This is a genomic window from Pseudomonas sp. NFPP25 (genome assembly GCF_900116505.1).
Lineage (GTDB): Bacteria > Pseudomonadota > Gammaproteobacteria > Pseudomonadales > Pseudomonadaceae > Aquipseudomonas > Aquipseudomonas protegens.
Genome location: NZ_FPBG01000006.1, coordinates 337071 through 394307 on the forward strand (window position 1 = coordinate 337071; position 57237 = coordinate 394307).

At 62.9% G+C, this 57237-nt stretch carries 49 protein-coding genes and 1 other RNA gene (2 of these 50 running past the window's edge); 21 read left to right on the forward strand and 29 right to left on the reverse strand.

Annotation, left to right across the window (positions count from 1 at the left end):
* Positions 1-137, reverse strand: the beginning of a protein-coding gene (locus BM382_RS24715; RefSeq protein ID WP_015634764.1) for a benzoate/H(+) symporter BenE family transporter. 1054 nt of this gene lie to the left of the window's left edge; only the first 137 of its 1191 coding nucleotides appear in the window; the start codon lies at positions 135-137; the stop codon falls past the left edge of the window.
* 319 nt (positions 138-456) lie between these two features.
* On the opposite strand from BM382_RS24715, the gene BM382_RS24720 reads away from it, so the two are divergent.
* The 3 genes from BM382_RS24720 (at position 457) to BM382_RS24730 (ending at position 3362) form a co-directional block, all read left to right on the forward strand.
* Positions 457-1221: a GntR family transcriptional regulator gene (locus BM382_RS24720; protein WP_011060203.1), complete on the forward strand. Its 765-nt coding sequence runs from the start codon at positions 457-459 to the stop codon at positions 1219-1221.
* A gap of 208 nt (positions 1222-1429) precedes the next feature.
* Positions 1430-2380 (forward strand): LysR family transcriptional regulator, encoded by a 951-nt coding sequence (locus BM382_RS24725; protein ID WP_011060204.1) that lies wholly within the window; start codon positions 1430-1432, stop codon positions 2378-2380.
* 148 nt (positions 2381-2528) lie between these two features.
* Positions 2529-3362, forward strand: coding sequence for a hypothetical protein (locus BM382_RS24730; protein ID WP_015634766.1), 834 nt, complete (start codon positions 2529-2531; stop codon positions 3360-3362).
* A gap of 83 nt (positions 3363-3445) precedes the next feature.
* Here BM382_RS24730 and guaD read toward each other — a convergent pair whose 3' ends face one another.
* The 4 genes from guaD to xdhA form a co-directional block, all read right to left on the reverse strand.
* Positions 3446-4750: a guanine deaminase gene (guaD, locus tag BM382_RS24735; protein ID WP_019093279.1), complete on the reverse strand. Its 1305-nt coding sequence runs from the start codon at positions 4748-4750 to the stop codon at positions 3446-3448.
* 24 nt (positions 4751-4774) lie between these two features.
* Positions 4775-5617 carry a xanthine dehydrogenase accessory protein XdhC gene (gene xdhC, locus BM382_RS24740; RefSeq protein ID WP_011060207.1) on the reverse strand — a complete coding sequence of 281 codons (843 nt, stop codon included), beginning with the start codon at positions 5615-5617 and terminating at the stop codon, positions 4775-4777.
* Positions 5618-5702: 85 nt separating this feature from the next.
* Positions 5703-8102 carry a xanthine dehydrogenase molybdopterin binding subunit gene (xdhB, locus tag BM382_RS24745; protein ID WP_011060208.1) on the reverse strand — a complete coding sequence of 800 codons (2400 nt, stop codon included), beginning with the start codon at positions 8100-8102 and terminating at the stop codon, positions 5703-5705.
* On the reverse strand, positions 8095-9549 hold the full coding sequence (xdhA, locus tag BM382_RS24750) for a xanthine dehydrogenase small subunit (RefSeq protein ID WP_019095887.1): 1455 nt from the start codon (positions 9547-9549) through the stop codon (positions 8095-8097). The genes xdhB and xdhA overlap by 8 nt, the downstream gene beginning before the upstream one ends.
* 266 nt (positions 9550-9815) lie before the next feature.
* On the opposite strand from xdhA, the gene BM382_RS24755 reads away from it, so the two are divergent.
* The 7 genes from BM382_RS24755 to BM382_RS24785 all read left to right on the forward strand — a co-directional run bounded on the left by BM382_RS24755 (position 9816) and on the right by BM382_RS24785 (position 19875).
* A complete protein-coding gene (locus BM382_RS24755; RefSeq protein WP_011060210.1) occupies positions 9816-10475 on the forward strand; it encodes a GntR family transcriptional regulator in 660 nt (219 codons plus the stop codon).
* A gap of 2 nt (positions 10476-10477) precedes the next feature.
* Positions 10478-13966, forward strand: coding sequence for a chromosome segregation protein SMC (smc, locus tag BM382_RS24760; protein WP_072444161.1), 3489 nt, complete (start codon positions 10478-10480; stop codon positions 13964-13966).
* A 257-nt stretch (positions 13967-14223) separates the two neighbouring features.
* Entirely contained in the window at positions 14224-15078 is an 855-nt protein-coding gene (gene zipA / locus BM382_RS24765) for a cell division protein ZipA (RefSeq protein ID WP_047284900.1), read from the forward strand.
* A 125-nt stretch (positions 15079-15203) separates the two neighbouring features.
* Complete coding sequence (gene ligA, locus BM382_RS24770; protein ID WP_072444159.1) at positions 15204-17570, forward strand: NAD-dependent DNA ligase LigA; 2367 nt, start codon at positions 15204-15206, stop codon at positions 17568-17570.
* A 120-nt stretch (positions 17571-17690) separates the two neighbouring features.
* Positions 17691-18857, forward strand: a complete 1167-nt coding sequence (locus BM382_RS24775; RefSeq protein WP_011060214.1) for a zinc-binding metallopeptidase family protein — start codon at positions 17691-17693, stop codon at positions 18855-18857.
* 225 nt (positions 18858-19082) lie between these two features.
* Positions 19083-19179, forward strand: an RNA gene (ffs, locus tag BM382_RS24780) — signal recognition particle sRNA small type.
* A 192-nt stretch (positions 19180-19371) separates the two neighbouring features.
* On the forward strand, positions 19372-19875 hold the full coding sequence (locus BM382_RS24785; RefSeq protein ID WP_015634772.1) for a GrpB family protein: 504 nt from the start codon (positions 19372-19374) through the stop codon (positions 19873-19875).
* Between the two features lie 53 nt (positions 19876-19928).
* On the opposite strand, the gene BM382_RS24790 is transcribed toward BM382_RS24785, so the two are convergent.
* A complete protein-coding gene (locus BM382_RS24790) occupies positions 19929-20795 on the reverse strand; it encodes a LysR family transcriptional regulator (protein ID WP_011060216.1) in 867 nt (288 codons plus the stop codon).
* A gap of 105 nt (positions 20796-20900) precedes the next feature.
* Between BM382_RS24790 and BM382_RS24795 the strand changes: the two genes are divergently transcribed.
* Positions 20901-21824 (forward strand): DMT family transporter, encoded by a 924-nt coding sequence (locus BM382_RS24795; RefSeq protein ID WP_011060217.1) that lies wholly within the window; start codon positions 20901-20903, stop codon positions 21822-21824.
* Between the two features lie 55 nt (positions 21825-21879).
* Here BM382_RS24795 and BM382_RS24800 read toward each other — a convergent pair whose 3' ends face one another.
* The 3 genes from BM382_RS24800 to BM382_RS24810 all read right to left on the reverse strand — a co-directional run bounded on the left by BM382_RS24800 (position 21880) and on the right by BM382_RS24810 (position 23737).
* Positions 21880-22773: a DUF2167 domain-containing protein gene (locus BM382_RS24800; RefSeq protein WP_065363450.1), complete on the reverse strand. Its 894-nt coding sequence runs from the start codon at positions 22771-22773 to the stop codon at positions 21880-21882.
* Between the two features lie 131 nt (positions 22774-22904).
* A complete protein-coding gene (locus BM382_RS24805; protein WP_011060219.1) occupies positions 22905-23276 on the reverse strand; it encodes a VOC family protein in 372 nt (123 codons plus the stop codon).
* Positions 23277-23422: 146 nt separating this feature from the next.
* Positions 23423-23737, reverse strand: a complete 315-nt coding sequence (locus tag BM382_RS24810) for a helix-turn-helix domain-containing protein (protein ID WP_011060220.1) — start codon at positions 23735-23737, stop codon at positions 23423-23425.
* Positions 23738-24181: 444 nt separating this feature from the next.
* Between BM382_RS24810 and BM382_RS24815 the strand changes: the two genes are divergently transcribed.
* Together BM382_RS24815 and BM382_RS24820 are read left to right on the forward strand one after the other, a co-directional pair.
* The gene (locus BM382_RS24815) at positions 24182-25747 is read left to right on the forward strand and encodes a methyl-accepting chemotaxis protein (protein WP_041116893.1); all 1566 of its coding nucleotides are present in this window, start codon (positions 24182-24184) and stop codon (positions 25745-25747) included.
* An 18-nt stretch (positions 25748-25765) separates the two neighbouring features.
* The gene (locus BM382_RS24820) at positions 25766-27484 is read left to right on the forward strand and encodes a putative bifunctional diguanylate cyclase/phosphodiesterase (protein ID WP_011060222.1); all 1719 of its coding nucleotides are present in this window, start codon (positions 25766-25768) and stop codon (positions 27482-27484) included.
* Here BM382_RS24820 and BM382_RS24825 read toward each other — a convergent pair.
* Complete coding sequence (locus BM382_RS24825) at positions 27457-28227, reverse strand: substrate-binding periplasmic protein (protein WP_011060223.1); 771 nt, start codon at positions 28225-28227, stop codon at positions 27457-27459. The genes BM382_RS24820 and BM382_RS24825 overlap by 28 nt on opposite strands.
* A 139-nt stretch (positions 28228-28366) precedes the next feature.
* Here BM382_RS24825 and dnaX point away from each other — a divergent pair, with 139 nt between their 5' ends.
* The 5 genes from dnaX to BM382_RS24850 all read left to right on the forward strand — a co-directional run bounded on the left by dnaX (position 28367) and on the right by BM382_RS24850 (position 34016).
* Positions 28367-30445 (forward strand): DNA polymerase III subunit gamma/tau, encoded by a 2079-nt coding sequence (dnaX, locus tag BM382_RS24830; RefSeq protein WP_011060224.1) that lies wholly within the window; start codon positions 28367-28369, stop codon positions 30443-30445.
* Between the two features lie 66 nt (positions 30446-30511).
* On the forward strand, positions 30512-30850 hold the full coding sequence (locus tag BM382_RS24835) for a YbaB/EbfC family nucleoid-associated protein (protein WP_015634779.1): 339 nt from the start codon (positions 30512-30514) through the stop codon (positions 30848-30850).
* 210 nt (positions 30851-31060) lie between these two features.
* Complete coding sequence (locus BM382_RS24840; protein ID WP_011060226.1) at positions 31061-32104, forward strand: NADP-dependent oxidoreductase; 1044 nt, start codon at positions 31061-31063, stop codon at positions 32102-32104.
* Between the two features lie 58 nt (positions 32105-32162).
* Positions 32163-32765: a recombination mediator RecR gene (gene recR / locus BM382_RS24845; RefSeq protein ID WP_011060227.1), complete on the forward strand. Its 603-nt coding sequence runs from the start codon at positions 32163-32165 to the stop codon at positions 32763-32765.
* A gap of 102 nt (positions 32766-32867) precedes the next feature.
* Positions 32868-34016, forward strand: a complete 1149-nt coding sequence (locus BM382_RS24850; RefSeq protein ID WP_011060228.1) for an acyl-CoA dehydrogenase family protein — start codon at positions 32868-32870, stop codon at positions 34014-34016.
* Between the two features lie 7 nt (positions 34017-34023).
* Here BM382_RS24850 and BM382_RS24855 read toward each other — a convergent pair whose 3' ends face one another.
* Both BM382_RS24855 and fnrA read right to left on the reverse strand, forming a co-directional pair.
* Positions 34024-34572, reverse strand: coding sequence for an adenine phosphoribosyltransferase (locus BM382_RS24855; RefSeq protein ID WP_011060229.1), 549 nt, complete (start codon positions 34570-34572; stop codon positions 34024-34026).
* Between the two features lie 81 nt (positions 34573-34653).
* Complete coding sequence (gene fnrA, locus BM382_RS24860) at positions 34654-35388, reverse strand: Crp/Fnr family transcriptional regulator FnrA (protein ID WP_011060230.1); 735 nt, start codon at positions 35386-35388, stop codon at positions 34654-34656.
* A 153-nt stretch (positions 35389-35541) separates the two neighbouring features.
* Between fnrA and BM382_RS24865 the strand changes: the two genes are divergently transcribed.
* Positions 35542-36021 carry a hypothetical protein gene (locus BM382_RS24865; RefSeq protein ID WP_041774119.1) on the forward strand — a complete coding sequence of 160 codons (480 nt, stop codon included), beginning with the start codon at positions 35542-35544 and terminating at the stop codon, positions 36019-36021.
* On the opposite strand, the gene hemN is transcribed toward BM382_RS24865, so the two are convergent.
* From hemN to ccoN (BM382_RS24935), 14 genes are all read right to left on the reverse strand, one after another.
* A complete protein-coding gene (hemN, locus tag BM382_RS24870) occupies positions 36018-37400 on the reverse strand; it encodes an oxygen-independent coproporphyrinogen III oxidase (RefSeq protein ID WP_011060232.1) in 1383 nt (460 codons plus the stop codon). The two genes, BM382_RS24865 and hemN, sit on opposite strands and share 4 nt — an antisense overlap.
* Positions 37401-37548: 148 nt before the next feature.
* Positions 37549-38232 carry a sulfite exporter TauE/SafE family protein gene (locus BM382_RS24875; protein ID WP_011060233.1) on the reverse strand — a complete coding sequence of 228 codons (684 nt, stop codon included), beginning with the start codon at positions 38230-38232 and terminating at the stop codon, positions 37549-37551.
* Positions 38225-38455, reverse strand: coding sequence for a cbb3-type cytochrome oxidase assembly protein CcoS (gene ccoS, locus BM382_RS24880; protein ID WP_011060234.1), 231 nt, complete (start codon positions 38453-38455; stop codon positions 38225-38227). The genes BM382_RS24875 and ccoS overlap by 8 nt, the downstream gene beginning before the upstream one ends.
* A gap of 21 nt (positions 38456-38476) precedes the next feature.
* Positions 38477-40927: a heavy metal translocating P-type ATPase gene (locus BM382_RS24885; RefSeq protein ID WP_065363453.1), complete on the reverse strand. Its 2451-nt coding sequence runs from the start codon at positions 40925-40927 to the stop codon at positions 38477-38479.
* Between the two features lie 99 nt (positions 40928-41026).
* Positions 41027-41563 carry a FixH family protein gene (locus BM382_RS24890; protein WP_011060236.1) on the reverse strand — a complete coding sequence of 179 codons (537 nt, stop codon included), beginning with the start codon at positions 41561-41563 and terminating at the stop codon, positions 41027-41029.
* A gap of 11 nt (positions 41564-41574) precedes the next feature.
* Entirely contained in the window at positions 41575-42990 is a 1416-nt protein-coding gene (ccoG, locus tag BM382_RS24895; protein ID WP_019093855.1) for a cytochrome c oxidase accessory protein CcoG, read from the reverse strand.
* Between the two features lie 393 nt (positions 42991-43383).
* The gene (ccoP, locus tag BM382_RS24900) at positions 43384-44361 is read right to left on the reverse strand and encodes a cytochrome-c oxidase, cbb3-type subunit III (protein ID WP_011060238.1); all 978 of its coding nucleotides are present in this window, start codon (positions 44359-44361) and stop codon (positions 43384-43386) included.
* Positions 44358-44543, reverse strand: coding sequence for a CcoQ/FixQ family Cbb3-type cytochrome c oxidase assembly chaperone (locus BM382_RS24905; RefSeq protein WP_011060239.1), 186 nt, complete (start codon positions 44541-44543; stop codon positions 44358-44360). Before BM382_RS24905 ends, ccoP (BM382_RS24900) begins: the two co-directional genes overlap by 4 nt.
* Positions 44544-44548: 5 nt before the next feature.
* On the reverse strand, positions 44549-45157 hold the full coding sequence (ccoO, locus tag BM382_RS24910; protein ID WP_011060240.1) for a cytochrome-c oxidase, cbb3-type subunit II: 609 nt from the start codon (positions 45155-45157) through the stop codon (positions 44549-44551).
* Positions 45157-46599 (reverse strand): cytochrome-c oxidase, cbb3-type subunit I, encoded by a 1443-nt coding sequence (ccoN, locus tag BM382_RS24915; protein ID WP_011060241.1) that lies wholly within the window; start codon positions 46597-46599, stop codon positions 45157-45159. The genes ccoO (BM382_RS24910) and ccoN (BM382_RS24915) overlap by 1 nt, the downstream gene beginning before the upstream one ends.
* A 498-nt stretch (positions 46600-47097) precedes the next feature.
* The gene (ccoP, locus tag BM382_RS24920; protein WP_011060242.1) at positions 47098-48039 is read right to left on the reverse strand and encodes a cytochrome-c oxidase, cbb3-type subunit III; all 942 of its coding nucleotides are present in this window, start codon (positions 48037-48039) and stop codon (positions 47098-47100) included.
* On the reverse strand, positions 48036-48266 hold the full coding sequence (locus tag BM382_RS24925) for a cbb3-type cytochrome oxidase subunit 3 (protein WP_011060243.1): 231 nt from the start codon (positions 48264-48266) through the stop codon (positions 48036-48038). Before BM382_RS24925 ends, ccoP (BM382_RS24920) begins: the two co-directional genes overlap by 4 nt.
* A 3-nt stretch (positions 48267-48269) precedes the next feature.
* Positions 48270-48878 (reverse strand): cytochrome-c oxidase, cbb3-type subunit II, encoded by a 609-nt coding sequence (gene ccoO / locus BM382_RS24930; protein WP_011060244.1) that lies wholly within the window; start codon positions 48876-48878, stop codon positions 48270-48272.
* 10 nt (positions 48879-48888) lie between these two features.
* Positions 48889-50313 carry a cytochrome-c oxidase, cbb3-type subunit I gene (gene ccoN, locus BM382_RS24935; RefSeq protein WP_011060245.1) on the reverse strand — a complete coding sequence of 475 codons (1425 nt, stop codon included), beginning with the start codon at positions 50311-50313 and terminating at the stop codon, positions 48889-48891.
* A 99-nt stretch (positions 50314-50412) separates the two neighbouring features.
* Between ccoN (BM382_RS24935) and BM382_RS24940 the strand changes: the two genes are divergently transcribed.
* Positions 50413-51108, forward strand: coding sequence for an alpha/beta family hydrolase (locus tag BM382_RS24940; protein ID WP_072444157.1), 696 nt, complete (start codon positions 50413-50415; stop codon positions 51106-51108).
* A gap of 168 nt (positions 51109-51276) precedes the next feature.
* Here the strand turns inward: BM382_RS24940 and BM382_RS24945 are convergent, their stop codons facing one another.
* The 3 genes from BM382_RS24945 to acnA form a co-directional block, all read right to left on the reverse strand.
* The gene (locus BM382_RS24945) at positions 51277-52842 is read right to left on the reverse strand and encodes a methyl-accepting chemotaxis protein (RefSeq protein WP_011060247.1); all 1566 of its coding nucleotides are present in this window, start codon (positions 52840-52842) and stop codon (positions 51277-51279) included.
* Positions 52843-53059: 217 nt separating this feature from the next.
* The gene (locus BM382_RS24950) at positions 53060-53851 is read right to left on the reverse strand and encodes a CPBP family intramembrane glutamic endopeptidase (RefSeq protein ID WP_019094612.1); all 792 of its coding nucleotides are present in this window, start codon (positions 53849-53851) and stop codon (positions 53060-53062) included.
* A gap of 176 nt (positions 53852-54027) precedes the next feature.
* Positions 54028-56769, reverse strand: a complete 2742-nt coding sequence (acnA, locus tag BM382_RS24955) for an aconitate hydratase AcnA (RefSeq protein WP_047284949.1) — start codon at positions 56767-56769, stop codon at positions 54028-54030.
* A gap of 208 nt (positions 56770-56977) precedes the next feature.
* On the opposite strand from acnA, the gene rlmM reads away from it, so the two are divergent.
* Positions 56978-57237, forward strand: partial view of a 23S rRNA (cytidine(2498)-2'-O)-methyltransferase RlmM gene (rlmM, locus tag BM382_RS24960; RefSeq protein ID WP_015634804.1) — the beginning only. Its footprint extends 814 nt past the window's final position; only the first 260 of its 1074 coding nucleotides appear in the window; it begins with the start codon at positions 56978-56980; its stop codon lies off the right edge, out of view.

Sequence of the window (57237 nt, forward strand, 5' to 3'; positions counted from 1 at the left end):
CCGGCGGCCTGCCCGGCCTGGAACATCAGCACCAGGGAACTGGTGTAGCCGGTCATCATGGCGATGAAGCCGGCCACTATGGCAGACGGCGAAGTGTCGGCCAGAGGGCGTAGCTGCGCGGGAGTGGCATCGGACATTACTGCTGTTCCTTGTTCTTGAAAGACGCAAAAAACCACATCCGGCGCGCATTGATCGAGGCGGGCTCGAGCAATGGGCCAGTAATGGGGTTCCAGGTCCAAGCCTAAACTTAAAAGTAACTTTGCATTGCAATACAGCCGTGACTACAAATAGCCGTACAGTCGTTGAACAAGTCGCGGGCCCGACAACACTTTTTGCTAGTGATGGCCATGGGTTGTGTACAATGTGCCCCTGTTTTAACGCGATACTTGCCAGCGACCCACCGTGGCGTATTAAAGTCACGCTGAAATCGCCGCAGTCCTCCCGACCCGAGTGCCCATGAACGAACAGTTGCAACCTCTCAAGAAACAACCGCGAGCAGGCAAAGCCGGTCGCAGCGGAACCCAGGACGATATTGTCTACGCGCACATCTTTGAGGCCATCCTCGAGCAGCGCCTGGCGCCGGGCACCAAATTGAGCGAAGAGGCGCTGGGGGAGATTTTCGGAGTCAGTCGGACCATCATCCGTCGCGCGCTGTCGCGCCTGGCCCATGAAGGCGTGGTCCTGCTGCGGCCCAACCGTGGCGCGGTCGTCGCCAGCCCGAGCGTCGAGGAAGCCCGCCAGGTATTTCTCGCCCGGCGCCTGGTGGAGCGGGCCATTACCGAACTGGCCGTGCAGCATGCCACTGCCGAGCAGCTGCTGGAGTTGCGGCAGATGGTCAACGAGGAACGCGACAGCTTTTCCCGTGGCGATCGTGGTGCCGGTATCCGCCTTTCCGGGGAGTTTCACCTGAAGCTGGCGGAAGCGGCGAAGAATGCCCCGCTGATCAGCTTCCAGCGCAGCCTGGTGTCCCAGACCTCGCTGATCATTGCCCAGTACGAAAGCGGTAACCGTTCGCACTGCTCCTACGATGAGCACACCCAACTGATCGATGCCATCGAAGCCCGGGACGGCGAGCTGGCGGTGAACCTGATGATGCACCACATGGACCACATCGACAGCAAGCTCAACCTCGACGAGGAAAGTGCCTCGGACGACCTGCATGCGGTGTTCTCGCACTTGCTGCAGACCAAGAAACCGGGGCGGCCAAGCGCCAAGCTCTAAGCTGCAAGCCTTGCGTTTCAAGCAATCCCTCGCTTCGTGTGCTGCACGGAGCGAGGGATTCTTGTTTCTGCGGCCCCTTGCCGGGCCTTGGCTTGGGCATTTTGTTGCGGTTTTTGTTTCAGATTGTATACAGTGCCTGCTTCGAGGCGCATGGCCCGGCAGCAGTCGGCCAAGGCTCGCCTCTCGCCCTGCGAAAGGAGCCCGCGGCATGAGCGGCAGAACGCTACGTATTCATTCCTCCGCGATCCACTATTTCGACATGGTCCGGCGCTGCCGCTCGATCCGCGAGGCTGCCCGGCGCTTGAATGTCGCGTCCTCGGCAGTGAACCGGCAGATTCTCAAGATCGAGGACGAGATCGGCGCGCCGCTGTTCGAGCGCTTGCCCGGCGGCCTGCGCCTGACCATGGCCGGGGAGATTCTCAGCCGTCACGCCAACTTGGTGTTGCAGGACCTGGAGCGGGTGCGCCTGGAGTTCGACGCCTTGCGCGGCCTGAAAAGCGGCCACGTCGAGATCGCCACCGCCGAAGGTGCCACGGTGGATCTGCTGCCCTCGGTGCTCAAGCGCATGCGTGATCACTACCCGCAAGTGACCATCGGTGTGACCGTGCAGGGTTCGCAATCCATTCCCCAGGCCCTGATCAACAGCCGCGCCGACCTGGGCCTGGCCTTTGCTGTGCCACGGGCCGCGGAAATCCGCCAGTTGAGTGTCGGGCATTTCCGCCTCGGGGCGCTGGTCGGCCCGGACCACCCGCTGGCCGAGCGCGGCAGCGTCAATTTCGCCACCTGTGCCGAGCACGGGCTGATCCTGGCCAAGAGCGAGCTGTCGATCCATCACCTGCTGGCGCCGCTGCACAAGCGTCTGGGCCTGCTGGACAAACCGCCGCTGCAGAGCAACTCCATGGAGCTGGCGCGGCAGATGGCCCGGCACAACATGGGGGTGGCGTTCCAGACCCGGGTCGGGGTCGAGGTGGATCTGCAAAAGGGTGAGCTGTTGCATATTCCCCTGAGCGACCAGGGCGGCATCTACAGCGACCTGGGGCTCTACGCCCGCAGCGGGCGCGACCTGCCCAGCGCGGTGGAGGCGCTGGCGCATTTGCTCAGTGAGGAGATCGCTCTTCGCGAACGGGCCGAGCGCGCCTTCGGCCAGCCGGTGCTCTGAGTCCGGCCTCCTGGGCCTGTGTTGCCATTTCGGCAGCGCCCTGGTCGATATTCTGTGCTTTGGGCGCTGTAGCGCTTGTGTCGATACTGCGTGCGGTCGGCAGCCAGCGAAGCTGCCTAAAGCCACACCGCCACAGGACATAATAAAAATGAAAAAGGCACTACAAGGCGCAACCCTGCTGATGAGCATGATCGGAGCAGGGGAAGCGGCCGCCCTCGAGTGGATGAACAACAGCGTCGGCTTTCGATACGGCAAGGAGTTCACCAACCCGAACAACCCGCACTACATCAGCAAGCGCATCTACAGCTTCACCCACGCCAGCGGTTACCAGTACGGCAGCAACTACCTGCACCTGGATGTGCTGCTCTCCGACAACGACGACCCGCGTAAGGGCACCAACAAGGGCAGCAGCGAGGTCTACGGGGTCTATCGCCACCAGCTCTATTCCTCCCGGGTATTGGACACGCCGCTGGGCACCGGCCTGATCAAGGACTACGCTCTGACCATGGGTTTTGACGCCAGCCGCAACAACAACCTGGGGTCGGCGAAAAAGCGTGCCCTGGTCTTCGGCCCGACCCTGAAGTTCAACACCGTCGGGGTGCTGGACCTGAGCCTGCTGTACTACAAGGAAAACAACCATTCCGGGATCCCCGGGGCCAAGGACCCGGATCACACCTTCGACGACACCTACCTGCTCAACCTGGCCTGGATGCGACCTTTCGAAGTCGGCACCCACGCTGCCAAGTTCCAGGGTTTCGTCAACTACACCGGGGAGAAGGGCCACGACTACAACTACCGCGACACTGCCCCCGAAACCCTGATGCGTACCTCGTTGATGGTGGCAGTGCTGCCGGGCAAGAACGTCAAGCCCAACCTGTATCTGGGGGTCGGCTACGAGTACTGGCACAACAAGTTCGGGGTGGACGGCGGCCGTGGCAGCCGCACCTCGACACCGACCCTGAACATGGAAGTGACCTTCTAGGCTCGCCCGCAGTCCGGGCCTGGATGCAGGCAAAAAAATCCCCCGTACGCGTCTGGCGAACGGGGGATTTTCATTTTCCGGGGTTAGCGCTGGTGGACCTGCTGGCCGGCGGCAAAGGTCTGCAGCACGGTGCGATCGTCGCCCAGGGTCATCAGCACGAACAGGGTTTCGGCAATGCTGTTGGCTTGCTTGAGGCGGTAGCTGAGCAGCGGAGTGGCGTGGTAGTCGAGGACCAGGAAGTCGGCGTCGGTGCCCGGATGCAGGGTGCCGATCTTGTGTTCCAGGCGCAGGGCCCGGGCGCCGCCGAGGGTGGCCAGATACAGCGACTTGAACGGGCTCAGGCGCGCGCCTTGCAGTTGCATGACCTTGTAGGCCTCGTTGAGGGTCTGCAGCAGCGAGAAGCTGGTGCCGCCACCGACGTCGGTGCCCAGGCCGACATTGAGCTTGTGCTTTTCCGCCATCGGCAGGTTGAACAGGCCGCTGCCGAGGAAGAAGTTCGAGGTGGGGCAGAAGGCCACGGCCGAACCGGTTTCAGCCAGGCGTGCGCATTCGTCGTCGCACAGGTGCACGCCGTGGGCGAACACCGAACGCTCGCCGAGCAACTGGTAGTGGTCGTACACGTCCAGGTAACCCTTGCGCTCCGGGAACAGCTCCTTGACCCATTGGATTTCCTGCAGGTTCTCACTGATGTGGGTCTGCATGTAGAGGTCGGGGTATTCGGTCAGCAACTGGCCGGCCAGGGTCAGTTGCTCCGGGGTACTGGTGGGGGCGAAGCGCGGGGTGACTGCGTAGTGCAGGCGGCCTTTGCCGTGCCAGCGCTCGATCAGCGCCTTGCTTTCCTGGTAGCCGGATTCGGCGGTGTCGGTCAGGTAGTCCGGGGCGTTGCGGTCCATCATCACCTTGCCGGCGATCATCCGCAGGTCGAGCTTCTCGGCGGCGGCGAAGAAGGCATTGACCGACTGCGGATGCACGCTGCCGAACACTAGGGCGGTGGTGGTGCCGTTGCGCAGCAGTTCTTTGATGAAGATGTCCGCCACTTCATTGGCGTGATTCGGGTCGGCGAACTGGCTTTCGCAGGGGAAGGTGTAGGTGTTGAGCCAGTCCAGCAACTGCTCGCCATAGGCGCCCACCATGCCGGTCTGCGGCAGGTGGATATGGGTGTCGATGAAGCCTGGTGTGATCAGGGCATCGGGATAGTGCTCGACCTGCACCCCGGCGGGCAGCCCGGGCAGCAGCTCGCTGGCGTGGCCGAGGGCACTGATCCGGCCGTTTTCTACTACCAGCAGGCCGTCTTCGAAGTACTCATAGGAGGCTTCGATGCCGACTTCGGCCGGGTCGGCGATGCTGTGCAGGATGGCGGCACGGTAGGCTTTGCGAGTCAAAGGCATGGGGGATTCTCAGTGTGTGGCGTGTCAGTTTGCAGCCTGGCTGCGGCGTGATACCGGCAGCAGTTTGGCAATGGGTTCGGCACTGGCGCTGGGCTGGCCGAAATGGGCGTTATAGGTGGCGATGATCTCGCCGGCAATGGAGATGGCGATTTCCACAGGCAACTTGCCTTTGACTTCGCCGAGCCCCATCGGGCAGCGCATGCGCTGCAAGGTTTCGGCGTCGAAACCGCGGTCACGCAGGCGGTGTTCGAACTTGACCCGTTTGGTCTTCGAGCCGATCAGGCCGAAATAGGTGAAATCGTTGCGCTTGAGTAGGGCCGCGGTCAACTCCAGGTCCAGCTGGTGATTATGGGTCATGACGATGCAATAGCTGCCGGCGGGCAGGTTGTCGATTTCGTCCACCGGTTCTTCGCTGACGATCTTGCGTACTCCAGGGGGGATCTGCTCGGGAAACTCCTGCTCCCGGGAATCGATCCAGCGTACCCGGCAGGGCAGGCTGGCAAGCAGTGGCACCAGCGCGCGGCCGACATGCCCGGCACCGAACACGGCGATCTGCGCCTGCACCTGGCCCATGGGTTCGAACAGCAGCACCGTGGCACCGCCGCAGCACTGACCGAGGCTGGCGCCGAGGCTGAAGCGCTGCAGATGGGTCGCCTGCTTGCCGGCAGCGAGCATGTCCCGGGCGATCTGCATGGCCTTGTATTCCAGGTGCCCGCCGCCAATGGTGTCGAAGGCCTGGGTGGCGCTGACCACCATTTTCGAGCCGGCATTGCGCGGCGTCGAGCCGAGCTCCTCGATGATGGTCACCAGCACGCAGGGTTCACCCTGGGTCTGCAGGTCGGCGAGGGCGCTGATCCAGTTGTACATGTTCACCTCGACATCTTGGTTGTCTGTGTGGGCCTCTTCCTCGGCAAGCCGGCTCCTGCAGGAGCCGGCTTGCCGACGCGGGCCGTTACAGCGGCGCCAGCTCGGCTTGCGGGTCCGCGGCCCTGGTCACCTGCAAGCGACGCATCTGCTCGCAGCCCCACAACACTCGCTCCGGTGTCGCCGGCGCATCGATCTGCGGCTGGTGGCGGTAGTCGCCGAGGCTCGCCACCGCATCCTTGATCGCGCACCAGGCGGCGATACCCAGCATGAACGGCGGTTCGCCCACGGCCTTGGAATGGAACACCGTGTCTTCCGGGTTCTTGCGGTTTTCCACCAGCTTGACTCGCAGGTCCAGGGGCATGTCGGCCACTGCCGGGATCTTGTAGCTGGCCGGGCCGCAGGTCATCAGCTTGCCCTTGGTGTTCCACACCAGTTCCTCGGTGGTCAGCCAGCCCATGCCCTGGATGTAGCCGCCCTCGACCTGGCCGATGTCGATGGCCGGGTTCAGCGAGGCGCCGACGTCATGCAGGATGTCGGTGCGCAGCATCTTGTACTCGCCGGTCAGGGTGTCGACTATCACCTCGGCGCAGGCCGCGCCGAAGGCGAAGTAGTAGAACGGCCGGCCCCGGGCCTGGGCACGGTCGTAGTAGATTTTCGGGGTCTTGTAGAAGCCGGTGCTGGAGAGCGACACCTGGGCAAAATAGGCCTGCTGGATCAGTTCCTCGAAGGTCAGGATATGCTCGCGGACCCGCACGTGGCCGTTGTGGAATTCCACATCTTCTTCGCTGACCTGATACTTGCGCGCGGCAAATTCCACCAGGCGGTTCTTGATGGTCTGCGCCGCGTTCTGCGCGGCCTTGCCGTTCAGGTCGGCACCACTGGAAGCGGCGGTGGGCGAGGTATTGGGCACCTTGTCGGTATTGGTGGCGGTGATCTGCACCCGGTCGATGTTCACCTGGAATACCTCGGCCACCACTTGCGCCACCTTGATGTTCAGGCCCTGGCCCATTTCGGTGCCGCCGTGGTTCAGGTGGATGCTGCCGTCGGTGTAGACATGGATCAGCGCGCCGGCCTGGTTGAGGAAGCTGGCGGTGAAGGAAATACCGAATTTCACCGGGGTCAGTGCCAGGCCCTTTTTCAGGATCGGGCTGTTGGCGTTGTACAGGCGGATGGCTTCGCGGCGCTCGGCGTACTGGCTGCTGGCTTCCAGTTCGGCGGTCATTTCCTCGAGCATGTTGTGCTCGACGGTCTGGTAGTAGTGGGTGACGTTGCGCTCGGTCTTGCCGTAGTAGTTGGCCTTGCGTACCGCCAGAGGGTCCAGGTGCAGATGGCGGGCGATGGCGTCCATCACCTCCTCGATGGCGACCATGCCCTGCGGGCCACCGAAGCCGCGATAGGCAGTGTTCGACGCAGTGTTGGTCTTGCAGCGGTGGCCGTTGATGGTGGCATCGCCCAAGTAGTACGAGTTGTCGGAGTGGAACATGGCACGGTCGACGATGGATGCCGAGAGGTCCGGTGAACAGCCGCAGTTGCCCGCCAGTTCCAGCTGGATGCCGTGCAGGCGCCCGCTGCTGTCGAAGCCCACGTCGTATTCGACGTAGAAAGGGTGGCGCTTGCCGGTCATCAGCATGTCTTCGACCCGTGGCAGGCGCATCTTGGTCGGCTGGCCGGTCAGGCGTGCCACCACCGCGCACAGGCAGGCGGGGCTGGCGGCCTGGGTTTCCTTGCCGCCGAAGCCGCCGCCCATGCGCCGCATGTCCACCACTATCTTGTTCATCGAGACGTCCAGCACTTCCGCCACCAGCTTCTGCACTTCGGTGGGGTTCTGGGTCGAGCAGTAGACGATCATGCCGCCGTCTTCGGTGGGCATCACCGAGGAGATCTGGGTTTCCAGGTAGAAGTGTTCCTGGCCGCCGATGTGCAGCGTGCCCTGGATGCGGTGCTCGGCACTGGCCAGGGCGCTGGCCGAGTCGCCGCGCTGGTGGGTGTGGCTGTCCAGCACGAAGTGGCGCTTGCGCAGGGCCTCGACCACGTCGAGCACCGGCTCCAGGTCTTCGTATTCGATGATCGCGGCCATGGCCGCCTTGCGCGCGGTTTCCAGGTCCCTGGCGGCCACCGCCAGCACCGGCTGGCCGACGAACTCCACGGTGTCGATGGCCAGCAGCGGGTCGCCGGGCAGCAGCGGGCCGATATCCTTGAGGCCGGGAATGTCCTCGTGGGTAATGGCGATGCGCACGCCTTCGAAGGCGTAGCAGGGGGCGGTGTCGATGCTGATGACCTTGGCGTGTGCCCGGTCCGACAGTCGCGCGTAGACGTGCAACTGGTTGGGGAATTCCAGGCGGTCGTCGATGTACACCGCTTCGCCGGACACATGTTTGTCGGCGCTGTCGTGCTTGACGCTGCGGCCGACGCCGCTGGTCAGGTCCTGGTGAAACAGGGCCGTGAGTTCGGCCTGGGTCTTCTCGACCTTGTGATGATTAGACATAAGCGGTCACCCGGGTCTCGATGTGCGGTGCATGCAGTTCGATGAAGTATTTGCGCAGCAGGTTCTGCGCGCTCAGCAGGCGGTATTCCTTGCTGGCGCGAAAATCCGAGAGCGGGGTGAAGTCTTCTGCCAGGGCGGCGCAGGCCCGCTCGATGCTCGATTGATTCCAGGGCGCGCCGATCAGTGCGGCTTCGCAGCTCTTGGCGCGCTTGGGGATCGCCGCCATGCCGCCGAAGGCGATGCGCGCATCGCTGACCACGCCGTTGTCGATGCGCAGGTTGAAAGCCGCGCAGACCGCGGAAATGTCGTCGTCCAGGCGCTTGGAGACCTTGTAGGCGCGGAACAGCCGTTCGGCGCTGGCCCGGGGCACGATGATCTTCTCGATGAACTCGCTTTCCTGGCGGGCGGTGACCCGGTAATCGATGAAATAGTCTTCCAGGGCCAGGGTGCGGCGCACTTCGCCCTTGCACAGGACGATCTGCGCGCCCAGGGCAATCAGCAGCGGCGGCGAGTCGCCGATGGGCGAGGCGTTGCCGATGTTGCCGCCCAGGGTGCCCTGGTTGCGGATCTGCAGCGAGGCGAAGCGCTGCAGCAGTTCGCCGAAGTCCGGGTACTCGGCGCGCAGGGCGTCGTAGCAGTCGGTGAGGGCGGTGGCGGCGCCGATTTCCAGGCGATCGTCGAAGTGCTCGATGCGCTTCATCTGGGCAATGTTGCCGACGTAGATCATCACCGGCAGGGTGCGGTGGAACTGGGTCACCTCCAGGGCCAGGTCGGTGCCGCCGGCCAGCAGCCGGGCTTGCGGGTAGGCGTCATAAAGGTCGGCCAGATCAGCCACCGTCAGCGGCACCAGGCAGCGCTTGTCGCCACTGTTGAGCTCACCGGTGTCCTTGGGCGCAATGGCCTTGAGGCGGCTGATGGTCTCGGCCTGGCGCGCATCGAACTGATCGCTCTGCCCACCACAGCAGGCCTGCTCGGCGGCGGCGAGGATCGGCCGGTAGCCAGTGCAGCGGCAGAGGTTGCCGGCGAGGGCTTCATGGGCCTTGTGGGCGTCGGGCTGGCTGCTGTTTTTCTGCAGGGCGAACAGCGACATGACGAAGCCCGGGGTGCAGAAGCCGCACTGCGAGCCGTGGCAGTCGACCATGGCCTGCTGCACGCTGTGCAGTTGCCCCTGGTGCTTGAGGCCTTCGACGCTGATCAGGTGCTTGCCGTGCAGGGAGGAAACGAAGGTCAGGCACGAATTGAGGCTGCGATAGCGAATGCTTTCGCCGCCTTGCGCATCCGTCTGCAACTCGCCCACCACCACGGTGCAGGCGCCGCAGTCGCCGCTGGCGCAGCCTTCCTTGGTGCCGGGCTTGCCCAGGTGCTCGCGCAGATAGTTGAGCACGGTCAGGTTGGGGTCCAGGGCATGCTCGCTACGGAGTTCCTGGTTGAGTAAAAACTGGATCACGGAAGGCCTCGCAGACTCATTATTGTTGTTAACCGACGTCAGCCGAATTTAGTCATGTCTGACTTTTCGGTCAATGATTTTCTGACTTCAAGGTCAGGAAATTTTCGACTCCAACAATTCAAGTATGAACGGCTATGGAAAATTGCTCGGATCACGGTCAATTTGCTTATTTCGTGCCAAATTCCGCCCCTTGGGCACTCCGCGATGAAGTGGCAATTGCGCTACACTGCGCGGCTTGTGCCGATTAAAGATTTTGAAGGAAAACCATGACGTTCAAGGCGCCGGACAGCCTCGCCGAGCAAATTGCTCACCACCTCGCCGAACGTATCATTCGCGGGGATCTCAAGCCTGGGGAGCGCATTCAGGAACAGAAGGTCACCTTGGCCCTCAATGTCAGCCGTGGTTCGGTCCGCGAGGCCTTGCTGATCCTCGAGCGCCGCCATCTGATCGCCATCTTGCCGCGCCGTGGTGCCCATGTGACCGAGCTCACCGAGCACAAGGTCCGCAGCCTGTGCACGCTGATGAGCGAGCTGTACATCCTGCTGGGGAACTCGGTGGCCAGCGGCTGGACACAGCAGAGCGACATGACGCCATTCCTGCAGATCCAGCAGCGCCTGGAGAGTGCCTACGAACGCCAGGACATCCGTGCCTTCGTCGAAGACAGCTTCAGCGTGATGCGCGCGGCTTATCCGTTCGCCAACAACCCCTACCTGCAGGAGACTGTCGAGAACCTGCAGCCGGCCATGAGCCGCGCCTATTACCTGGCGCTGGACCAGCGCAAGGCATCCATGAGCGAGTACCTGGCGTTGTTCGAGCAACTGCTGGCCGCGGTATTGGCCCGTGACCTGGTGCAGATCCGCCAGGTGCTGACGGCCTACGCCGAGCGCAGCAGCGATCTGGTGGTATCTGCGTTGGCGGATGCGTAAACGTGCGACTCAAGTGCATCAAGCTGGCGGGGTTCAAGTCCTTCGTCGATCCGACCACGGTGAACTTCCCCAGTAACATGGCGGCGGTGGTCGGGCCCAATGGTTGCGGCAAGTCGAACATCATCGACGCCGTGCGCTGGGTCATGGGCGAAAGCTCGGCGAAGAACCTGCGCGGCGAGTCGATGACCGACGTCATCTTCAATGGCTCCACCAGCCGCAAGCCGGTGAGCCAGGCCAGCATCGAACTGGTGTTCGACAACTCCGATGGCACCCTGGTGGGCGAGTACGCCGCCTATGCGGAAATCTCCATTCGCCGCAAGGTGACCCGCGACAGCCAGAACAGTTATTTCCTCAACGGCGCCAAATGTCGCCGTCGGGATATCACCGACATCTTCCTCGGCACTGGCCTGGGGCCACGCAGCTACTCGATCATCGAACAGGGCATGATCTCCAAGCTGATCGAAGCCAAGCCCGAGGATCTGCGCAACTTCATCGAGGAAGCCGCGGGCATCTCCAAGTACAAGGAGCGCCGGCGCGAGACGGAAAACCGCATCCGCCGCACTCACGAGAACCTCGCCCGCCTGACCGACCTGCGCGAAGAGCTGGAGCGTCAGCTCGAACGCTTGCATCGCCAGGCTCAGGCCGCCGAGAAGTATCAGGAATACAAGGCCGAGGAGCGCCAGCTCAAGGCGCAGCTGTCGGCCCTGCGCTGGCAGGCCCTGAATGAGCAGGTGGGCCAGCGCGAGTCGGTAATCGGTAGCCAGGAAGTCAGCTTCGAGGCCCTGGTGGCCGAGCAGCGCAACGCCGATGCTGCTATCGAACGCTTTCGCGACGGGCACCACGAGCTCTCCGAACGCTTCAATCTGGTGCAGGGGCGCTTCTATTCGGTGGGCGGTGACATCGCCCGGGTCGAGCAGAGCATCCAGCATGGCCAGCAGCGCCTGCGGCAGTTGCAGGACGACCTCAAGGAAGCCGAGCGCGCGCGCCTGGAAACCGAGTCGCACCTGGGGCACGACCGCACCTTGCTGGCGACCCTGGGGGAAGAGCTGGCGATGCTCGAACCCGAGCAGGAAGTCACCGCCGCCGCAGCCGAAGAAGCCGCTGCAACCTTGGAAGAAGCCGAAACCACCATGCACGGCTGGCAGGAGCAGTGGGACGCCTTCAACCTGAGTTCCGCGGAACCGCGGCGCCAGGCGGAAGTGCAGCAGTCACGCATCCAGCAGCTCGAAGGCAGCATGGAGCGGCTGTCCGAGCGCCAGCGGCGCCTGGGGGAGGAGCGCGAGTTGCTTTCGGCCGACCCGGAAGACGCGGCGATCCTCGAACTCAACGAACAACTGGCTGCCAGTGAGGCGACCCTGGAAGACCTGCAAGCCAGCGAGGAGTCCCAGGTCGAGCGTCTGGAACAACTGCGCCAGCAATTGCAGCAGGCAACCCAGGCACAGCAGCAGGCTCAGGGTGAATTGCAGCGCCTCAATGGCCGGCTGGCTTCCCTGGAAGCCTTGCAGCAGGCCGCACTGGACCCCGCCACGGGTACCGCCGAGTGGTTGCGTGAGCAGCAGTTGGCCGAACGCCCGCGCCTGGCCGATGGCATGCATGTGGAAGCGGGCTGGGAGCTGGCGGTGGAAACCGTGCTTGGCGCCGATCTGCAGGCGGTGCTGGTGGACGATTTTACCGGCCTTGACCTCGCGGGTTTCCAGCAAGGCGATCTGCGCCTGCTGAGCCAGCAAGGCGATGCAATGCGCATCCCCGGCAGCCTGCTGGACAAGGTGGAATCCACGGTGGATCTGTCGCCTTGGCTGGGTCAGGTCAAACCGGTGGAAAACCTCGAACAGGCCCTGGCCTTGCGGGGGCAACTGGCTGCCGGACAGAGCCTGATCAGCCGCGATGGCTACTGGGTCGGCCGGCATTTTTTGCGGGTGCGCCGCGCCAGCGAAGCGGAAAGCGGCGTGCTGGCCCGGGGTCAGGAAATCCAGCAATTGACCCAGGAGCGCGATGAGCGCGAAGCCAGTGTCGAGGCCCTGGAAAGCCAGTTGCTCAACCTGCGGGCCCAGCAGCGCCAGCAGGAGAACGGTCGCGAGCATCTGCGCCGTCTGCTGCAGGACGAAGCCCGCCAGCAAGGTGAGCTGAAGGCCAAGCTGTCTGCCGGCAAGGCCAAGGCCGAACAACTGACCTTGCGGCGTACCCGTCTCGATGAAGAGCTGGTGGAGCTTGGCGAACAGCGCGAGCTGGAACACGAACAGATTGGGGAGGCGCGCCTGCAATTGCAGGACGCTCTCGACAGCATGGCCCTGGACACCGAGCAGCGTGAGCTGCTGCTGGCCCAGCGCGACAGCCTGCGCGAGCGTCTTGACCGGGTGCGCCAGGAAGCGCGCCAGCACAAGGATCACGCCCACCAGTTGGCAGTGCGCATGGGCTCGCTCAAGGCCCAGCACGATTCCACCCGGCAGGCTCTGGAGCGTCTGGAGCTGCAATCCGAGCGCCTGACCGAGAAGCGCGAACAACTCAGCCTCAACCTGGAAGAAGGCGAGGCGCCATTGGAAGAGTTGCGCCTGAAGCTCGAAGAGCTGCTGGAAAAGCGCATGACCGTGGATGTGGAGCTCAAGACCGCGCAGATCGCCCTGGAAGATGCCGACCGCGAATTGCGCGATGCCGAGAAGCGCCGCAACCAGGCCGAGCAGCAGTCGCAGTTGATTCGTGGCCAGTTGGAGCAGCAGCGCATGGAATGGCAAGCCCTGACCGTGCGCCGCAAGACCTTGCAGGAGCAACTGCTGGCCGACGGCTACGACCTGGACGGCGTGCTGGCGACCCTGACCGCAGAAGCCAGCGAGCAGGCCGCCGAAGAAGAGCTGGAACGGATTGCCGCCCGGATCCAGCGCCTGGGCGCAATCAACCTGGCGGCCATCGACGAGTATCAGCAGCAGTCCGAGCGCAAGCGCTATCTGGATGCCCAGGATGCCGACCTGGTGGAGGCCCTGGAAACCCTGGAGAACGTGATCCGCAAGATCGACAAGGAAACCCGTAATCGATTCAAAGATACCTTTGATCAGATCAACGGCGGTTTGCAGGCACTCTTTCCAAAAGTTTTCGGTGGCGGCAGCGCTTATTTGGAACTGACGGGCGAAGATCTACTCGATACAGGGGTAACGATCATGGCGCGTCCTCCGGGCAAGAAGAACAGCACCATTCATTTGCTCTCCGGTGGCGAAAAGGCATTGACCGCATTGGCCCTGGTATTTGCCATCTTCAAGTTGAACCCGGCGCCGTTCTGCATGCTCGACGAAGTTGACGCACCGCTGGATGACGCTAACGTTGGACGCTACGCGAGATTGGTTAAAGAGATGTCGCAGACCGTGCAGTTCATCTATATCACCCACAACAAGATCGCCATGGAAATGGCTGATCAGTTGATGGGGGTAACGATGCACGAACCCGGTTGTTCGCGCCTGGTAGCCGTGGATGTCGAGGAGGCGATGGCGATGGTGGACTCTTGAGTCCGGGCGACTGAGGCGACTGTAGGGGGCAAGTAGGGGGGATTTTTCCCATTACCCAGCTGGCCAATCGATATATTGGCCCTAGCCGTTGCGACAGACGGTGTAAAGTTGCCTTTGGTCGTGCTAGTTTAATGTCAATTTTTCCTATGCGTGGGCAAAACGCCATTCAGAACATAGAGTTGGCGCCACGTTTTAAAGCGGTTTGCAGATTGTAAACCCCTTATTTTTCAGCATTTTTTATAGAGGCACGGGATTACATGGAAATCGGTCTGCGCGAGTGGCTGATCGTCATCGGCATTATTGTTATCGCCGGTATTCTTTTTGATGGCTGGCGGCGTATGCGCGGCGGCAAGGGGAAGTTGAAGTTCCGTCTTGATCGAAGTCTTTCCAATCTGCCGGACGATGAAGGCAGTGCCGAGCTGCTGGGCCCGCCCCGCGTTCTGGATACCCATAAAGAGCCGCAGTTGGACGAGCATGACCTGCCGTCGGTCAGCATGCCTGCCCGCGAACCGCGGGAAAGTTCTTCGTCCAAGCGCGGCAAGCGCGGTGGCGAGCCGCATCAGGGCGACCTCAACCTGGACCTGGATCTGGACAGTGGCCCGAGCTTCAGCAGCCGCGACGATGATTTCCCGGCCGAGGAAAGCAAGTCCGCGAGCCACAGCGACAAGGACCAGCCGCAAGCCGAAGAAGTGCTGGTGATCAGCGTGATCTGCCGCGACGCTGCCGGCTTCAAGGGGCCGGCCCTGTTGCAGAACATCCTGGAAAGCGGCCTGCGTTTTGGCGAGATGGATATTTTCCACCGCCACGAAAGCATGGCTGGCAACGGCGAGGTGCTGTTCTCCATGGCCAACGCGGTCAAGCCGGGCGTGTTCGACCTGGACGATATCGACCACTTCAGCACCCCGGCTGTCAGCTTCTTCCTCGGCCTGCCGGGCCCGCGTCACCCCAAGCAAGCCTTCGACGTGATGGTGGCGGCGGCGCGCAAGTTGTCTCAGGAGCTCAATGGCGAGCTCAAGGACGATCAACGCAGCGTCCTGACTGCCCAGACCATCGAACACTACCGCCAGCGCATCGTCGAATTCGAACGCCGCGCCCTGACCCAAAAGCGCTAAGCTCCTGAAGCCAGCCCCTCCATGTAGGGGCTGGCTTGTACAGGAACTGGCTTGCCAGCGAAGCCCTTGCCCCAATCTTCAGATCGAGCAGCCTAGGCTGCTCTTTTGCTTTGTGAGAGAACCCCATGACCGCCGCCGAAACCCGCATTCTTGAGCTGCGCGCTGAGCTGGACCAGCACAACTACCGCTACCACGTACTGGATGAACCCAGCATCCCGGATGCGGAATACGACCGGCTGTTCCGTGAGCTCAAGGCCCTGGAAGCCGAGCACCCTGAACTGGTGACCAGCGATTCGCCAACCCAGCGTGTCGGCAGCGCAGCGCTTTCGGCCTTCACCCAGGTGCGTCATGAAATCCCCATGCTCAGCCTCGGCAACGCTTTCGAGGAAGTCGACATGCGCGAGTTCGATCGCCGGGTCAACGAAGGCCTGGACCTGCCGGCCGGTGATCTGTTCGGTGGCGGCGCGGCGGTGGAGTACAGCTGCGAGCCCAAGCTCGATGGCCTGGCAGTCAGCCTGCTGTACCAGGATGGCGTACTGGTACGCGGCGCCACCCGTGGCGATGGCACCACCGGTGAAGACATCAGCGTCAATGTGCGTACCGTGCGCAACATTCCCCTCAAGCTGCAAGGCAGTGGCTGGCCGGCAACCCTGGAAGTGCGCGGTGAAGTGTTCATGTCCAAGGCCGGCTTCGAGCGCCTGAACGCTGCGCAACTGGAAGCGGGCGGCAAGACTTTCGCCAACCCGCGCAACGCCGCGGCGGGCAGCCTGCGCCAGCTGGATTCGAAGATCACCGCCAGTCGGCCCCTGGAGTTCTGCTGCTATGGCCTGGGCCAGGTCAGCGCGGACATCGCCGACACCCATATCGGCAACCTTGAACGGTTGAAGCAGTGGGGCATGCCCATCAGTCGTGAACTGCGGCTGGCCAAGGGCATCGACGAATGCCTGGACTACTACCGCGAGATCGGCGAGCGGCGCAATGCGTTGCCTTATGAGATCGACGGCGTGGTGTTCAAGGTCAACAGCATCGCCTCCCAGCGGGAACTGGGTTTCCGTGCCCGGGAACCGCGCTGGGCCATCGCCCACAAGTTTCCGGCCATGGAAGAGCTCACCGAGTTGCTGGACGTGGAGTTCCAGGTCGGTCGTACCGGTGCCGTGACGCCGGTGGCGCGCTTGCAGCCGGTCAAGGTGGCCGGGGTCACTGTATCCAACGCTACTTTGCACAACATGGATGAAGTGGCGCGCCTCGGCTTGATGATCGGTGACACGGTGATCATCCGCCGTGCCGGCGACGTGATTCCGCAAGTGGTGCAAGTGGTTACCGAGCGGCGCCCGGAGAACGCCCGCCCGGTGCAGATCCCCGAGAGCTGCCCGGTCTGTGGTTCCCACGTAGAGCGCACGCAACTGGTCAAGCGCAGCAAGGGCCGGGAAACCGTCAGCGAAGGTGCGGTGTATCGCTGCGTTGGCCGGCTGGCCTGCGGGGCCCAGCTCAAGCAGGCGATCATCCATTTTGTGTCCCGTCGTGCCATGGATATCGAAGGCCTGGGGGACAAGACCATCGAACAGTTGGTGGACGAGAACCTTATTGCCTCGCCGGCTGATCTCTACAGGATCAAATACGAGCAGATCATCGACCTGGAAGGCTTTGCCGAGGTGTCCAGCAACAAACTGCTCAAGGCCATCGAAGACAGCAAGCGTCCGGCCCTGGCGCGCTTCATCTATGCCCTGGGTATCCCGGATGTCGGCGAGGAAACCGCCAAGGTCCTGGCGCGCTCCCTGGGCAGCCTGGAACGGGTTCAGCAGGCACTGCCGCAAGTGCTGACCTATCTGCCGGATGTCGGTCTGGAAGTGGCTCACGAAATCCACAGCTTCTTTGAGGACAGTCATAACCAGGAAGTCATCGGTTCCCTGCTGGCGGCAGATCAATGCGGCCTGGTGCTGCAGGATCAGGGCGAACTGGGCGCCGAATTCGCCGCCAGCACCACCCTGGGCGGCATGCTCGACAAGCTCAACATCCCTTCAGTAGGCCCGGGCGCCGCGCAGAAACTGGCGGACAAGTTCGGCTCACTGCAAGGCGTGATCGAGGCCGACTGGCTGGACATGCGCCAGGCGCTGCCGGAGAAGCAGGCCAAGGCGGTGCGTGAATTCTTCGACAACCCGGCCAACGCACAACTGGCCCAGGCCATCGAACAGCAGCTGCAGGCCTTTGGCATGCATTGGCAGAGCGAGAAGAAGGTGGTTGCGGGCCTGCCGCTGGCGGGGCAGACCTGGGTGCTTACGGGCTCCCTGGAACTGATGAGCCGCGACGTGGCCAAGGACAAGCTGGAAAGCCTTGGTGCCAAGGTGGCGGGTTCGGTCTCGGCGAAGACTCACTGCGTGGTGGCCGGCCCCGGCGCCGGTTCCAAACTGGCCAAGGCCAACGAACTGGGGCTCAAGGTGCTGGACGAACAGGCCTTCGTGGCTTTCCTGACCGAGCACGGCGTCCCGACCTGACCTGTAGCCGCTGCCGTGCCTTCGGGTGCGCCTCGTCGCCAGCGGCGCAGTGGTACGAATCTTGGAACCCCACAGGCTTGCCCATGATCTAGTCTTGGCAAGCCCCAGGGAGGATTCGCCATGTACCGCTTCTTCGAGCAGCTCAGTTCCCGGATCGCCGCACCCTTCGTCGGCGACCGTTCACGTAATAGCAAACTCTGGTCCTGCCGCTGCGGGCAATCGCTGTTCTTTCGCAACAGCCAGTGCCTGGCCTGTTCGGCAATGCTTGGCTATGCACCGCACCTGGGTCTGCTGTCTTCCCTGCAGCCCGGGCCGGCGGGCGATACCTGGGTGCTGGATGCCAAGCCCGAAGCCGGCGCCTTCAGGCGTTGCGCCAACCTCGATACCCCGGCAGCCTGCAACTGGCTGCTGCCGGCGCATCTGACCGACAGCCTGTGCGTGGCCTGCAAGCTCAATCGCACCATTCCCGACCTGTCCATAGCCGAGAACCCGGAGCGCTGGCGCAAGGTGGAAATTGCCAAGCGGCGGTTGGTGGCGCAATTGCTTGACCTGGGGCTGCAGGTGATCCCCAAGGGCGAGGATGAGCAGGCCGGGCTGGCCTTCGATTTCATCGGTGTCGATCTGGAGGGCAGGGCGCCGGTTACCGGGCATGCCAACGGCCTTATTACGCTGGATATCAAGGAAGCCGACGACGCCCACCGGGAAAAGATCCGGGCCCAGATGCATGAGCCTTACCGCACCCTGCTCGGGCATTTCCGTCACGAAGTGGGGCATTACTACTGGGACCGGTTGATAGCCAACAGCCCCTGGCTGGAAGCCTTTCGCAGCCTCTTCGGCGATGAACGCTACAGCTACGCGCAAGCTCTGGAGCGGCACTATCAGAAGGGCGCGCCGGCTGGCTGGCAGCAAAGCCATGTCAGCGCCTACGCCACCATGCACCCCTGGGAAGACTGGGCGGAGACCTGGGCTCACTACCTGCACATGGTGGACGCAGTGGACACCGCCCTGGGTTTCGGCATGAGCGCCCGGGACGTCGACCTCGACTACCAGCCGTTTCCCTTGAGCAGCCTCTATGATCCGCAGCATCCAGGCGGGCCGGCGTTCCTGGCTTTCGTCAACGCCTGGATCGAACTGGCGGGCATGCTCAACGAACTGTCCCGCAGCATGGGCCAACCGGATTTCTACCCCTTCATCCTGCCGCCTGCGGTGATTGCCAAATTGCATTTCATCCACCTGGTGATCCAGCAGGAAGGCGGCCGCGCCGACGAAGTCCTGTCCCTGGACTGATCCTCGCCGTCCTGTAGGGGCGAGCTTGCTCGCGAAGGCCCCAGCGCGATTTCCCTGGTGCACCGCGATGCCTGTTTCGCCAGCAAGTTCGCCCCCACGGCAGGTGGGCCACGGCCAAGTGCTTGAAGCCCATCGAATTTTAATCTGCAGCCAGCGGTTGTAAGTTCGACTCAGATAGGTACAATGGCGCGGCTCGCCGTCAGGCGAGCGTCGTTATGGTGACCCCATCGGTCCCCCCGCAACGATTACCCGTGAACCTGGTCAGAGCCGGAAGGCAGCAGCCACAGCGGGAACATTGTGTGCCGGGGTGTGGCTGGTGGGGTTGCCTCCATAACGCTCCTCGTTGGTCCTCAACGAGATGAATCAAAATTCCTGCCAACCTTCGAGCTCGTGCAGCATTTCTGTTGACGTGCCGTTGTCGTGCGCCTTGTTTGTGGTTCGCCAATCCCTGTGTCCTGTTGGCCCGGGCGGCGGGCTCCTGGAATATCCAACGCCTTTGCATCAAGGAGTGGTCATGGCGCTAACCAGTAAGATCTCCCTCTATGACGATCGTTGGCCTGCGGCATTTGCAGGGGAGAAGGCGCGCATAGCCAAAGGCTTCGGTTGCGAGCTGATGGATATTCATCACGTGGGGAGCACTGCTGTTCCAGGATTGGCGGCCAAGCCGGAAATCGATCTGCTGGTGGTGGTCGCGGAGCAGGTGGATGAAGCCGCGCGCAATGCCTTCATGGCGACCCTGGGGTATGTCCGGGGTAGCAATCTGTCCCCTGGGCATCATTTTTACCGTCGCGATGTAGAGGGTATACGCACCCACAAGGTGCATGTCTGTGTCGCCGGTCATGAGCAGGTGGGGCGCATGCTGCGCTTTCGCGATCTGTTGCGTCAGGACAGCGGCATCCGCCAACAGTATCAGGATCTGAAGTTTCGGCTTGAGGCCAGCAATCGCGAGGGCATTGGCGAGTACCTTGCGCAGAAGGCCCCCTTTATCGACGCCCTGATGGGGGCTCAGTCATCGTGACTGCCTCGTTGTGCCCAAATGCTCGGTGTTGCCTGCAAGGTTGCTGCGGGCTGTCAGGCCCCCAGCTGCTCCCGCAGCAACTGGGCAAAGGCGTCCCTGGCGCCATGGTGTTGTACATCCTTGTGCCAGACAAAACGGTTATCCACCGGTAGCAGGTCGTCGAAGCGCTGCACGCTCAGGTTGGCCGATTGCGAATAGCGCTCCAGCACCCCTTCCGGTATCAGCGAGACCCCGGCCCCCACGCTGACGCAGCCGATGATGGTGCCCCAGCTGGCATAGCCGGTGATGGGCAGGTTCAGACCGTGCCTGCCCAACCAGTTTTCCAGGGCGCGGCGATAGGGGCAGCCCGGCGGCCACATGAACAGGTTGTGGTGCTGCAAGTCGCTGGCGCTGCGGATAGGGGCGCTGTTTCCGCTGGAGATCAGCACCAGGGGTTCGTGGTAGAGCACGGTCTGTTGCAGTTTGGCCGGCAGGCTGTCGATGGCCACCAGGGCGCCGTCGATGCGTTGGTGCAGCAGCTCTTCAAAGAGTTGCGACCAGGTTCCGGTCACCAGCTCCACGCTCACCTTCGGATAGCGCTTGTGGTATTGCGCCAGCAGGGGAGGCAGGCGCCCACCGGCGCATGACTCGATCGAGCCCAGGCGCAACAGGCCGCTGGGTTCGGCCTGGTTGTCCACCGCACGTTTGGCTTCATCCACCAGGGCCAGGATGCGTTCACTGTAGCCGAGGAAGATTTCCCCGGCGGGGCTGATCCGCAGGCCGCGTCCGACCCGGGTAAACAGCTCGGTGCCCAGCTCGCCTTCCAGCTGCTTGAGGCGGTTGGTGATATTGGACGGCACGCAATGCAGTTGCTCGGCCGCTCGGGCAATGCTGCCGGTGCGGGCCACAGCCTTCACCATTTTCAGTTGGGTCAGTTCCATTGCTCATTTCCAGTGAGGAATAACCTCAGTATCGGTTAATTGTGGTGAGTTGTGCAGGGCGGGACACTGCAGGTCCTCTTCTTGCCTCTGGATATCTGTGTCGTGATGCTCTCGCCCCTGTTCAAGCTGGTGCTGGCCACCGCTGCGGTGATTCTGTGTTGGGCCTATTCGCCGGTGGGCATCCATATCGGCCTGGAGGGCTACAGCCCCGGGCACCTGGCCTTGCTGCGGTTCCTGATTGCCTCGCTGTTCATGGCCGCAATGGCGCTGGTGCTGAAGATCTCCCTGCCGCGCTGGCGCGACCTGCCCTGGTTGCTGGTACTGGGTTTCTTCGCCATCGCTTTTCATCACGTCAGCCTCAACTACGGCCAGCAAGGGCTGAGCGCCGGAGCATCCAGCGTGCTGGCGCAGTCCGCGCCGATCTTCAGCACGCTGATCGCGTTTTTCTGGCTCAGGGAGCCGGTCAGTGGCTGGCGTTGGCTTTGTGTGGTGATCGGGCTGTTGGGGGCGGTGCTGGTGGTGGCCGGTGACAAGGGCCTGGGGGCGATCGAGCCGCGAGGGCTGCTGGTGCTTCTGGCGGCGTTTTCCTGGGGGCTGTACTTCGTCTTGCAGCGGCGCTTTTCCGGGCGTTATGGGGTGTTGACCACTGTCTGCTACATGGTCTGGGGCGGTACGCTACTGCTCTTGGTGTATGCCCCCGGGCTGACGCAGGCGGTGGCCCAGGCATCACTACGGGTGAACCTCGCGGTGCTATTGCTGGGGCTGTTTCCCAGTGCACTGGCTTACCTGGCCTGGGCCTATGTGCTGGCACGGGTCGAGGTCAGCCGCGCGTCGATCGCCATGTACCTGATTCCGCCGGTGGCGATGCTGCTGGCCGCGACGGTGCTGGGCGAAACTCTGCAGTCCAGCGTGGTGCTGGGGGCGGCAGTGGTGCTGGGTAGCGTGATGGCGATGCAATTGGACGGGCGTTGGCGTCGGCGCTTGTCGGCGACACCTGCCAATGAGGTGCCTGGCGGGCAAGGCCGCTAGTACCGGCCTTGCAAGTGACAGCGCCGCGCAATAGCGGGGCGCTGCCGGGCGGGATTCAGCTCTTTTTCTTGAACAGGCGGCCGATGAAGGCGGCAAGGCCCAATACCCCCAGGACGATGAATTTCTTGCCGGCCAGGAGCAGTACGCCGAGCTTGGCGAAGAGCCCTGCCTTGCTGGCGAGGCCGCCGGCCACCAGGGCGGCGAGCCCGTAGGAGGCCAGTTTGTCGGTGCTCGGGTTGTAGTCGGCGTAGCGGTTGCCGTCGGTGAAGTTGGTAAAGGCCAGCACCTTGGGAATCTCGCGCTTGATGGTGTCCAGGTCGTCCATTGAAGCCACGGCATTGAGTTCCAGCACGCCTTCGCGGCCCAGCACGCGGATGCTGTAGTTCAGGGTGTGACTCTGGGCGCCTTCGGCCTTGAGTTCACGGGCCCAGTACATCTTGTGCGATTGCGCGTCATAGCTTGGCTGCTCGGCCCAGCCCAGCAGGTGAATGGCGCCGTAGCCCTGTTCCTGGCGCTGCTTGTTGTCTTCCTCGTCCGCTTCCTGCATCTGCTTGAGCAGGTCCTGGTAGTCGATCTTCGCGGCGTCGTCGTCGGAGATGTGCCCATCGTTCTTGTAGCTGATGATCACGCCCCAGCCTTCGGCGGACAGCGGGCTGACGGCGCTGGGCACGATCATGCCCAGGGTGGTGAAGCCAGGTGGATTGCCCCAGCCCTCGGTGAGCAGCTTCTCGGTGTCCTTGGGGTTGAGGTAGTAGAACTCCTTGCTCAGATCGAGGCTGGCGATATCCCCGGGCAGCTTGACGTTGCCGTGGCGTGGGGAGAGCGAGGCGAGAAACTGTTCGGCGGTCTGGGGTTCGGCGTCCTTGCTCTCGGGCGCGGTGGCGGCGCTGGCAAGAAAGGGCATGGCGCAGAGGGCGGCCATGGCCATGAGGAGGCGCAGGTACTTCATCGTATTCCCTTACATTTTGTGACAAGTTGGCGGGGAGGATAACGATGAGTGCCGGGCGGCTCAATGTGGCGGCCGGTTTTATTTTGCTGCAGGGTCGGGCGCCGATACGGCGCTGTTTCAGGGCTGGCGACTCAGTCGATGGTCAGGTACAGCACCCGCAGGCGGTGGCCGTCCGGGTCGAGGGCCACCAGGGTGTAGCCGAAATCCATCTGGGTCGGCGGCTGGGCGATGGTCATGCCCAGGGCTTGCCAGTGCCGATGCAGTTCATCCACCGCTTCGCGGCTGTCCACGGCCCAGCCCAGTTCGCCGCCACCGCCGGCAGCCTGAGCGCTCGGCTGGACAGTGTGTCGGGACCAGAGGCCAAGCTTGATCCCCGAGTCGAGGATGAACAAGGCGAAAGTTGGGCCGGATTCCACCGGTGGTTTATCCAGCAAGCGGCTATAGAACTCTGCGCTGAGGGCAGGGCTGTCCACGTAGAGCAGGAAATAGGTGTTGGTGATCATGGCGACTCCAGAGGCCTTTGGATGGTGCGTTGGGCGCAAGCTTAGGGGGCTGGCCTGTCAGTTCCTGTCAGGAGTCGTCGATTGAAAAAGAGGCCGGCTTATCGGTGTCGATAAACCTGCCTCTTGGAGTTGATTTGTTGCGGGGCTCAAGGCTTGGACAAGGCCTGGTCTACCGCTGCTATCAGCTTTCCCAGATCCTTCGGGGTGGCTTTGTGAATGACACCGAACAAATAAGCCCGCTGTTCCTCTTCGTCGCCCAGATCGGCGAAGAAGGCTTTCAGCTTCACTCCCAGTACTTCGGCTAGCAGAAATAGAGCTTCAACGCTGGGGGTGTAGGTGCCGGTTTCGAAGCGGCTGATGGTTTTTGGGTCAAAACCGGTTTTTTCACCTAGTTCAGCCTGAGTAAGCCCCGCTACCTTTCGATAGCGCTTGATGGCTGCACCCAAACTTGAAATTTGCATCGCTCAATTCCCATTTAGAATCAAGAACTTAACGATAAATATTGGCATTAGACAACACCATGGTTCATCACCTTGCTTTGCAAAATGTGATGCATTTCGTAGAATCGGCGCTTCGGACAGGTATTTGGTGATCTAGTTTCAGAAGGCTGGTTTATGAAACAAGAAATCATTGCATTTCCCTTGTTCACCTAAACCAAGGACTTGGCAGAGGCTCGAACGTCTCGTAAATCCCGCCAACGCTCCGTCCGCCGTCCCCACCTGACGCCTCATCTGATCCTAGTTGATCTCCGTCGAATCGATGGTCAACTGCCGCGCAAACCGCTGTACGGCTGCAATCAGGGCGAACCTTCCGATTGAGCCGTACCGCCAGGAAAGTACATCGCGAGTCAGCCTCTTGCCGGGTGCCGGTAACTGTTGATCGCAGGCTGTCTATGGAGTTCTAAAGTGCGTCTCAATTTGCCGGTCACCTCTGTTGAGCAGACCTTTCCCGACCAGCAGCGGCTCATATCCGCCACCGACATCAACAGTCACATCACGTACTGCAACGCCGAGTTCGCAGCGATGAGCGGTTTCAGCCAGGCCGAACTGATCGGCAGCACCCATAACCTGGTTCGCCACCCGGACATGCCGGCGGCGGTGTTCGAGTCGATGTGGGGTTACCTGAAGGCCGGCCAGAGCTGGATGGGTGTGGTGAAGAACCGTTGCAAGAACGGCAATTTCTATTGGGTCAGCGCCTATGTCACGCCGATCCTGGAGGACGGAAAACTGGTGGGCTACGAGTCGGTGCGGGTCAAGCCAAGCCGAGAGCAGGTCAGCCGCGCCGAAACCTTGTATGCGCGCCTGCGGGCCGACAAGGCGCCGGTTTGCGCCTGGCGCCGCATCGAGGCCGCAGCCCGGCCCTTGCTGCTGCCGGTGGCGGTGGCGGTAGGCTGCCTGGCCGCCTTCCACTGGCTGCCGACGCTGGCCGCCCAGGGCTGTACGGTCGCGGGTTTCGTGGCTGTCGGGCTGCTGGCCCAGCGCCGCCTGGGACAGCAGCTCAAGCAGATTGTCAGTAGCACACCGAACACCTTTGCCGATCCGATCTGCGCCCTGGCCTACAGCGAAGCACTGGGGCCGGCGGCGCAGTTGCAGATGATCCTGATCAGTGAGGAGGCGCGCCTAAAGACCGCCCTGACCCGCCTCAGCGATCTGGCCCGGCAGATGGCTACCGCAGCGGCCGATTCCAGCCAATTGTCCAGCCGCACCGAGTCGGCGCTGCTGGAGCAGCGGGCGGAAACCGACATGACCGCGGCCGCCATGACCCAGATGGCTGCTTCAATCACCGAGGTCGCTGAACACGTTCAGCACACCGCCAGCGAAGCCCACACCGCCAACCTGCTGGCGCGGCAGGGCAGCGAGGTGGCCGGCACCTCGCGGGATGCCATCCAGTTGCTGGCGCGCACCGTGACCCAGATCAACCAGGCCGTGGGCGATCTGGCCGGGCAGACCCAGGAGATCATGGTGGCGGCGAGCATGATCCAGGCGATTGCCGACCAGACCAACCTGCTGGCCCTGAATGCGGCCATCGAGGCAGCCCGAGCTGGTGAGCAGGGCCGTGGTTTTGCCGTGGTCGCCGATGAGGTGCGGGCCCTGGCCGGCAAGACCCGCGAGTCGACCCAGCAGATCCAGGGCATCATCCAGAGCCTGCGCGCCGGGGCCGACGAAGCCGTGCAGATCGCCAGCCTGGGCATCGAGGAGGCGGAGCAGGGCGTGCAGCAGGTGGTCCAGGCCCAGCAGGCGCTGCAAGGCATCGGCGCGGCAGTGGAGCGCATTACCGATATGAGCCAGCAAATGGCCGCGGCATCCCAGGAGCAGTCCCATGTAGCCGAATCGGTGTCCGAACAGATCAACAGTGTCGCTGTCACTGTGCAGCGCACTGCCGAGAATGCCAGCGCCGGAGTGGTTCGCGGCGCCGAGCTGGAAAACATCTCTTCCGGGTTGCGTGCCCTGGTCGAGCGGTTCAACCGCTAGCGACAGTGAGTTCGACTCATGGATGAGAAATACCGCAGGGCCGTCGATGCCGCCGCCATCTTCTCCGAGACGGACCTGGGCGGCAGCATCACTTATGTCAACGATCTGTTCTGCCAGGTCTCGGGCTACAGCCGTGAAGAACTGATCGGCGCCAACCACCGCATGCTCAGTTCCGGGCTGCATCCGCCGGAGTTCTTTGCCGAGTTGTGGCAGACCATTACCCAGGGCCGGGTGTGGAAGGGCGAGATCTGCAACCGCGCCAAGGACGGCAGCCTGTACTGGGTCGACAGCACCATGGTGCCGCTGGTGGATCAGCGCTCCGGGCAGGTGGTGCGTTATGTGTCGATCCGCTTCGATGTCAGCGAAAAGCGCCAGCTGTTGCATTCGTTGCAATGGCGGGTCGGCCACGACGTGCTGACCGGGCTGCCCAACCGGGCCTTTCTCTCGGACCTGCTGCACCAGGCTCTGGATTTCTCCCGGGCGCAGGATATTCCCCTGGCGGTGTGCATGCTCGACCTGGATGGCTTCAAGGCGGTCAATGACGGCTATGGCCACGCCTGTGGCGACCTGCTGCTGGTGGAGGTGGCTGCGCGGCTGCGCTCGATCATCCGCGGCGAGGACGTGGTGGCTCGCCTGGCCGGCGACGAGTTCGTGCTGATTTTGCGTTACGTGCGCGACATGCTGGAGCTGCGCGCGGCGTTGCAAAGGGTATTGGCGACCATTTCCCAGCCGTACTCGATCCAGGGCAAGGACATCAATGTCTTCGCCAGCATCGGCGTGACCCTGTACCCCACCGACAACCACGACGCCGACACCTTGTTGCGCCACGCCGACCAGGCCATGTACGTGGCCAAGCAGAGTGGACGCAACCGCTTCCACCTGTTCGATGTGCTGCGCGACCGTGAAGTGATGGTCACCTACCAGACTGTCGAGCAGGTGCGCCAGGCCTTGCTCGCAGGCGAGTTGCGCCTGTACTTCCAGCCCAAGGTGAACATGCGTACCGGTGAGGTGGTGGGCTTCGAGGCGATGCTGCGCTGGCAGCACCCGCAGCGCGGCATGCTGGGGGCCCAGGAGTTTCTGCAGCAGGTGGAGGAGACCGACCTGATCGTCGAGATCGGCGAATGGGTCATGGACCAGGTGATGACCCGCCTGCAAGGCTGGCAGCAGGCGGGGCTGGGCTGGCCGGTGAGCCTGAACGTGGCGGCCCGGCATTTCCAGCGCCCGGACTTCGTCGAGCGGCTCAAGGACATGCTCGATCGCTATCCGGATGTGTTGCCGGCGTTGCTGGACCTGGAAATCGTCGAGTCGGTGGCCATCGACAATATCCAGCGGGTCAGCGATTGCCTCGATGCCTGCCAGGGATTTGGCGTGCAGTTCTCCCTGGGGGACTTCGGCACTGGCCATTCGTCCCTCAGCTACCTCAAGCGCCTGCGCACCCAGACCATCAAGATCGACCGGCTGTTCGTGCGCGACATGCTGCACGACGCGGACGATCAGGCGCTGATCCAGGCGTTGGTGGGGCTGGCCCAGGCCTTTGGCCGGCGCGTGGTGGCCGAGGGGCTGGAAAGCCTGGCGCATGGCGAGCGCTTGATGGCCCTTGGCTGCGACGTCGCCCAGGGGGATTTCATTGCGCCACCAATGCCCGCCGAGGCGGTGCTGGACTGGGTGCGTAGCTTTGAGCCACCGCGGGCATGGCGAAGCGACGAGCTTCAGGGCGAGGCGATGTCGGGAGGCTGAGCGTCGTCCTGGGGGCCGACGTAACGCTGGATGATGGCGTCGATCTCGCCGGACATCTTCATTCGCAACAGGGTGCGCAGGATGCGCTGGGCCGGCACTCTCGGATCGTTGCGTACATAGCAGCCGACGGCCTGCTCCTGCAGCACCGCGACGCTGTACAGCGGGTTGCCGGTGGCCTGGGTCTTGTTGAACCAGTCCAGGGTCCATTGGCTGGCGATGGCGTAGCGGTAACGCCCGACCACCAGTTTCTGCAGCACCTGCTCCTCGTTGCGGGCGTCGTCGCGTATCAGCTGGTTGGTGTCGAACAGCGGCTGCAAGGGGGTGTAGGTATAGCTGAGGACGGTGCCGATATGCTGGCGCGACAGTTGCTGCAGGTTGACCGCCGAGGGCTCCGGATGGGTGCTCACCAGCAGGTTGCGCTGGATGAACAGCGGCACGCTCCACAGGTAATCCCCGGAGAGGTTCGGCAGCCAGGCCTGGGCAGCGTAGCAGCGCACGTCGACTTCGCCCTGGGCCATGGCGTTCTGCACCCGGGCCCGGGCCAGGACATGAAACTGCGCCGGGGTACCCAGGTGCCGGGCCAGGCTGTTCATGGTGTCGAAAAGGATGCCATCGGTGGGCTGGTCGCCTTCGACCTCGATGGCCGGCATGGTCCAACTGTCGGCGATGGCAAAGCGCAGGGGCGGCTCTGCGGCTTCCAGGCTGGCGCTGAAGAGAAACAGGGCGCACCAGGTCAAACGCATACAGTCTCCAGGGTGTCGGCGGGCGAGCAATCCTTTGCAAAATGCAAGCTTAGACAGATTAGACGAGCGCGCCGGATGCAATTTCGCCCTTGCTCCGCTAGCATTACCGGCTTCCGCTTTCCAGTTGCGACGGTTTTCGATGAGTTATCAGGTTCTTGCACGTAAATGGCGTCCGCGCTCGTTCCGCGAAATGGTCGGCCAGACCCATGTGCTCAAGGCTCTGATCAATGCCTTGGACAGCCAGCGGCTGCACCACGCCTACCTGTTTACCGGCACTCGCGGGGTGGGCAAGACCACCATCGCGCGAATCATTGCCAAATGCCTGAACTGTGAAACAGGTATCACTTCCACGCCCTGTGGCACCTGTTCGGTGTGCTGCGAGATCGATGAGGGGCGCTTTGTCGACCTGATCGAGATCGACGCCGCGAGCCGGACCAAGGTCGAGGATACCCGTGAATTGCTGGATAACGTGCAATACGCACCGAGCCGCGGGCGCTTCAAGGTCTACCTGATCGACGAAGTGCACATGCTCTCCAGCCACTCGTTCAACGCCCTGCTCAAGACCCTCGAAGAGCCGCCGCCCTACGTCAAGTTCATCCTGGCGACCACTGATCCGCAGAAGCTGCCGGCGACCATCCTCTCGCGCTGCCTGCAGTTCTCCCTGAAGAACATGACCCCGGAACGGGTGGTGGAGCACTTGAGCCACGTCCTGGGCGTGGAGAACGTGCCGTTCGAGGATGACGCCCTGTGGCTGCTGGGCCGCGCCGCCGATGGCTCGATGCGCGATGCCATGAGCCTCACCGACCAGGCGATTGCCTTCGGTGAAGGCAAGGTCATGGCGGCCGATGTGCGGGCCATGCTCGGCACCCTCGATCACGGCCAGGTCTATGACGTGCTGCATGCGCTGATCAACGGCGACGCCAAGGCGTTGCTCGAGGCGGTGCGGCATTTGGCGGAGCAGGGGCCGGACTGGAACGGCGTGCTTTCGGAAATTCTCAACGTGCTGCACCGGGTGGCGATTGCCCAGGCATTGCCGGAAGGGGTCGACAACGGGCACGGCGATCGTGACCGGGTGCTGGCCTTGGCCCAGGCCCTGCCTGCCGAAGACGTGCAGTTCTATTACCAGATGGGCCTGATCGGTCGACGCGACCTGCCGTTGGCGCCGGACCCGCGCGGCGGCTTTGAAATGGTCCTGCTGCGAATGCTGGCCTTCCGCCCAGCCGATACCGCGGATGCACCGAGACAGCCGCTAAAGCCAGTGGGGATCAGCCAGGCCACAGTTGATTCCGCCCAAGCCGTGGCGGCGCCGGCACCTGCCGTGCCTGTAGCGACCGTTGCCCCGGCTCCGGTTGTGAGTGCTCCAGTGGCGCCAGCACCTGTTGCCGCGCCCGAACCTGTCGCGCCCCCTGTGGCCGAAGCGGTCGCTGTCGAACCCGAGCCGGTGGTTGCCGAAGCGGTGGTCGACCTGCCCTGGAACGATCCGGTGGAGCCACAGATCGAACAGCAGCCAGCGGTCGAGCCGGTGCTGGAGGTGGCCGCCGAGCAGCCTGAGCTGACGCCGATGCCGACCCCGACGCCGGACAGCGTGGTGCCGGACGCGCCGGAGTGGGTCAGCGCCCCGGTGCCGGAACCCACGGTGGCGGAAGTCGACGCCGCCACTCCGGGTATCGACCTGGACGACGAGCCGCCGCTGGACGAGGACTATATCGAGCCGGACATGGATTCGGCCTACAGCTACCTGGACGAACTGGCCAGTGAGCACGCAGCCGATCCGGCGCCGGAACCCGAGCCCGAACCTGCTGCCAAGCCGGCCACTGGCCTGGCCCTGGAATGGCTGCAGCTGTTCCCGAAACTGCCGATCTCGGGCATGACCGGCAGCATCGCCGCCAACTGCACCCTGATGGCCGTGGACGGCGACCATTGGCTGCTGCACCTGGACCCGGCCCATAGCGCACTGTTCAACGCCACCCAGCAGCGTCGCCTCAACGACGCCCTGAACCAGTACCACGGGCGTACCCTGACCCTGGCGATCGAGCTGATCAAGCCCGAGCAGGAAACCCCGGCCCAGGCTGCATCACGGCGCCGTGCCGATCGTCAGCGCGAGGCCGAGGAGTCGATCCATGGTGATCCGTTCATCCAGCGGATGGTCCAGGAGTTCGGTGCAGTGGTGCGCCACGATACTATTGAACCTGTCGAGGCCCTGGCGGCTCAGGGTTGATCATTCAAAGGGCGCCGGGCCAGGGGCCGGGCGCCGTTTCCATCCCCGTACTTTGAGGTAATTCCCATGATGAAAGGTGGCATGGCCGGCCTGATGAAGCAGGCACAGCAGATGCAGGAAAAAATGGCCAAGATGCAGGAAGAACTGGCCAATGCCGAAGTCACCGGCAAGGCTGGTGGCGACATGGTCACCGTAGTCATGACCGGCCGTCATGACATCAAGCGCGTGAGCATCGACCCGAGCCTGCTGGAAGGCGTCAGCGAAGATGACCGTGAAGTGCTCGAAGACCTGTTTGCCGCTGCGGTGAACGACGCCGTGCGCAAGATCGAGTCCAACAGCCAGGAAAAGATGTCCGGCATGACCGCCGGCATGCAACTGCCCCCAGGCATGAAATTGCCGTTCTGATTCGCGCAAGCGCATCGGATGGACTACATAAAGCCAGGCCTTGAGCCTGGCTTTTTTTTGCCCTGGCGATCAGCACTGCGCTGTGGGTAGCAGCCGGCTGGCCGGCGAAGGCCACAGCAGATCCATCTGCAGAAACATCGAACGTGATGCTATTCACAGGGTCTGCAACCTATACCCTTTCATTCAACCTTCCCTAAAGGAGTGTCCATGATGCCGCAAACATTGACCCTCAATCAGCGCGTGGTACTGGTCTCTCGGCCCGAAGGCGCGCCGGTCCCGGAGAATTTCCGCCTGGAGCGGGTGGCCTTGCCGGAACTGGCTGATGGCCAGGTGCTGTTGAAGACCCTCTACCTGTCCCTGGACCCCTACATGCGCGGGCGCATGAGTGATGCCCCGTCCTATGCGGCGCCGGTGGAAATAGACGAGGTCATGACCGGCGGTGCAGTGAGCCGGGTCGAGCGTTCGCTCAACCCCAAGTTCCAGGAGGGCGACCTGGTGGTGGGCGCCACTGGTTGGCAGAGCCACTGCATTTGCGATGGCCGCAATCTGATCCCGGTGCCCTCTGGCCTGCCCAGCCCTTCCATGGCCCTGGGTGTGCTCGGCATGCCCGGAATGACCGCCTACATGGGGCTGATGGACATCGGCCAGCCCAAGGCCGGGGAAACCCTGGTGGTGGGTGCGGCCTCCGGCGCCGTGGGGTCGGTGGTGGGGCAGGTGGCGAAGCTCAAGGGGCTGCGGGTGGTGGGCGTGGCCGGTGGCGCCGACAAATGCCGCTATGTGGTCGAGGAGCTGGGTTTTGATGCCTGCATCGATCACAAGAGCCCCGACTTTGCCGACGAACTGGCCCAGGCCTGCTTCAAGGGCGTGGACATCTATTTTGAGAACGTCGGTGGCAAGGTCTTCGACGGGGTACTGCCCCTGCTCAACCCCAGGGCGCGTATTCCCCTGTGCGGGCTGATCGCCCAGTACAACGCCCAGGCGCTGCCGCCGGGGCCGGATCGCCTGCCACTGCTGCAGCGCACCTTGCTCACCAAGCGGGTACGCATCCAGGGCTTTATTGTCTTCGACGACTATGGCGACCGCCATCCGGAGTTCATCAAGGCCATGGCGCCCTGGGTGCGCGAAGGCAAGGTCAAGTTCAAGGAGGACGTGGTCGAGGGACTGGAGCAGGCACCAGAAGCCTTCATTGGCCTGCTGGAGGGGCGCAACTTCGGCAAGCTGGTGGTCAAGGTCGCCCCGGACGCGAGCATTTGACGCTACCCCGAGGCGCGGGTATAAACCGCGTCTCGTTGTTTTTGTCGGACCTTTGCCCATGAGCTTCAGCCCCCTGATTCGCCAACTGATCGATGCCCTGCGCACCTTGCCGGGCGTGGGTCAGAAAACCGCCCAGCGCATGGCCCTGCAACTGCTCGAGCGTGATCGCAGTGGTGGCTTGCGCCTGGCGCAGGCCTTGAGCCAGGCCATGGAAGGCGTGGGGCATTGCCGCCAGTGCCGGACCCTGACCGAAGACGAGCTGTGCCCGCAGTGTGCCGATCCGCGTCGCGACGACACCCTGCTGTGCGTGGTGGAAGGGCCGATGGATGTGTACGCGGTGGAGCAGACCGGCTATCGCGGGCGCTACTTCGTGCTCAAAGGCCACCTGTCGCCTCTGGATGGCCTGGGCCCGGAGGCCATCGGCATTCCGCAGTTGCTGGCGCGTATCGAGGAGCAGGGCAGCTTCAGCGAAGTGATCCTGGCCACCAACCCGACTGTGGAAGGCGAAGCCACTGCGCACTACATCGCCCAACTGCTGACCAACAAGGGCCTGATCACCTCGCGCATCGCTCACGGCGTGCCTCTGGGCGGCGAGCTGGAACTGGTGGATGGCGGCACCCTGGCTCACTCCTTTGCCGGGCGCAAACCCATAGCGTTGTAAGACTGCGGAAGCCGGCTGACTGGCGAAGGATGCGCCACGCATTCTCTTGAAAACCAAGCAAGCGCTTGGTAAGTTCCTTCGACCCTTCAGAGGAGCTTGCCGATGTCTGCCTGCCAGGAATACTTCGACCCCAGCCACCAGTTGGTCCGCGACAGCGTGCGACGTTTCGTCGAGCGTGAAATCCTTCCCCAGATCGACGAGTGGGAGGAGGCGGGCAGTTTCCCCCGTGAGCTGTACCTCAAGGCCGGGGCCGCCGGGCTTCTGGGCATCGGTTACCCCGAGGCCCTGGGCGGCAGCCATGAGGGTGATCTGTTCGCCAAGATCGCCGCCAGCGAGGAGTTGATGCGCAGTGGCTCCGGCGGCCTGGTGGCGGGCCTCGGCTCCCTGGATATCGGCCTGCCGCCCATCGTCAAATGGGCTCGCCCCGAATTGCGTGAGCGGGTCGCACCGCTGGTGTTGTCGGGGGAGAAGATCAGCGCCCTGGCGGTCACCGAGCCCGGCGGCGGCTCGGACGTGGCCAACCTGCAGACCCGCGCCGTGCGCGATGGCGATCATTACCGGCTCAGTGGCAGCAAGACCTTCATCACCAGTGGCGTGCGCGCCGACTTCTACACCGTTGCGGTGCGCACCGGCGAACCTGGCTACGGCGGCATCAGCCTGTTGCTGGTCGAAAAGGGCACGCCGGGCTTCACTGTGGGTCGGCAGTTGAAAAAGATGGGCTGGTGGGCCTCGGATACCGCCGAGCTGTTCTTCGACGATTGCCGGGTGCCGGTGGGCAACCTGATCGGTGCCGAGAACATGGGCTTTGCCTGCATCATGGGCAACTTCCAGAGCGAACGCCTGGCCCTGGCCCTGATGGCCAACATGACCTCACAGATGGCCCTGGAGGAAAGCCTGAAGTGGGCGCGCGAGCGGGAGGCGTTCGGCAAGCCCATCGCCAAGTTCCAGGTGCTCAAGCACCGTCTGGCGGAGATGGCCACGGCCCTGGAGGTTTCCCGGGAGTTCACCTATCGCCAGGCGGCGAAGATGGCCGCCGGCAAGAGTGTGATCAAGGAAATTTCCATGGCCAAGAACTTCGCCACCGATACCGCCGACCGTATTACCCACGATGCGGTGCAGATCCTCGGTGGCATGGGCTACATGCGCGAAAGCCTGGTGGAGCGCCTGTATCGCGACAACCGCATTCTGTCGATCGGCGGCGGCACTCGCGAGGTGATGAACGAAATCATCAGCAAGCAGATGGGGCTGTAGGTGCAGGCTAGCGTTCGGTCAGGGAAAACTGGGTCAGGCAGAAGGTCGGGATCCCCATGTCCTGCAGCTTCTGCGAGCCGCCCAGTTCCGGCAGGTCGATGATCGCCGCGGCTTCATAGACCTTCGCCCCCATGCGCCGTACCAGATTGGCGGCTGCGATCAGGGTACCACCGGTGGCGATCAGGTCATCGATCAACAGCACCGAGTCGCCTTCACACAAGCTGTCGGCGTGGACTTCAATGAAGGCTTCGCCGTACTCGGTCCGGTAGCCCTCGGCCAGGATGTCGGCCGGCAGCTTGCCCTGTTTGCGGAACAGGATCAGCGGCTTGTTCAACTGGTAGGCGATGATCGAGCCGATCAGAAAACCCCGTGCGTCCATGGCGCCGATGTGGCTGAAGTCTTCTTCGACATAACGCTGGGCGAAGCTGTCCGCCACCAGGCGCAGGGCCCGGGGAGACTGGAACAGGGGGGTGATGTCGCGGAAGATCACGCCCGGTTTCGGGAAGTCGATGACGGGGCGGATCAGGGATTTGATGTCGAAGGAATCGAAGGCCATCTTCAGGTGTCCTGGCGGGCAAATAGGCCGCGCCAGTATACCCGCGACCGAGCCGCCTGGCTCAGCCGCACAGGCTGTGGATCAGCCCTCCACCGAGCCGCCGGCGAGGGCGCAGAGCTGGATCGGATCGAGGATGTGCACTTCCTTGCCTTCGGCGGCAATCAGCTCGTTCTGCTGGAAACGGGTGAACACCCTGGACACGGTTTCCACGGCCAGGCCCAGGTAGTTGCCGATTTCGTTGCGCGACATGCTCAGGCGGAACTGGTTGGCCGAGAAGCCCCGGGCGCGGAAGCGCGCGGACAGGTTGACCAGGAACGTGGCGATACGCTCGTCAGCGGTCTTTTTCGATAGCAGCAGCATCATTTGCTGGTCATCGCGGATTTCCCGGCTCATGACCCGCATCAGCTGGCGACGCAGCTGTGGCAGTTGCAGTGCCAGCTCATCGAGGCGTTCGAAGGGGATTTCACACACCGAGGTGGTTTCCAGCGCCTGGGCCGAGACGGGATGGCTTTCGGTGTCCATGCCTGACAGGCCTACCAGCTCGCTGGGGAGATGGAAGCCGGTGATCTGTTCTTCGCCGCTGTCGCTCAGGCTGAAGGTTTTCAGGGCGCCCGAACGCACGGCGTACACCGAGTCGAAGCCGTCACCCTGACGGAACAGGAATTCGCCTTTTTTCAATGGGCGGCCACGTTTGACGATTTCGTCCAGCGCGTCCATGTCTTCCAAATTCAGCGAAAGTGGCAGGCAGAGGGGTGCCAGGCTGCAATCCTTGCAATGGGCCTGGTTGTGAGCGCGCAGTTTAACTGGCTCGGACATTCTAGAATCCTTGTGGGAAAACACACATAAGCCGTAAGGGTAACTCACGGGAGGAGGTTCCGGCCAGTCCGTGCCGTATTGACTGTTAGTCGTAAAGCTATCCTTTTATGGGTCGATAACCTGTTAACGAAAGTAACTTGGAAGGCTGAAATTATGTCGTCCGTTGGCGCTATTACTAATGGCAGCAATAACTTGCAGTCACTTCAAGAGCCCTCGACAAGTCAGGTTGACGAGCAACTAAGAGTTTCTCCATTAGTTGCAGAGCCAGTGATCGGGGAGGGCGTCAAAGTGTCGCTGTCTGGCGCCGGCCTGAACAAATCCGCCGCCGCCAAAGGGCGTGACAGTGATATCGAGGAAAGCGGCCTGCCGGAAAACATTCAGCAGATCCTCAAGATGATCAGAAAATTGCAACAACAGATTGCCGAGACCCTCGTCCAGCTCCAGGCGGTCATGGCCGACAAGCACCTGAGCCCAGAAGAAACCAAGGTCCGGATCGGCAGCCTGCAATCTGCCCTGGCAATACTCAACGGCGGTTTGCTGACCGCCAATGCCTCCCTGGCCAAGGCAATGAAAGAAGCGGGCTTGAGCCCTGAGCAGGTGATGAAGGCTGCATCCTTGATCATGAAATCCTAGATCACCCGGGAAAACCGCTGGCGGTTCTGCTGGCCCAGGTATGCATCGAACACCATGCACACCGAGCGCACCAGTAGGCGACCGGCTGGCAGCACGATGATTGCTTCGCTGCCAAGTTCAATCAGGCCGTCGTCGGCCATCTCTTCCAGTTCCGGCCAGAGTTCATTGAAGTAGCCGCGAAAGTCGATATTGAAAGCCTGTTCGATCTCTTCGAACTTAAGACTAAAGTTGCAGATCAGTTGCTGAATAACTTCCCGGCGCAGACGGTCATCGGCGTTGCATACCAAGCCGCGACTGGTGGCCAGTTGTGCGCCAGCCAAGGCATTTTGATAGTGCGTCAGGTCGCTGCTGTTCTGGCAGTAGAGATCGCCGATCTGGCTGATGGCTGAAACACCGAGCCCAATAAGGTCGCAATGACCATGAGTGGTGTAGCCCTGGAAGTTGCGTTGCAGGGTGGACTCTTCTTGGGCAATGGCCAGTTCATCATCGGGCAGGGCGAAATGGTCCATGCCGATGTAGCGATAGCCGGCAGCCGTCAGCTGTTCGATGGTGCGTTGCAGCATCTGCAGCTTTTCCGCCGGGGCAGGCAGTTCGCTGCCGTTGATCCGCCGCTGGGGCATGAAACGCTCCGGCAGGTGGGCGTAATTGAACACCGAGAGCCGGTCCGGTTGCAGGCTGATGACTTCTTCCACGGTGCGGGCGAAGTTTTCCGGGGTCTGCTTGGGCAGGCCGTAGATCAGGTCGATGTTGATGGAACGGAACTGCAGGGTGCGGGCCGCTTCGATCACCGCCCGGGTTTCGTCCAGGCTTTGCAGGCGATTGACCGCGCGTTGCACTGCCGGGTCCAGATCCTGCAGGCCGATGCTGACCCGATTGAAACCCAGCTCCCGCAACAGGCCCATGGTCGACCAGTCGGCTTCCCGGGGATCGATCTCGATGCCGTAGTCGCCGGAGTCGTCGTCCAGCAGGTTGAAGTGCTTGCGCAGCAGGGCCATCAGTTGGCGCAGTTCATCGTGGTTGAGAAAGGTCGGGGTGCCGCCGCCGAAATGCAGTTGTTCCACCCGCTGGTTGGGGGCCAGGTGGCAGGCGATCAGTTGCATCTCCTGTTCCAGGCGCTGCAGGTAGGGCAGGGCGCGGCTGCGATCCTTGGTGATGACCTTGTTGCAGGCGCAGTAGTAGCAGATGTTGGCGCAGAACGGGATGTGCACGTACAGCGACAGCGGGCGCTGCGCCTTGCGGCTGTCGCGCAGGGCGTGCAGCAGGTCGAAGGCGCCGACCTGGCTGTTGAACTGCACTGCGGTCGGGTATGAGGTGTAGCGCGGTCCCGCCAGGTCGTAGCGGCGGATCAGATCTGTGTCCCAACGAATGGCGTCGAGCATGCGGGAATTCCCCCGGATAGGCTGGCAGTGTTCGCGAGTCTAGGAGGTTCAGGCCAGGGCCATCTTGACTTGTATCAAGGGTGTTCGGGAGCCGCCGGAGCAGTGCCGACGAGGCGTGCAGGCCCGGTTGCCGGGCGCCTCCCCGGGGTCAGTGGCCCATCAGCCAGTGCTGGTGAGGGCCGGGCAGGGTCCAGATGCCGAAGAGAATGACCAGCACGCCGCCAGCCATGCGTACGCTGCGCCGACGCAGCAAGGCGGTGATCCGTTCGGCTGCCAGCCCGGTGGCCAGCAGCACGGGCCAGGTGCCCAGGCCGAAGGCCAGCATCAACAGCGCGCTGTCCAGGGCGCTGCCCTGGCTCGCCGACCACAGCAGGGTGCTGTACACCAGACCGCACGGCAGCCAGCCCCACAGCGCCCCCAGGAGCAATGCACGGGGCAGGCTGGAAACCGGCAACAGGCGGCTGGCCAGCGGCTGGATATGCCGCCACAAGCCCTTGCCAAGGCCTTCGATGCGGGTCAGGCCACTCCACCAGCCGGCCAAGTACAGGCCCATGGCAATCAACAGCAACCCGGCCAGCACTCGCATGAACAGCGCCAGTGGACTGTTGGCTACAGCCCAGCCCGCCAGGCCCAGCAGCAGGCCGGCCAGGGCGTAGCTGAGGATGCGGCCCAGGTTGTAGGCCAGCAGCAGGCGCAGGCGTCGGCTGCGCTGTTCCGGGGGGATGGCCAGCGTCAGGGCGCCCATCAGGCCGCCGCACATGCCCAGGCAGTGGCCGCCACCCAGCAGGCCGAGGATCAGCGCAGAGACCAGCAGAGGGGCCAGTTCAAGCATGGGGCGGTTCCGATTTTCTGGCGGGGTCGGCTTCGCTGCTCGGTTGGCCCTTGGCCTCATCCACCGCGGCGGTGTGGCTTGGGTCCTGGTCGTCGAACAGGATGCTGTGGGCCGGGCCGTCGAGATCGTCGTACTGGCCGCTGTCCACCGCCCAGAAGAAGATGTAGATGGCGATGGCCACGATCAGCAGGGCGGCCGGGATCATCACGTAAAGAGCTGGCATCTGGACTCCAGGCCCGGCGGCTCAGGCCGGCAACGGGCGGGTTTCGGGGGCGTCGGCGCTGTCGGCCGGCCGCGGCATGCGGGTCAGGCGCAGGGCGTTGAGCACCACGGTCAGGGAACTGATGGACATGCCGACCGCCGCCCACACCGGAGTGATCCAGCCGAGGGCGGCGAACGGCAGCATCAGGCCATTGTACAGCCCGGCCCAGAGCAGGTTCTCGATGATCACCCGGCGCGTGCGGCGGGCCAGGCTGAAGGCCTGCACCAGGGCGTCCAGGCGATTGGACAGAAGTACCGCATCGGCGCTGGTCTTGGCCAGGTCAGTGGCCGAGCCCATGGCGACGCTGATATCGGCGGCGGCCAGCACCGGCACATCGTTGACCCCATCGCCGAGCATCAGCACCTTGCGGCCCTGCTGGTGCAGCTGTTGCAGCACTTGCAGCTTGTCATCGGGGCGCAGGCCGCCCCGGGCTTCGTCGATCTGCAGTTCCGCAGCGACACTGGCGACCATCGGCGAGCTGTCCCCGGACAGCAGCAGGGTGTGCCAGCCACGGGCCTTGCAGGCCGCCAGCAGGGCCGGAGCATCACTGCGCAGGCGGTCGTCCAGCACCAGCCAGGCGAGAGCCCCCTGGCTGTCACCGAGCAATAGCCATTGGCCGGCTTCATCGGGCATGGGCGGAGCGGTACAGCCACTGAGCTGGCAAACGTAGGCTGGTTGCCCGATGCGCAAACGCTGATCGCCCACCAGGCCTTCCAGGCCCAGGCCGGGGCTGCTGGTAACTTCCTCGGCGGCCACTGGGGCACGGCCGAAAGCCCGGGCGATCGGGTGCTCGGAACGGTTTTCCAGGGCTGCGGCCAGGCTCAGGCAGTCATCGCTGGACAGGGCCCCCAATGGCCGGATGGAACGCAGCGCCAGCCGCCCTTCGGTGAGGGTGCCGGTCTTGTCGAAAATCACTGTGTCGATCTGGTTCAGGCCTTCCAGTACATGGCCGCGGGTCAGCAGCAGGCCGAGCTTGTGCAAGGTGCCGGTGGCGGCGGTGAGCGCTGTGGGCGTGGCCAGGGACAGCGCACAAGGGCAGGTCGCCACCAACATGGCCAGGACGATCCAGAACGCCCGTGAGGCGTCTAATTGCCACCACAGCAGCCCGATGGCGGCCGCGGCGATCAGCGAGAACAGCAGGAACCACTGGGCTGCACGATCGGCAACCTCCGCCAGCCGCGGTTTCTCTGCCTGGGCCCGGTCCAGCAGGCGCACGATGGCCGATAGCCGGGTGTCCTGGCCCAGGGCCTGAACCTGCACTGTCAACGCACCTTCGACGTTCAAGGTACCTGCGGTCACCCTATCGCCCAGGCCACGGGGCTGCGGCAGGTATTCACCGGTGAGCAGGGATTCGTCGATGCTCGATTGGCCGTCGAGGATCTTGCCGTCTGCCGGCAGTACTGCGCCGGGATGCACCAGCACCCGGTCGCCCAGGCGCAATTCGCTGAGCAGGATGCGTTCACTCTGGCCGTCTTCATCCAGGCGCAGACAGGAAGCTGGCAGCAGATTGACCAGTTGCGCGGTAGCCGCCGCGGTGCGCTCCCGGGCCCGGCGTTCCAGGTAGCGGCCGGCGAGCAGGAACAGGGCGAACATGCCGACGGCATCGAAATACAACTCGCCAATGCCGCTGATGGAGGTCCAGATGCCGGCCAGGTAGGCCCCTCCGATGGCCAGAGACACCGAGACGTCCATGGTCAGGTGGCGGGTGCGCAAATCGCGCATGGCGCCCTTGAAGAACGGTGCGCAGCTGTAGAAGACGATGGGCGTGGTGAGAAACAGCGCGACCCAGCGCAGGATCGTATGCAGCTCGGGGCTCAGGTCGATGTTGAATTCCGGCCAGGTGGCCATGGTCGCCATCATGGCCTGGAACCACAGCAGGCCGGCGACGCCCAGCTGGCGCAAGGCCAGGCGGTTTTCGCTGGCCAGTTGCTCGGAGGCGCGATCCGGCTGATACGGGTGGGCGGCGTAGCCGATGTGGCGCAGCTCGCTGAGCACCTGGCTCAAGGGCAGTTGGCTGTCGGCCCAGCGCACGTGCAGGCGGTGGTTGGACAGGTTGAGCCGGGCTTCAGCCACCGCTGGCAGGCTGCGCAGGTGTTTTTCGATCAGCCAGCCGCAGGCGGCACAACTGATGCCCTCCATGAGCAGCGTGGTTTCCGCCAGCTCGCCTTCGTGCCGGACAAAGGGCTGCTGCACGTCGGCGCGGTCGTACAGCGCCAGTTCGTCCACCAGTTGCACGGGCAGGGCTTCAGGGTTGGCCGAGGCCTCGCTGCGATGGCTGTAGTAGTGCTCCAGACCGCCAGCGACTATGGCTTCGGCCACTGCCTGGCAGCCCGGGCAGCAGAACTCCCGGGGTTGGCCAAGCACGACGGCGGTGAACCGGCTACCGGCAGGAACCGGCAGGGCACAGTGGTAGCAAGGCAGTGGCGTGGTCATCGGCGGTCTTTGTTATGTGGGAAAAACTCATCGCCGGCGCACCGGTCCCGCTGCAAGGGCAGGGGAGGCGACGGGCCGGCGATGTACGGCAGGTACTGCTCAGTTCAGGTCTTCGGCACCTTGCAGGGGCTCGTCGCCCAGCAGCAGGTCCTTGTCATGGCTGACCTGTTCTTCTTCGAACATGCGCCAGGTCTTGTCGCCCTCGACCCCCAGCAGTTCGACGAAGCGCCGCCCTTCGACCTGATCGGTCAACTGGCCGATGTAGCGCCCGTGTTCGGTTTCGCTGCGGGCCAGGGTGATCTTGCGGTCCTTTTCCGGCTGGGTGGGCGAGATCAGGTTCAGCTCCAGGGTCTTGGGCTGGCTGTCACCGCTCAGGCGCAGTTCGACTTCGCCGGTCAGCTCATCGAGGTGCACGTTGGCGCGCATCTTCAGGGTCTGGGCCAGCAGCTCGCGGTCAAGGGAGCGGTTGATGCCTTTACCGGCCTCGTAGTAGTTGTCGTTGACCAGGTTGTCCGGGTTGTTCACGGCAATGGTCACCATGGACAGGGTCAGGGTCACGGAACAGGCGAGGATGCCGATGATGATCCAGGGCCAGAGGTGCTTGTACCAGGGGCTTGCGGCGGTGGCTGCGGGCATGATCACTTCTCTTAACGAATTTGTGGGCCGATGAACCGGCTCTTGGCTTCAACATGGACGCTGTCATCGTCGGCATCCTTGAGGATGAATTTCACCTCGTTGGTGGTCGATGGCAGCTGTTCGGGAGCAATCGACAGCTCCACCGGCATGCTGACGATATCGCCGGCCACCACGTGGATTTCGCGCTTGCCCTGCAGCTTCAGGTCCGGCAGGCCGGAGGCGTCCAGCACATAGGTGTGATCGCGCTGGTCCTTGTTCATGATCTTCAGGCTGTAGACGTTTTCGATCCGGCCTTCGGCGTTTTCGCGGTACAGCACCCGGTCCTTGCTGACATCGAAGCCCACCAGCGAACGCATGAAAAATGCCGCAACCAGCAGGCTGATCATGGCCAGCAGCACCAGGGCATAGCCGATCAGGCGCGGGCGCAGTTTATGGGTTTTCTGCCCCGAGAGGTTGTGTTCGGTGGTGTAGCTGATGAGCCCGCGGGGGTACTCCATCTTGTCCATGATGCTGTCGCAGGCGTCGATGCAGGCTGCGCAGCCGATGCATTCGATCTGCAGGCCGTCACGGATGTCGATGCCGGTGGGGCAGACCTGGACACACATGGTGCAGTCGATGCAGTCGCCCAGGCCCTGGGCCTTGTAGTCGGCGCCTTTCTTGCGCGGGCCACGGGCTTCGCCACGGCGTGGGTCGTAGGAAACGATCAGGGTGTCCTTGTCGAACATCACGCTCTGGAAGCGTGCATAGGGGCACATGTAGATGCACACCTGTTCCCGCAGCCAGCCGGCGTTGCCGTAGGTGGCCAGGGTGAAGAAGCCGACCCAGAAGTAGGACCAGCCATCGGCCTGGCCGGTGAAGAAGTCGATGACCAGCTCGCGGATCGGCGAGAAGTAGCCGACGAAGGTCATGCCGGTGACGAAGCCGATCAGCAGCCAGAGGCTGTGCTTGCTGAATTTGCGCAGGAACTTGTTGGCGCTCATGGGCGCCTTGTCCAGCTTGATGCGCTGGTTGCGATCGCCTTCGGTGACCTTTTCGCACCACATGAAGATCCAGGTCCAGACACTCTGCGGGCAGGTGTAGCCGCACCAGATGCGGCCGGCATAGACGGTGATGAAGAACAGGCCGAAGGCGGCGATGATCAGCAGGCCCGAGAGCAGGATGAAATCCTGGGGCCAGAACGTGGCGCCAAAGATGAAGAATTTGCGTTCCGGCAGGTTCCACCAGACAGCCTGGTGGCCGCCCCAGTTGAGCCACACGGTACCGAAGTACAGAAGGAACAATCCGGCGCCGCCAAGCATGCGCAGATTGCGGAACAGGCCGGTGAAGGCGCGGGTGTAGATTTTTTCCCTGGAGGCGTAGAGATCGACGCTGTTGGTCGCGTTTTTGGCAGGCGGGGTAACGTCTTGTACGGGAATCTGGTTGCTCATCATTGCATCCCACGGCAGTGGAAAAATGCCTCGGTCGATGCGTGCCGACCGCGGTCAAAAGGGGTGTTGCAGTGGCGCAATGATACGCCTGTAGCTCTAGCGCAAGGGTGCGACCTTTGGTCGCGTTGGGAGAAATCAACTGATGGTGTAATGACTTGAATCAATTGACTTGTGGATTATGGACCCTTTTGCACGTCGCGCCGTTCAATTCTTCCAGGGAGTGAGCAGGCGTACGCCGCAGGTCTCGAAGTCCGCCATATTGTCGAATCCTGGCTACCGGGTTGCCGGAAAGGGTGATCCGCCGTTGAGCGTCAGCCGATGCCAGGCGCAAACAAAACGGCCCCGCCAATGTTGATTGGCGGGGCCGTCGGGTGTTGCTTTCAGGCGTCGGTCTTACTCGGCGTCGGCCTGCTTGTCACCGTGGGACAGGCTGTAGACATAAGCCGCCAGCAGGTGAACCTTGTCGTTGCCTTGCAGTTGTTCCTGCGCTGGCATCACGCCTTGACGGCCGTAACGAATGGTCTGCTGCAGTTGGGCGAAGCTCGAACCGTAGATGAAGGCTGCCGGGTGAGTCAGGTTAGGCGCGCCCATGGCTGGGGTGCCTTTGCCTTCCGGACCGTGGCATACCGCACAGTTGGCGGCGAACAGCTTCTGGCCGTTGACCGGGTCGGCCTTCAGGCCTTCCGGCAACTTGCGGCCGTCGAGGTTGGTCAGGACATAGGCGGCAACGTCACTGACGCCTTGTTCCTTGATCACGTCCAGCCAGGCCGGCATCACTGCGTGACGGCCGCCCATGATGGTGGTCTTGATGGTTTCCGGCTCGCCGCCCCAGCGCCAGTCGGCGTCGGTCAGGTTGGGAAAGCCATAGGCGCCCTTGGCGTCGGAACCGTGGCAGACCGAGCAGTTGGATGCGAACAGACGGCCACCCATTTTCAGGGCTTGCGGGTCCTTGGCCACTTCTTCGATAGGCATGGCAGCGTACTTGGCGAAGATCGGACCGAACTTGGCGTCCGACTTGGCCATTTCCTTTTCCCACTCGTGGACGCCGGTCCAGCCGGACTGGCCGTTGGCGAACGGGGTCTGCTTCTCGTTATCGAGGTAGTTGTAGCCCGGCAGAACGCCTTTCCAGTTGCCCAGGCCCGGGTACAGCACCAGGTAGCCCAGGGCGAAGACGATGGTGCCGACGAACAGCATGAACCACCATTTCGGCAGGGGGTTGTCGTACTCCTCGATCCCGTCGAAGGAGTGGCCGACCGTCTCGTCGGTCTGCTCGGCGCGCTGGCCCTTGCGGGTCGACAGCAGCAGCCAGGTCAGGGCGAAGATGGTACCCAGACTGAGGACTGTGACGTACAGACTCCAGAACGTAGTCATTCTTTGTTACTCCTAGAAGCTTGCTCGACGTGCTTGATGGCGTCGGGATCATCCGCGAACGGCAGCAAGGTTGCGTCTTCAAACTCGGACTTGCGCTTGGGGCTGAACACCCAGAGCGCCAAACCGATGAAGGCCACCATCACAACAAGGGTGCCCAGGCCACGAATCATCCCGATATCCATCTAGATCACCGTTTGCTTTTGATGATGGTGCCCAGGCCTTGCAGATAGGCCACCAGCGCGTCCATTTCGGTTTTGCCCTTCACGGCATCCTTGGCACCGGCGATGTCTTCGTCGGTGTAAGGGACGCCGAGCGTGCGCAAGACTTCCATTTTCTTCGCGGTGTCTTTGCCGTCGAGCTTGTTTTCTACGAGGAACGGATAAGCCGGCATCTTCGACTCGGGCACCACGTTGCGCGGGTTGTACAAGTGCGCACGCTGCCAGTCATCGGAGTAACGACCGCCCACTCGGGCCAGGTCCGGGCCGGTACGCTTGGAACCCCACAGGAAAGGGTGGTCCCAGACGCTCTCACCAGCCACCGAGTAGTGACCATAGCGTTCGGTTTCAGCGCGGAACGGACGGATCATCTGCGAGTGGCAGCCGACACAGCCGTTGGCGATGTAGACGTCGCGGCCTTCCAGTTCCAGTGCGGTACGCGGCTTCATGCCTTCCACCGGCTTGTTGGTGACGTCCTGGAAGAACAGCGGGACGATCTGGGTCAGGCCGCCGATGCTGACGGCGATGACCATGAAGAAGGCCAGCAGGCCAATATTCTTCTCGACTACTTCGTGCTTCATCAGTGAGCTCCAACTACAGCGATCTGAGCAGCGGCTTCAGCTTCAGCCGGGTTCGAGGCGCGAACGGTACGGAACACGTTGTACGCCATGATCAGCATGCCGGTGGCGAAGAACGCACCGCCCAGAGCACGGACGATAAAGCCCGGGTGGCTGGCTTGCAGCGCTTCGACGAAGGAGTAGGTGAGGGTGCCGTCATCGTTGATTGCACGCCACATCAGGCCCTGGGTGATGCCGTTGACCCACATCGAGGCGATGTAGAGCACGGTACCGATGGTAGCCAGCCAGAAGTGGGTGTTGATCAGGCCGATGCTGTGCATCTGCTGACGACCGAAGACTTTCGGGATCAGGTGGTACAGGGCGCCGATGGATATCATCGCTACCCAGCCCAGAGCGCCGGCGTGTACGTGGCCGATGGTCCAGTCGGTGTAGTGCGAGAGCGAGTTGACGGTCTTGATCGCCATCATCGGACCTTCGAAGGTCGACATGCCGTAGAACGCCAGGGATACCACCAAAAAGCGCAGGATCGGGTCGGTGCGCAGCTTATGCCAGGCGCCCGAGAGGGTCATCATGCCGTTGATCATGCCGCCCCAGCTTGGCGCCAGCAGGATGATCGACATGGCCATGCCCAGGGACTGGGCCCAGTCCGGCAGCGCGGTGTAGTGCAGGTGGTGCGGACCGGCCCAGATGTACAGGGTGATCAGCGCCCAGAAGTGCACGATGGACAGGCGATAGGAATAGATCGGACGCTCGGCCTGCTTGGGTACGAAGTAGTACATCATCCCCAGGAAGCCGGTGGTCAGGAAGAAGCCCACGGCGTTGTGGCCGTACCACCACTGGATCATCGCATCAGTCGCACCGGCATAGGCCGAGTAGGACTTGAAGAAGCTGACCGGCAGGGAAGCGTGGTTGACGATGTGCAGCATCGCGGTCACCACGATGAAGGCACCGTAGAACCAGTTGCCCACGTAGATGTGCTTGGTCTTGCGCTTGGTGATGGTGCCGAAGAATACCAGGCCGTAGGTGACCCAGACGATCGCCAGCAGGATAGCCAGGGGCCATTCCAGTTCGGCGTATTCCTTGGTGGTGGTGTAACCCAGTGGCAGGGTCACGATCGCGCCGACGATCACCGCTTGCCAACCCCAGAAGGTGAAGGCCGCGAGGCTGTCGGAAATCAGTCGCGTCTGGCAGGTTCGCTGCACGACATAGTAAGAGGTGGCAAACAATGCACATCCACCGAAGGCGAAGATCACCAGGTTGGTGTGCAGCGGGCGCAGGCGTCCAAACGTCGTCCACGGCAGACCGAAGTTCAACTCCGGCCATACCAGTTGTGAGGCGATGAAGACACCGAGCCCCATGCCAAGGATCCCCCAGACCACCGTCATGATGGCGAACTGGCGGACTACCTTATAGTTATAAGCAGTCGGACTGATTGCTGTGCTCATTCTAAGGTTCCACGGTTTGGGTGTTTTATTAGGGATAAAAATCGGTCGCAAGTATGGAGAAAGCAGGGGGTCATTGCAACGCGCTATGACCTGGGTCAATGCGTTCCATGCCTGATTCTGCGGCCTTTCCCTATGCCGAGTAGGGACAAAAAATTGCCCTCGGACAAGCTGTCGCCATGGACAGGAAACGGGGGGTGTCAGGTCGGTTGTAACCGGGTGTGTGGAAGCTGATGGATCAGCTGACAGGCGGTAAGAGAGTCGACAGCCGGTATAAACCAGCCTTTGCGGCCTGTCATCGAGCAGAAGCTTCGAACGTCACGGATACCGTTGGCCTGTGACCAGCCCGTGCCAGTCCCCATCGGGGCAAGCTTAGACCTGAATCAGATGAGTGCAAACGCGCTGCGGGAGAGGGTGCGACACTTGGTCGCAAAGGAGCGGGAAGTTGAACCACGAGCGGCAAGCTGCAAGTCGGGAACCCGCAGCTTGCCGTGACTCGTCTTACTGGGTGTTTTCAGCCTGTGGCTTGTTGCCGTGGGAGAGGCTGTAAACGTAGGCGGCCAGCAGTTGCACCTTGTCATTGCCGAGCAGTTCGCTCTGCGCTGGCATGTGGCCCTGGCGACCATGGCGGATGGTCTGTTGCAGTTGGGCCAGGCTGGTGCCGTAGATGAAGCCGGCGGGCTGGGTCAGGTCGGGCGCGCCCATGATCTGGGTGCCTTTGCCGTCAGCGCCGTGGCAGGCTACGCAGGTGGTGCTGAACGCTTGCTGTCCGGCTACCAGGTCGGCATCGCTGTCGGCTGGCAGGGGCAGGCCGGCCAGGTCGTGGCGAACGTAAGCTGCCACGTTCTTCACGCCTGCTTCCTTGAGCACTTCGCCCCAGGCCGGCATGGCCGCCATGCGGCCGCCCATGATGGTGGCCTTGATGGTGTCGGCGCTGCCGCCCCACCGCCAGTTGTCGTCCGCCAGGTTCGGGAAACCGAAGGCACCCTTGGCGTCGGAACCGTGGCAGACCGAGCAGTTGGAGGCGAACAGGCGTCCACCCATTTTCAGCGCTTGCGGGTCCTTGGCCACTTCTTCCACCGGCATGGCCGCGAATTTGGCGAAGATCGGACCAAACTTCACGTCCGCCTTGGCCATCTCCTTTTCCCATTCCTTGGTCTGGGTCCAGCCGTCTTCATAGCCCGGCAGGATGCCTTTCCAGTTGCCCAGACCCGGGTAGAGGATCAGGTAGCCAACGGAAAACACCAGGGTCCCGGCGAACAGGAGGAACCACCATTGCGGCAGGGGGTTGTCGTACTCCTCGATGCCATCGAAGGCGTGGCCCATGGTCTGGTCGACGCTGCCCTTGGTCTCGCCCTTGCGGGTGCCGACCAGCAGCCAGGTCAGGCCGATCAGGCTGCCAATGGTCAGTACGCAGATCCACGTACTCCAGAAGGTGGTCATGGCCGAATGCTCCTTGTTGCAGGCTCTTGAGGTTGAGCGTCATCAGTTGTGTTACCGGCCGGTGCCGTGCCCGGCATCGGGTCATCGGCGAAGGGCAGCAGGCGGGCCTGGGCAAACTCGGGATTGCGCTTTGAGTTGAACACCCAGATCGACAGGCCGATGAAGGCGATCATCACCACCAGGGTCCCGAGGCCGCGGATCATGCCGCTATCGAGTTCAAAACCCATGGCTCACCTCTTGCTCTTGATCGAAGTGCCAAGCACTTGCAGGTAGGAGACCAGCGCGTCCATTTCGGTCTTGCCCTTGAGCGTGGCGGTGGCGCCGGCGATGTCTTCGTCGGTGTACGGCACGCCCAGGGTGCGCATGACCTTGAGCTTGGTTTCGGTGTGGCTGCTGTCCACCGGTGCGGTCACCAGCCATGGGTAGGCCGGCATCTTCGACTCGGGCACCACGTTGCGCGGGTTGTACAAGTGCGCACGGTGCCAGTCATCGGAGTAGCGACCGCCCACCCGGGCCAGGTCCGGACCGGTACGCTTGGAACCCCACAGGAACGGGTGGTCCCAGACGCTTTCACCGGCCACCGAGTAGTGACCATAACGCTCGGTCTCGGCGCGGAACGGACGGATCATCTGCGAGTGGCACTGTACGCAGCCTTCGCGGATGTAGATGTCGCGGCCTTCCAGCTGCAGGGCGGTGTAGGGCTTCATGCCTTCCACCGGCTTGTTGGTGACGTCCTGGAAGAACAGCGGGACGATCTGGGTCAGACCGCCGATGCTCACCGCGAAGACCATCAGCAGCATCAGCAGGCCGACGTTTTTCTCAATCGTTTCGTGTTTCATGGCGGACTCCTCAGGCCATCTGCGCAGCGGCGTTGACTTCGGCTGGCACTGCGGCACGCACGGTGCGCCAGGTGTTGTAAGCCATCAGGAACATGCCGCTGAGGAAGATCGCACCACCCACCAGTCGCACGATGAAGCCTGGGTGGCTGGCCACCAGGGTTTCGACGAAGGAGTAGGTGAGGGTGCCGTCCTCGTTGACCGCACGCCACATCAGGCCCTGGGCGATACCGTTGACCCACATCGAAGCGATGTAGAGCACGGTGCCGATGGTAGCCAGCCAGAAGTGGGTGTTGATCAGGCCGGTGCTGTACATCTGCTCGCGGCCGAAGACTTTCGGGATCAGGTGGTACAGCGCGCCGATGGAGATCATCGCTACCCAGCCCAGGGCGCCGGCGTGTACGTGGCCGATGGTCCAGTCGGTGTAGTGGGAGAGGGCGTTGACGGTCTTGATCGCCATCATCGGACCTTCGAAGGTCGACATGCCGTAGAACGCCAGGGATACCACCAGGAACCGCAGGATCGGGTCGCTGCGCAGCTTATGCCAAGCGCCCGAGAGGGTCATCATGCCGTTGATCATGCCGCCCCAACTCGGCGCCAGCAGAACCAGCGACATCACCATCCCTAAGGACTGAGCCCAGTCCGGCAGCGCGGTGTAGTGCAGGTGGTGCGGACCGGCCCAGATGTACAGGGTGATCAGTGCCCAGAAGTGCACGATCGACAGGCGATAGGAGTACACCGGACGTTCGGCCTGCTTGGGTACGAAGTAGTACATCATCCCCAGGAAGCCCGCGGTCAGGAAGAAGCCCACGGCGTTGTGGCCGTACCACCATTGCACCATCGCATCGGTCGCACCGGCATACACCGAGTAGGACTTGGTGAAGCTGACCGGCAGTTCCAGGTTGTTGACGATGTGCAGGATGGCCACGGTGATGATGAACGCGCCGAAGAACCAGTTACCTACATAGATGTGCTTGGTCTTGCGCTGCATCAGGGTGCCGAAGAACACGATGGCGTAGGCCACCCAGACAATGGTGATCAGGATATCGATCGGCCATTCCAGTTCGGCGTATTCCTTGGAGCTGGTGTAGCCCAGTGGCAGGCTGATGGCCGCCAGGAGGATCACCAGTTGCCAGCCCCAGAAGCAGAACGCGGCGATTTTCGGCGCGAACAGCGTGGTCTGGCAGGTGCGTTGCACCGAGTAGAACGAGCTGGCAAACAGCGCACAGCCGCCGAAGGCGAAGATCACCGCGTTGGTGTGCAATGGCCGCAGACGGCCGAAGCTGGTCCACGGTAAATCGAAGTTGAGTTCGGGCCAGACCAACTGGGCAGCGAGAAAAACCCCGAGCCCCATGCCGACGATGCCCCACACCACCGTCATAATGGCGAATTGGCGGACCACCTTGTAGTTGTAGGCGGTACTGATAGAAGTGTTCATGGTTCCCCATCCACGGTTCAGTTGAAGTGAAAGCGACTGCGCACGGCAAGGCGCGCTCACTTCGTCTGGAGTTATAGGCAGACTAAAAGCGAGGCAAGCATGAGCAATGAGCACAAGGCCAGTATTGACGGGGGTCAATGGGCGCAGTGTGTGCGGGAGCGGGGCTGGTTGTGGGATGTCGCGCAGGGCGTCGAGGTGCAGTCGGCGCCGACCCTGATCCTCGCCCATGGCGCCGGCGCGCCCATGGACAGTGGGTTCATGAACGATATTGCTGTACGCCTTGCGGGGCATGGGGTGAACGTCTTGCGCTTCGAGTTTCCCTACATGGCCCAGCGGCGCCTGGACGGCGGCAAACGCCCGCCCAACCCGGCGCCCAGGTTGCTGGAATGCTGGCGCGAGGTGCATGCCCTGGTGCGACCTTATGTCACTGGGGTGTTGGCGTTGGGCGGCAAGTCCATGGGCGGGCGCATGGCCAGTTTGCTGGCCGATGAACTGCAGGCCGATGCATTGGTGTGCCTGGGCTATCCGTTCTATGCCGCCGGCAAACCGGAAAAACCGCGGGTGGCGCATCTGGCCGATCTGTCAGTGCCGAGCCTGATCGTGCAGGGCGAGCGTGACGCCCTGGGCAATCGCCAGGCGGTCGAGGCCTATACATTGGCACCCGGTATCGAGTTGTACTGGCTGGCGGCCGCTGATCACGATCTCAAGCCCCTGAAGGCCTCGGGTTTCAGCCATGGGCAGCATCTGGAATCTGCGGCGCTCAAGGTTGCTGCCTTCCTGAAAGCGTTGAGCTGATCCTGCAGGAGCGAGCTTGCTCGCGAAGCGTTCACCCGGCCTTCGAATTTGGAGCGCGGTGAAGATTTATCGCGAGCAAGCTCGCTCCTACGGTTGTCGGGTGGATTTGCGGGCATAAAAAAACCGGAAGCCTTGGCTTCCGGTTTTTTGTTGCCGGCCCTAGGGGGCTTAACGGTTGAAGCGCTCCACCAGCGAGTACTGGGTGTGTGCGGTGCGGGTCAGCGCTTCGCTGAGCTCGGCCGAATGCTGGGCCTGCTCCGAAGTCTGGTCCGCCAGTTGCGCGATGGTGCTGATGTTGCGGCTGATCTCTTCGGCCACCGAGCTTTGCTCTTCGGTGGCGGCAGCGATCTGGGTGGTCATGTCGGTGATGTTGGCCACCGCTTCGCTGATGCCCACCAGTGCCTGGTCGGCTTCCAGAACCCGGGCCACGCCTTCTTCGGCCTGACGATGACCGGCGTCCATGGTCTGCACGGCGGTGGCGGCTGTCTGCTGCAGCTTGGCGATCAGGGTATGGATCTGCCCGGTGGACTCACTGGTGCGCTGTGCCAACTGACGCACCTCGTCGGCCACCACGGCAAAGCCGCGGCCCATTTCACCGGCGCGGGCGGCTTCGATGGCTGCGTTCAGGGCCAGCAGGTTGGTTTGGTCGGCAATGCCTTTGATCACGTCGACAACGCCGCCGATTTCGTCACTGTCCTTGGCCAGTTGGGTTACTGTCAGCCCGGTTTCGCCCACCACCACCGACAGGCGCTGGATGGCTTCGCGGGTTTCCCCGGCGATATCGCGGCCACGGCCGGTCAGGCGATTGGCTTCCTGGGTTGCGTCGGCGGTGCGTTGCACGTGGCTGGCCACTTCCTGGGTGGTGGCGGCCATCTGGTTGACCGCGGTGGCCACCTGCTCGGTCTCGACCCGTTGGCGCTCCAGGCCGCTGGAGCTGTTATGGGCCAGGGTGTCGGACTGGCGGGCCTGCTCGTTGAGGTGCTCGGCCGTGTCCTGCAGGCGGGTCAGGCAGGTCTTCAGGCGCGCTTCCTGGCTCAGGATCGACATCTCCAGGCGGGCTTGGGCGCCGCGGCTGTCGGTGTACATCTGAGCGATCAGCGGGTCGGAGGTGGTCTGCTCGGCCAGGCGCAACAGGCGCTTGAGGCCGCGCTGCTGCCAGCTCAGGCCCAGCAGGCCCAGGGGCACCGAGAGCGCGGCGGCCAGGGCGAAGCCCCAGTGGGAGTTGAGCCAGGCACCGATCATGAAGCTCAGCTGGCTGACCAGGATGAACGGCAGCCAGTCCTGAAGCACAGGCAGCCACTTGTCACGCTTGGGAATGGCCGACTTGCCAGAGTTGATGCGCTGGTAAAGCGCTTCGGCGCGGCGCACCTGTTCGGCGGTGGGCTTGACCCGGACCGACTCGTAACCTACCACCTGGCTGCCTTCGAAAACCGGTGTCACATAGGCGTTGACCCAGTAGTGGTCGCCGGTCTTGCAGCGGTTCTTGACGATGCCCATCCATGGCAAGCCTTGTTTCAAGGTGCCCCACATGTGCGCGAACACCGCCGCCGGCACATCAGGGTGACGGACCAGGTTGTGCGGCGCGCGAACCAGTTCTTCACGGGAGAACCCACTGATCTCGACAAAGGCGTCGTTGCAGTAGGTGATCACGCCTTTGGCGTCGGTGGTGGAAATCAACCGTTGTTGAGCCGGGAAGGTACGTTCGCGCTGAGTGACAGGCTGGTTATTACGCATGGTTTTTCAATCCGCAAGGCTTTGATAGGTTGTCGGCCGCTTCAACCGATTATTGAAATTATTTTTCAATAATCGGCTCTGGGTCTCATTGGCAGAATGTGTCGCTTGCAAAAAGCGCCGGCAGGTTTCAGCCGGCGTTGGCGAGGGGCTAATCATTGACCTTCTTCCTTGGCAGTCAATAGTCCTGAAGTACTGGTTTGGTAAAACAGCTGGCGGGTTATCCGGCCAGCATCGGGTAGGTGAACAGGCCGAAATGCAACAGGTTGAGACCGAAGTGAGTGGCTATCGCCGCCCCCAGGCCGCCAAAACGATAGGCCAGACCGTAGCCGACGCCGGCGATGCCTGCCAGTAGGGTCCATTGCCACCCCGCGCCCAGGTGCACCAGGCCGAACAGCAGCGCCGCGCACAGCAGCGCCAGGTTCTCGCCGTAGGGCAGGGCCTTGAAGCGCCGGCTCAGGCCGCCCTGGATATAGCCGCGGAACAGCGCCTCTTCCACCAGGGTCACCAGCAGCAGGTTGTTCAGCACCCAGAGCCAGGCCTGCTCCGGCCATTTCGGCGCCCAATTGATCATGCCCAGCAGCAGTGCGCCGCCCAGTGCGGCTACCGCACACAGAGCCAGGGCCACGGCGGTGGCATACAGCGACAGGCGCAGTGAGCGCCGCCCGACTATCCACGGGCATACCAGCAGCAGCCAGAAGCCGATCAGCGGCTTGTCCTGATTCAGGTACAGGGAGAAGGGCACGGCATCGTCGGTGAAGCGTTGCGGGTCGATGGCCCGGCCATTGTAGAACCCGGGCAGCCAGTGCATGGCCAGGGCCAGGGCGAGCACCACGAACAGGCCGTGGCCCAGGTACTGGCCGACGCGGCTGCGTTGCTGGCGCACGGCAAAGCCGGCAGCCAACAGCAGCAAGATCGACAGGGCGGCCAGCAGGCCCAGTTGCCCGTAGCTCAGGGCCAGGGCGTAGCCAATGGAAAGAAGTGCCAGGTACATCCATGGCAGAGCGGTCATGGGGAATCCTTGTTGCGTAAGAATGGGTATTGCAGAGACGTAGTACTGCGCCGGATCTGTAGTCGCCATTGCGACCGGTGAGTCAGATTTGGCGGGCGCGCAGTATAACCACCTCGTCCTGGCACGGCAGCCCAATGCAAAACACCGCCCGAAGGCGGTGTTTTTTTCAGGCAGCGTCAGGAGGCAATCAGTTGCCGCAGAACGTAGTGCAGGATCCCGCCGGACTTGAAGTATTCCACTTCATTCAAGGTATCGATGCGGCACAGCACCTCGATCTTCTCCTGGCTGCCATCCTCACGGGTGATCACCAGGGTCAGGTTCATCCGCGGCGTCAGTTCCGTACCGCTGAGGCCGAGAATGTCCAGGGTTTCCTTGCCGGTCAGCTTCAGGCTCTTGCGGTTCTGGTCCAGCTTGAACTGCAAGGGCAGGACGCCCATGCCCACCAGGTTGGAGCGGTGGATACGTTCGAAGCTTTCGGCGATCACCGCCTTGACCCCCAGCAGGTTGGTGCCTTTGGCCGCCCAGTCGCGGCTCGAACCGGTGCCGTATTCCTGGCCGGCGATCACCACCAGCGGCGTGCCGTCGGCCTGGTAGCGCATGGCTGCGTCATAGATCGCCAACTTCTCGCCGGTGGGAATGTACAAGGTGTTGCCACCTTCCTCGCCGCCGAGCATTTCGTTGCGAATGCGGATGTTGGCGAAGGTACCGCGCATCATCACTTCGTGGTTGCCGCGCCGTGAGCCGTAGGAGTTGAAGTCCCGCGGTTCCACGCCCTTGTCCCGCAGGTAGCGGCCAGCCGGGCTGTCGGCCTTGATGTTGCCGGCCGGGGAGATGTGGTCGGTGGTCACCGAGTCCCCCAGCAGGGCCAGTACCCGGGCGCCGCTGACATCGGTGATCTGCGGCAGCGGGCCGGCGATGTCATCGAAGAACGGCGGGTGCTGGATATAGGTGGAGTCGTCCTGCCACACATAGGTGGCGGCCTGCGGCACTTCGATGGCTTGCCACTGTGCATCCCCGGCGAACACTTCGGCGTACTCCTTGTGGAACATCCGAGTGTTGACCTGGGCCACGGCGTCGGCGATCTCCTTGCTGCTGGGCCAGATGTCCCGCAGGTACACCGGCTGGCCGTCCTTGCCCTGGCCCAGAGGCTCGCTGCTGATGTCGATGCGCACCGTGCCCGCCAGGGCATAGGCCACGACCAGGGGCGGCGAGGCCAGCCAGTTGGTTTTCACCAGTGGATGCACCCGGCCCTCGAAGTTGCGGTTGCCCGACAGCACCGAGGCCACGCTGAGGTCGGCCTGCTGGATGGCTTTCTCGATCGGCTCCTGCAGCGGGCCGGAGTTGCCGATGCAGGTGGTGCAGCCGTAGCCCACCAGATCGAAGCCCAGTTGGTCCAGGTAGGGCGTCAGGCCGGCAGCCTTGTAGTAGTCGGTCACCACCTTGGAGCCTGGGGCTAGCGAGCTCTTGACCCAGGGTTTGCGTTGCAGGCCTTTTTCCACGGCCTTCTTCGCCACCAGGCCGGCGGCCATCATGACGCTGGGGTTGGAGGTGTTGGTGCAGGAGGTGATGGCCGCGATCACCACGGCACCGTTTTTCAGGCGATAGGTCTGGCCGTCGTACTGGTAGTCGGCTTCGCCCACCAGGTCCGCGTTGCCCACCGCCACACCACCGCCACCTTCGCTTTCCAGGCGGCCTTCTTCCTTGCTGGTGGGTTTGAACTGCAGGTCGAGGAAGTCAGTGAAAGCCTGGGCAACGTTGGGCAGTGCAACCCGGTCCTGCGGCCGTTTGGGGCCGGCGAGGCTGGCCTCCACGGTGCCCATGTCCAAGGCCAGGCTGTCGGTGAATACCGGCTCCTTGCCCGGCAGGCGCCAAAGGCCCTGGGCCTTGCTGTAGGCCTCCACCAGTTTCACCAGCTCGCTCGGGCGCCCGGACAGGCGCAGGTAGTCGAGAGTGATCTCGTCCACCGGGAAGAAGCCGCAGGTGGCGCCGTATTCCGGGGCCATGTTGGCAATGGTGGCGCGGTCAGCCAGGGGCAGGTCGGCCAGGCCATCGCCATAGAACTCGACGAACTTGCCCACTACGCCCTTCTTGCGCAGCATCTGGGTCACCGTCAGTACCAGATCGGTGGCGGTGATGCCTTCCTTGAGCTTGCCGGTGAGTTTGAAGCCGATGACTTCCGGGATCAGCATCGACACCGGCTGGCCGAGCATCGCCGCTTCTGCTTCGATCCCGCCCACGCCCCAGCCCAGTACGCCAAGGCCATTGATCATGGTGGTGTGGGAGTCGGTGCCCACCAGGGTGTCGGGGAAGGCGTAGGTGCGGCCGTCCTCGTCCTTGGTCCAGACCGTGCGCCCCAGGTATTCCAGGTTGACCTGATGGCAGATGCCGGTGCCCGGCGGTACCACGCTGAAGTTGTCGAAGGCGCTCTGGCCCCAGCGCAGGAAGGCGTAGCGCTCGCCGTTGCGTTGCATCTCGATATCGACGTTCTGCTCGAAGGCGCTGCTGCTGGCGAACTTGTCCACCATCACCGAGTGGTCGATCACCAGGTCCACCGGTGACAGCGGGTTGATCCGCTGCGGATCGCCACCGGCCTTGGCCATGGCGGCGCGCATCGCGGCCAGGTCGACCACCGCCGGCACCCCGGTGAAGTCCTGCATCAGCACCCGTGCGGGGCGGTACTGGATCTCTCGGTCGGAGCGGCGCTCCTTGAGCCAGGCCGCGATGGCCTTGAGGTCGGCGCCGGTGACGGTCTTGTCGTCCTCCCAGCGCAACAGGTTTTCCAGCAGGACTTTCAGCGACATGGGCAGGGTGTCGATATCGCCCAGGCTCCTGGCGGCGTCCGGCAGGCTGAAATAGTGATAAGTCTTGTCGTCGACTTTCAGGGTCTTAAGGGTTTTCAGGCTATCGAGGGATGGCATTGAATGACTCCTTGTGGCCCGCACGGCTACGGGCCTGTGATACGGACAGAGAGTTAACCTAGCTCTGTTTGGGGCTTATAGCTAATCACTGGACTGCTGGGCTCAGTCCAAGGTTCCGAACTCGGTTATCATGCGCCGGTTTTCGTGACAGGCTTTGCTACAGGGCAGGTTTGCGCATCGATTCATCGCCATTTGCCCAGGAGATTCAATGAACACCCTGTTTATCCATTGCCGGCCCGGCTTCGAGGGCGAAGTCTGCTCCGAGATCGCCGACCACGCGGCCCGGCTGAATGTCGCCGGTTATGCCAAGGCCAAGCCCAGCACCGCCTGCGCCGAGTTCATCTGCACCGAGGACGACGGGGCCCAGCGTCTGATGCAGGGCCTGCGCTTCCCGGAGCTGATCTTTCCCCGGCAGTGGGCCCGGGGCGGCTTCATCGACCTGCCGGAAACCGACCGCATCAGCGTGAT

Coding starts and splice junctions, on each gene's coding strand:
- BM382_RS24945 (WP_011060247.1), bottom strand. CDS start 52,842: ATGCGTAATAACCAGCCTGTCACTCAGCGCGAACGTACCTTCCCGGCT.
- BM382_RS24925 (WP_011060243.1), bottom strand. CDS start 48,266: ATGGGTTTTGAACTCGATAGCGGCATGATCCGCGGCCTCGGGACCCTG.
- ligA (WP_072444159.1), top strand. CDS start 15,204: ATGACCGCCGCCGAAACCCGCATTCTTGAGCTGCGCGCTGAGCTGGAC.
- ccoN (WP_011060245.1), bottom strand. CDS start 50,313: ATGAACACTTCTATCAGTACCGCCTACAACTACAAGGTGGTCCGCCAA.
- BM382_RS24785 (WP_015634772.1), top strand. CDS start 19,372: ATGGCGCTAACCAGTAAGATCTCCCTCTATGACGATCGTTGGCCTGCG.
- BM382_RS24795 (WP_011060217.1), top strand. CDS start 20,901: ATGCTCTCGCCCCTGTTCAAGCTGGTGCTGGCCACCGCTGCGGTGATT.
- BM382_RS24905 (WP_011060239.1), bottom strand. CDS start 44,543: ATGGATATCGGGATGATTCGTGGCCTGGGCACCCTTGTTGTGATGGTG.
- fnrA (WP_011060230.1), bottom strand. CDS start 35,388: ATGTCCGAGCCAGTTAAACTGCGCGCTCACAACCAGGCCCATTGCAAG.
- dnaX (WP_011060224.1), top strand. CDS start 28,367: ATGAGTTATCAGGTTCTTGCACGTAAATGGCGTCCGCGCTCGTTCCGC.
- BM382_RS24835 (WP_015634779.1), top strand. CDS start 30,512: ATGATGAAAGGTGGCATGGCCGGCCTGATGAAGCAGGCACAGCAGATG.
- guaD (WP_019093279.1), bottom strand. CDS start 4,750: ATGCCTTTGACTCGCAAAGCCTACCGTGCCGCCATCCTGCACAGCATC.
- ccoO (WP_011060240.1), bottom strand. CDS start 45,157: ATGAAGCACGAAGTAGTCGAGAAGAATATTGGCCTGCTGGCCTTCTTC.
- BM382_RS24825 (WP_011060223.1), bottom strand. CDS start 28,227: ATGCGTTTGACCTGGTGCGCCCTGTTTCTCTTCAGCGCCAGCCTGGAA.
- BM382_RS24790 (WP_011060216.1), bottom strand. CDS start 20,795: ATGGAACTGACCCAACTGAAAATGGTGAAGGCTGTGGCCCGCACCGGC.
- xdhB (WP_011060208.1), bottom strand. CDS start 8,102: ATGTCTAATCATCACAAGGTCGAGAAGACCCAGGCCGAACTCACGGCC.
- acnA (WP_047284949.1), bottom strand. CDS start 56,769: ATGCCATCCCTCGATAGCCTGAAAACCCTTAAGACCCTGAAAGTCGAC.
- xdhC (WP_011060207.1), bottom strand. CDS start 5,617: ATGTACAACTGGATCAGCGCCCTCGCCGACCTGCAGACCCAGGGTGAA.
- ccoS (WP_011060234.1), bottom strand. CDS start 38,455: ATGCCAGCTCTTTACGTGATGATCCCGGCCGCCCTGCTGATCGTGGCC.
- BM382_RS24855 (WP_011060229.1), bottom strand. CDS start 34,572: ATGGCCTTCGATTCCTTCGACATCAAATCCCTGATCCGCCCCGTCATC.
- BM382_RS24810 (WP_011060220.1), bottom strand. CDS start 23,737: ATGCAAATTTCAAGTTTGGGTGCAGCCATCAAGCGCTATCGAAAGGTA.
- ccoP (WP_011060242.1), bottom strand. CDS start 48,039: ATGACCACCTTCTGGAGTACGTGGATCTGCGTACTGACCATTGGCAGC.
- BM382_RS24755 (WP_011060210.1), top strand. CDS start 9,816: ATGACGTTCAAGGCGCCGGACAGCCTCGCCGAGCAAATTGCTCACCAC.
- BM382_RS24720 (WP_011060203.1), top strand. CDS start 457: ATGAACGAACAGTTGCAACCTCTCAAGAAACAACCGCGAGCAGGCAAA.
- BM382_RS24730 (WP_015634766.1), top strand. CDS start 2,529: ATGAAAAAGGCACTACAAGGCGCAACCCTGCTGATGAGCATGATCGGA.
- BM382_RS24885 (WP_065363453.1), bottom strand. CDS start 40,927: ATGACCACGCCACTGCCTTGCTACCACTGTGCCCTGCCGGTTCCTGCC.
- BM382_RS24775 (WP_011060214.1), top strand. CDS start 17,691: ATGTACCGCTTCTTCGAGCAGCTCAGTTCCCGGATCGCCGCACCCTTC.
- ccoG (WP_019093855.1), bottom strand. CDS start 42,990: ATGAGCAACCAGATTCCCGTACAAGACGTTACCCCGCCTGCCAAAAAC.
- BM382_RS24865 (WP_041774119.1), top strand. CDS start 35,542: ATGTCGTCCGTTGGCGCTATTACTAATGGCAGCAATAACTTGCAGTCA.
- BM382_RS24820 (WP_011060222.1), top strand. CDS start 25,766: ATGGATGAGAAATACCGCAGGGCCGTCGATGCCGCCGCCATCTTCTCC.
- ccoP (WP_011060238.1), bottom strand. CDS start 44,361: ATGACTACGTTCTGGAGTCTGTACGTCACAGTCCTCAGTCTGGGTACC.
- BM382_RS24800 (WP_065363450.1), bottom strand. CDS start 22,773: ATGAAGTACCTGCGCCTCCTCATGGCCATGGCCGCCCTCTGCGCCATG.
- BM382_RS24805 (WP_011060219.1), bottom strand. CDS start 23,276: ATGATCACCAACACCTATTTCCTGCTCTACGTGGACAGCCCTGCCCTC.
- BM382_RS24850 (WP_011060228.1), top strand. CDS start 32,868: ATGTCTGCCTGCCAGGAATACTTCGACCCCAGCCACCAGTTGGTCCGC.
- BM382_RS24725 (WP_011060204.1), top strand. CDS start 1,430: ATGAGCGGCAGAACGCTACGTATTCATTCCTCCGCGATCCACTATTTC.
- zipA (WP_047284900.1), top strand. CDS start 14,224: ATGGAAATCGGTCTGCGCGAGTGGCTGATCGTCATCGGCATTATTGTT.
- ccoO (WP_011060244.1), bottom strand. CDS start 48,878: ATGAAACACGAAACGATTGAGAAAAACGTCGGCCTGCTGATGCTGCTG.
- hemN (WP_011060232.1), bottom strand. CDS start 37,400: ATGCTCGACGCCATTCGTTGGGACACAGATCTGATCCGCCGCTACGAC.
- BM382_RS24840 (WP_011060226.1), top strand. CDS start 31,061: ATGCCGCAAACATTGACCCTCAATCAGCGCGTGGTACTGGTCTCTCGG.
- ccoN (WP_011060241.1), bottom strand. CDS start 46,599: ATGAGCACAGCAATCAGTCCGACTGCTTATAACTATAAGGTAGTCCGC.
- BM382_RS24950 (WP_019094612.1), bottom strand. CDS start 53,851: ATGACCGCTCTGCCATGGATGTACCTGGCACTTCTTTCCATTGGCTAC.
- BM382_RS24890 (WP_011060236.1), bottom strand. CDS start 41,563: ATGCCCGCAGCCACCGCCGCAAGCCCCTGGTACAAGCACCTCTGGCCC.
- BM382_RS24940 (WP_072444157.1), top strand. CDS start 50,413: ATGAGCAATGAGCACAAGGCCAGTATTGACGGGGGTCAATGGGCGCAG.
- recR (WP_011060227.1), top strand. CDS start 32,163: ATGAGCTTCAGCCCCCTGATTCGCCAACTGATCGATGCCCTGCGCACC.
- BM382_RS24875 (WP_011060233.1), bottom strand. CDS start 38,232: ATGCTTGAACTGGCCCCTCTGCTGGTCTCTGCGCTGATCCTCGGCCTG.